Origin of the sequence: Janthinobacterium sp. TND4EL3 (assembly GCF_900156175.1) — a bacterium.
Lineage (GTDB): Bacteria > Pseudomonadota > Gammaproteobacteria > Burkholderiales > Burkholderiaceae_D > Janthinobacterium.
The window spans coordinates 1-55815 of the sequence record NZ_FTMV01000003.1; the positions used below are offsets into that span (position 1 = coordinate 1).

At 64.5% G+C, this 55815-nt stretch carries 54 protein-coding genes, 1 pseudogene and 1 riboswitch (1 of these 56 only partly in view); of the genes and pseudogenes, 32 read left to right on the forward strand and 23 right to left on the reverse strand.

What is annotated here, in order from left to right:
* Positions 1–329: 329 nt before the first annotated feature.
* Positions 330–914 carry a LysE family translocator gene (locus BXA07_RS05920; protein WP_076566556.1) on the forward strand — a complete coding sequence of 195 codons (585 nt, stop codon included), beginning with the start codon at positions 330–332 and terminating at the stop codon, positions 912–914.
* 9 nt (positions 915–923) lie between these two features.
* Positions 924–2390, forward strand: a complete 1467-nt coding sequence (locus BXA07_RS05925) for an aminotransferase-like domain-containing protein (protein ID WP_076566558.1) — start codon at positions 924–926, stop codon at positions 2388–2390.
* A gap of 30 nt (positions 2391–2420) precedes the next feature.
* Here BXA07_RS05925 and motA read toward each other — a convergent pair whose 3' ends face one another.
* Both motA and BXA07_RS05935 read right to left on the reverse strand, forming a co-directional pair.
* On the reverse strand, positions 2421–3284 hold the full coding sequence (motA, locus tag BXA07_RS05930; RefSeq protein WP_076566560.1) for a flagellar motor stator protein MotA: 864 nt from the start codon (positions 3282–3284) through the stop codon (positions 2421–2423).
* 42 nt (positions 3285–3326) lie between these two features.
* Positions 3327–4247: a LysR family transcriptional regulator gene (locus BXA07_RS05935; RefSeq protein WP_076566562.1), complete on the reverse strand. Its 921-nt coding sequence runs from the start codon at positions 4245–4247 to the stop codon at positions 3327–3329.
* 99 nt (positions 4248–4346) lie between these two features.
* On the opposite strand from BXA07_RS05935, the gene BXA07_RS05940 reads away from it, so the two are divergent.
* The gene (locus tag BXA07_RS05940; RefSeq protein ID WP_076566564.1) at positions 4347–5516 is read left to right on the forward strand and encodes a mandelate racemase/muconate lactonizing enzyme family protein; all 1170 of its coding nucleotides are present in this window, start codon (positions 4347–4349) and stop codon (positions 5514–5516) included.
* Between the two features lie 35 nt (positions 5517–5551).
* Here the strand turns inward: BXA07_RS05940 and BXA07_RS05945 are convergent, their stop codons facing one another.
* Positions 5552–6139 (reverse strand): isochorismatase family protein, encoded by a 588-nt coding sequence (locus BXA07_RS05945; RefSeq protein ID WP_076566566.1) that lies wholly within the window; start codon positions 6137–6139, stop codon positions 5552–5554.
* Between the two features lie 135 nt (positions 6140–6274).
* Between BXA07_RS05945 and BXA07_RS05950 the strand changes: the two genes are divergently transcribed.
* On the forward strand, positions 6275–6826 hold the full coding sequence (locus BXA07_RS05950; protein WP_244556201.1) for a TetR/AcrR family transcriptional regulator: 552 nt from the start codon (positions 6275–6277) through the stop codon (positions 6824–6826).
* Here the strand turns inward: BXA07_RS05950 and BXA07_RS05955 are convergent.
* Positions 6823–7176: a glyoxalase superfamily protein gene (locus tag BXA07_RS05955; protein ID WP_076567105.1), complete on the reverse strand. Its 354-nt coding sequence runs from the start codon at positions 7174–7176 to the stop codon at positions 6823–6825. The two genes, BXA07_RS05950 and BXA07_RS05955, sit on opposite strands and share 4 nt — an antisense overlap.
* 40 nt (positions 7177–7216) lie before the next feature.
* Entirely contained in the window at positions 7217–7921 is a 705-nt protein-coding gene (locus tag BXA07_RS05960; RefSeq protein ID WP_076566570.1) for a hypothetical protein, read from the reverse strand.
* Positions 7922–8106: 185 nt separating this feature from the next.
* On the opposite strand from BXA07_RS05960, the gene BXA07_RS05965 reads away from it, so the two are divergent.
* The 8 genes from BXA07_RS05965 to BXA07_RS06000 all read left to right on the forward strand — a co-directional run bounded on the left by BXA07_RS05965 (position 8107) and on the right by BXA07_RS06000 (position 16051).
* Positions 8107–9165 (forward strand): Lnb N-terminal periplasmic domain-containing protein, encoded by a 1059-nt coding sequence (locus tag BXA07_RS05965; protein ID WP_170909614.1) that lies wholly within the window; start codon positions 8107–8109, stop codon positions 9163–9165.
* An 80-nt stretch (positions 9166–9245) separates the two neighbouring features.
* Entirely contained in the window at positions 9246–10508 is a 1263-nt protein-coding gene (locus tag BXA07_RS05970) for a DEAD/DEAH box helicase (RefSeq protein WP_076566572.1), read from the forward strand.
* An 81-nt stretch (positions 10509–10589) separates the two neighbouring features.
* On the forward strand, positions 10590–11054 hold the full coding sequence (locus BXA07_RS05975) for a hypothetical protein (protein ID WP_076566574.1): 465 nt from the start codon (positions 10590–10592) through the stop codon (positions 11052–11054).
* Between the two features lie 135 nt (positions 11055–11189).
* Positions 11190–12056, forward strand: coding sequence for a response regulator (locus BXA07_RS05980; RefSeq protein WP_083708064.1), 867 nt, complete (start codon positions 11190–11192; stop codon positions 12054–12056).
* Complete coding sequence (locus tag BXA07_RS05985) at positions 12053–12385, forward strand: P-loop NTPase family protein (protein WP_139335452.1); 333 nt, start codon at positions 12053–12055, stop codon at positions 12383–12385. Before BXA07_RS05980 ends, BXA07_RS05985 begins: the two co-directional genes overlap by 4 nt.
* A complete protein-coding gene (locus BXA07_RS05990) occupies positions 12382–13221 on the forward strand; it encodes an HDOD domain-containing protein (protein ID WP_076566578.1) in 840 nt (279 codons plus the stop codon). The genes BXA07_RS05985 and BXA07_RS05990 overlap by 4 nt, the downstream gene beginning before the upstream one ends.
* A gap of 14 nt (positions 13222–13235) precedes the next feature.
* On the forward strand, positions 13236–14699 hold the full coding sequence (locus tag BXA07_RS05995; protein WP_076566580.1) for an ATP-binding protein: 1464 nt from the start codon (positions 13236–13238) through the stop codon (positions 14697–14699).
* 26 nt (positions 14700–14725) lie between these two features.
* Positions 14726–16051, forward strand: coding sequence for a response regulator c-di-GMP phosphodiesterase, NosR family (locus BXA07_RS06000; RefSeq protein ID WP_244556202.1), 1326 nt, complete (start codon positions 14726–14728; stop codon positions 16049–16051).
* Here BXA07_RS06000 and BXA07_RS06005 read toward each other — a convergent pair.
* The 5 genes from BXA07_RS06005 to BXA07_RS06025 all read right to left on the reverse strand — a co-directional run bounded on the left by BXA07_RS06005 (position 16048) and on the right by BXA07_RS06025 (position 20966).
* Positions 16048–17367: an ATP-binding protein gene (locus BXA07_RS06005; protein ID WP_076566582.1), complete on the reverse strand. Its 1320-nt coding sequence runs from the start codon at positions 17365–17367 to the stop codon at positions 16048–16050. The genes BXA07_RS06000 and BXA07_RS06005 overlap by 4 nt on opposite strands.
* 88 nt (positions 17368–17455) lie before the next feature.
* Positions 17456–18124: a hypothetical protein gene (locus BXA07_RS06010; RefSeq protein ID WP_139335469.1), complete on the reverse strand. Its 669-nt coding sequence runs from the start codon at positions 18122–18124 to the stop codon at positions 17456–17458.
* Positions 18124–19155: an MlaD family protein gene (locus BXA07_RS06015; protein WP_076566586.1), complete on the reverse strand. Its 1032-nt coding sequence runs from the start codon at positions 19153–19155 to the stop codon at positions 18124–18126. The genes BXA07_RS06010 and BXA07_RS06015 overlap by 1 nt, the downstream gene beginning before the upstream one ends.
* A 56-nt stretch (positions 19156–19211) precedes the next feature.
* On the reverse strand, positions 19212–20027 hold the full coding sequence (locus tag BXA07_RS06020; RefSeq protein ID WP_076567109.1) for an MlaE family ABC transporter permease: 816 nt from the start codon (positions 20025–20027) through the stop codon (positions 19212–19214).
* Between the two features lie 72 nt (positions 20028–20099).
* Complete coding sequence (locus tag BXA07_RS06025; RefSeq protein WP_076566588.1) at positions 20100–20966, reverse strand: LysR family transcriptional regulator; 867 nt, start codon at positions 20964–20966, stop codon at positions 20100–20102.
* A gap of 121 nt (positions 20967–21087) precedes the next feature.
* Between BXA07_RS06025 and BXA07_RS06030 the strand changes: the two genes are divergently transcribed.
* Positions 21088–22461, forward strand: a complete 1374-nt coding sequence (locus BXA07_RS06030; protein ID WP_083708066.1) for an MFS transporter — start codon at positions 21088–21090, stop codon at positions 22459–22461.
* Between the two features lie 15 nt (positions 22462–22476).
* Here the strand turns inward: BXA07_RS06030 and ribB are convergent, their stop codons facing one another.
* Entirely contained in the window at positions 22477–23124 is a 648-nt protein-coding gene (gene ribB / locus BXA07_RS06035) for a 3,4-dihydroxy-2-butanone-4-phosphate synthase (protein ID WP_076566590.1), read from the reverse strand.
* A gap of 94 nt (positions 23125–23218) precedes the next feature.
* Positions 23219–23369, reverse strand: a riboswitch (FMN riboswitch).
* Between the two features lie 183 nt (positions 23370–23552).
* Here ribB and BXA07_RS06040 point away from each other — a divergent pair.
* From BXA07_RS06040 to BXA07_RS06060, 5 genes are all read left to right on the forward strand, one after another.
* Positions 23553–26396, forward strand: a complete 2844-nt coding sequence (locus BXA07_RS06040) for a M16 family metallopeptidase (RefSeq protein WP_076566592.1) — start codon at positions 23553–23555, stop codon at positions 26394–26396.
* Between the two features lie 106 nt (positions 26397–26502).
* Entirely contained in the window at positions 26503–26700 is a 198-nt protein-coding gene (locus BXA07_RS06045; protein WP_010399555.1) for a hypothetical protein, read from the forward strand.
* A gap of 142 nt (positions 26701–26842) precedes the next feature.
* A complete protein-coding gene (locus tag BXA07_RS06050) occupies positions 26843–28420 on the forward strand; it encodes a methyl-accepting chemotaxis protein (RefSeq protein ID WP_076566594.1) in 1578 nt (525 codons plus the stop codon).
* A 112-nt stretch (positions 28421–28532) separates the two neighbouring features.
* Complete coding sequence (locus tag BXA07_RS06055; protein WP_076566596.1) at positions 28533–29402, forward strand: ThiF family adenylyltransferase; 870 nt, start codon at positions 28533–28535, stop codon at positions 29400–29402.
* Positions 29403–30503 carry a nitroreductase family protein gene (locus BXA07_RS06060; RefSeq protein WP_076566598.1) on the forward strand — a complete coding sequence of 367 codons (1101 nt, stop codon included), beginning with the start codon at positions 29403–29405 and terminating at the stop codon, positions 30501–30503.
* Between the two features lie 23 nt (positions 30504–30526).
* On the opposite strand, the pseudogene BXA07_RS31585 reads toward BXA07_RS06060, so the two are convergent.
* From BXA07_RS31585 to BXA07_RS06070, 3 genes and pseudogenes are all read right to left on the reverse strand, one after another.
* Positions 30527–31510: pseudogene (locus BXA07_RS31585) on the reverse strand (EDSAP-1 family PEP-CTERM protein); the annotation flags it as partial.
* A gap of 138 nt (positions 31511–31648) precedes the next feature.
* The gene (locus BXA07_RS06065; protein ID WP_076567111.1) at positions 31649–32632 is read right to left on the reverse strand and encodes an EDSAP-1 family PEP-CTERM protein; all 984 of its coding nucleotides are present in this window, start codon (positions 32630–32632) and stop codon (positions 31649–31651) included.
* A gap of 189 nt (positions 32633–32821) precedes the next feature.
* Positions 32822–34030: a glycosyltransferase gene (locus BXA07_RS06070; RefSeq protein ID WP_139335453.1), complete on the reverse strand. Its 1209-nt coding sequence runs from the start codon at positions 34028–34030 to the stop codon at positions 32822–32824.
* A 147-nt stretch (positions 34031–34177) separates the two neighbouring features.
* Between BXA07_RS06070 and BXA07_RS30750 the strand changes: the two genes are divergently transcribed.
* The 4 genes from BXA07_RS30750 (at position 34178) to BXA07_RS06080 (ending at position 35765) form a co-directional block, all read left to right on the forward strand.
* Complete coding sequence (locus BXA07_RS30750) at positions 34178–34351, forward strand: hypothetical protein (RefSeq protein WP_170909615.1); 174 nt, start codon at positions 34178–34180, stop codon at positions 34349–34351.
* A gap of 233 nt (positions 34352–34584) precedes the next feature.
* Positions 34585–34722, forward strand: a complete 138-nt coding sequence (locus tag BXA07_RS30755) for a hypothetical protein (protein ID WP_170909616.1) — start codon at positions 34585–34587, stop codon at positions 34720–34722.
* Positions 34723–34851: 129 nt separating this feature from the next.
* The gene (locus tag BXA07_RS06075; RefSeq protein WP_034749696.1) at positions 34852–35220 is read left to right on the forward strand and encodes a hypothetical protein; all 369 of its coding nucleotides are present in this window, start codon (positions 34852–34854) and stop codon (positions 35218–35220) included.
* An 86-nt stretch (positions 35221–35306) separates the two neighbouring features.
* A complete protein-coding gene (locus tag BXA07_RS06080; RefSeq protein WP_076567113.1) occupies positions 35307–35765 on the forward strand; it encodes an acyl-CoA thioesterase in 459 nt (152 codons plus the stop codon).
* Between the two features lie 88 nt (positions 35766–35853).
* Here the strand turns inward: BXA07_RS06080 and BXA07_RS06085 are convergent, their stop codons facing one another.
* From BXA07_RS06085 to BXA07_RS06105, 5 genes are all read right to left on the reverse strand, one after another.
* Positions 35854–37260, reverse strand: coding sequence for a DEAD/DEAH box helicase (locus BXA07_RS06085; RefSeq protein WP_076566600.1), 1407 nt, complete (start codon positions 37258–37260; stop codon positions 35854–35856).
* A 393-nt stretch (positions 37261–37653) separates the two neighbouring features.
* Positions 37654–38175, reverse strand: a complete 522-nt coding sequence (locus tag BXA07_RS06090) for a helix-turn-helix transcriptional regulator (RefSeq protein ID WP_076566602.1) — start codon at positions 38173–38175, stop codon at positions 37654–37656.
* Positions 38176–38180: 5 nt separating this feature from the next.
* Positions 38181–38453 (reverse strand): hypothetical protein, encoded by a 273-nt coding sequence (locus tag BXA07_RS06095; protein ID WP_076566604.1) that lies wholly within the window; start codon positions 38451–38453, stop codon positions 38181–38183.
* 72 nt (positions 38454–38525) lie between these two features.
* Positions 38526–39314: an enoyl-ACP reductase FabI gene (fabI, locus tag BXA07_RS06100; protein WP_076566606.1), complete on the reverse strand. Its 789-nt coding sequence runs from the start codon at positions 39312–39314 to the stop codon at positions 38526–38528.
* Between the two features lie 241 nt (positions 39315–39555).
* Complete coding sequence (locus BXA07_RS06105; protein ID WP_076566608.1) at positions 39556–40968, reverse strand: transglycosylase SLT domain-containing protein; 1413 nt, start codon at positions 40966–40968, stop codon at positions 39556–39558.
* Between the two features lie 339 nt (positions 40969–41307).
* Here BXA07_RS06105 and BXA07_RS06110 point away from each other — a divergent pair, with 339 nt between their 5' ends.
* Both BXA07_RS06110 and BXA07_RS06115 read left to right on the forward strand, forming a co-directional pair.
* Positions 41308–41880, forward strand: a complete 573-nt coding sequence (locus BXA07_RS06110) for a DUF1415 domain-containing protein (protein ID WP_076566610.1) — start codon at positions 41308–41310, stop codon at positions 41878–41880.
* On the forward strand, positions 41880–42074 hold the full coding sequence (locus BXA07_RS06115; RefSeq protein ID WP_034749680.1) for a DUF1289 domain-containing protein: 195 nt from the start codon (positions 41880–41882) through the stop codon (positions 42072–42074). Before BXA07_RS06110 ends, BXA07_RS06115 begins: the two co-directional genes overlap by 1 nt.
* A 155-nt stretch (positions 42075–42229) precedes the next feature.
* Here BXA07_RS06115 and BXA07_RS06120 read toward each other — a convergent pair whose 3' ends face one another.
* On the reverse strand, positions 42230–42736 hold the full coding sequence (locus BXA07_RS06120) for a DUF1993 domain-containing protein (RefSeq protein WP_034779265.1): 507 nt from the start codon (positions 42734–42736) through the stop codon (positions 42230–42232).
* Positions 42737–42998: 262 nt separating this feature from the next.
* Between BXA07_RS06120 and BXA07_RS06125 the strand changes: the two genes are divergently transcribed.
* Together BXA07_RS06125 and BXA07_RS06130 are read left to right on the forward strand one after the other, a co-directional pair.
* The gene (locus BXA07_RS06125; protein WP_076566612.1) at positions 42999–46115 is read left to right on the forward strand and encodes an EAL domain-containing protein; all 3117 of its coding nucleotides are present in this window, start codon (positions 42999–43001) and stop codon (positions 46113–46115) included.
* 18 nt (positions 46116–46133) lie between these two features.
* Positions 46134–48407 (forward strand): xanthine dehydrogenase family protein molybdopterin-binding subunit, encoded by a 2274-nt coding sequence (locus tag BXA07_RS06130; protein ID WP_076566613.1) that lies wholly within the window; start codon positions 46134–46136, stop codon positions 48405–48407.
* 131 nt (positions 48408–48538) lie between these two features.
* Here BXA07_RS06130 and BXA07_RS06135 read toward each other — a convergent pair whose 3' ends face one another.
* Positions 48539–48967, reverse strand: coding sequence for a thioredoxin family protein (locus BXA07_RS06135; protein WP_076566615.1), 429 nt, complete (start codon positions 48965–48967; stop codon positions 48539–48541).
* Positions 48968–49244: 277 nt separating this feature from the next.
* Here BXA07_RS06135 and rlmJ point away from each other — a divergent pair, with 277 nt between their 5' ends.
* A complete protein-coding gene (rlmJ, locus tag BXA07_RS06140; RefSeq protein WP_076566617.1) occupies positions 49245–50162 on the forward strand; it encodes a 23S rRNA (adenine(2030)-N(6))-methyltransferase RlmJ in 918 nt (305 codons plus the stop codon).
* Positions 50163–50240: 78 nt separating this feature from the next.
* On the opposite strand, the gene BXA07_RS06145 is transcribed toward rlmJ, so the two are convergent.
* Positions 50241–50990 (reverse strand): SAM-dependent methyltransferase, encoded by a 750-nt coding sequence (locus BXA07_RS06145; protein ID WP_076566619.1) that lies wholly within the window; start codon positions 50988–50990, stop codon positions 50241–50243.
* An 18-nt stretch (positions 50991–51008) separates the two neighbouring features.
* Positions 51009–51617 carry a Maf-like protein gene (locus BXA07_RS06150; protein ID WP_076567114.1) on the reverse strand — a complete coding sequence of 203 codons (609 nt, stop codon included), beginning with the start codon at positions 51615–51617 and terminating at the stop codon, positions 51009–51011.
* A gap of 223 nt (positions 51618–51840) precedes the next feature.
* Here BXA07_RS06150 and BXA07_RS06155 point away from each other — a divergent pair, with 223 nt between their 5' ends.
* The 5 genes from BXA07_RS06155 to fabD all read left to right on the forward strand — a co-directional run.
* Positions 51841–52338 (forward strand): YceD family protein, encoded by a 498-nt coding sequence (locus BXA07_RS06155; RefSeq protein WP_076566621.1) that lies wholly within the window; start codon positions 51841–51843, stop codon positions 52336–52338.
* A 312-nt stretch (positions 52339–52650) separates the two neighbouring features.
* Entirely contained in the window at positions 52651–52833 is a 183-nt protein-coding gene (gene rpmF / locus BXA07_RS06160; protein WP_034749653.1) for a 50S ribosomal protein L32, read from the forward strand.
* Positions 52834–53043: 210 nt separating this feature from the next.
* Complete coding sequence (gene plsX / locus BXA07_RS06165; RefSeq protein ID WP_076566622.1) at positions 53044–54111, forward strand: phosphate acyltransferase PlsX; 1068 nt, start codon at positions 53044–53046, stop codon at positions 54109–54111.
* Positions 54112–54126: 15 nt separating this feature from the next.
* Positions 54127–55125: a beta-ketoacyl-ACP synthase III gene (locus BXA07_RS06170; protein WP_076566624.1), complete on the forward strand. Its 999-nt coding sequence runs from the start codon at positions 54127–54129 to the stop codon at positions 55123–55125.
* Between the two features lie 32 nt (positions 55126–55157).
* Positions 55158–55815, forward strand: partial view of an ACP S-malonyltransferase gene (gene fabD / locus BXA07_RS06175; protein WP_076566626.1) — the 5' portion only. Its footprint extends 284 nt past the window's final position; 658 of the gene's 942 nt are visible here — the first part of the coding sequence; its start codon is at positions 55158–55160; its stop codon lies beyond the right edge, outside the window.

A 55815-nucleotide genomic window follows, 5' to 3' on the forward strand; every position in this document is an offset into this window, starting at 1 on the left:
TGGCTAGCGTTTAAGAATTAGGTGCTATGCCTTCACCACCGTTGGCTAGGCTGCCACGCTCCGGTATGGGGGCTGGCAACGGCAGCTTTGGGGCGAAAGCAGACGGTGCCATTGAGGTAAAGCGCCGCCGCTAGCCCAGTTTTGCTCCATGGTTCCTGGCATATGAGAACCCGATGGGTCGTGGCAGGGGGCTGGGCGGGGCGGCCCTTGTCGCCGCTGTAGCAGTCGCCCGACTGATACAGCATGTGCCTGTACGCGCCGCCTTGTGCCTTGTCGCTGCCGTGCCGCGCTTCTAGACTGGGGCCTTCTCCACGCTGCGACTGCCTGCCATGACCGAACTCCTGCCCCTGATGAGCTATTGCTTTGTAATGTCCGCCACGCCCGGGCCGAACAACGTCATGCTGGCCACCACCGGCGCCAATTTCGGCTATCGGGGGGCGCTGCCGGTCATCCTCGGCATCCAGGCCGGCATCTTCGTGCAGACCATGCTCATGTGCGTGGGGCTGGGCAGCGTGTTCGTTGCCTACCCGATGGCGCAGCAGCTGCTGCGCATCGCGGGCGCGCTGTACCTGATGTTCTTGGCCTGGAAGCTGGCCGGCGCCTCGGTGGCGGGAAGCAGCGCGCCGAAGGCCGTGTCCTTGGCGCAGGCGGCGCTGTTTCAGGCGCTGAACCCGAAGAGCTGGCTCAAGGCGATCACCATGGCGTCGGTCTTCATGCCTGCGCAGGGCAACATGCTCGCCAGCGCGTTGCTGGTGTCCGTGGTCGGCACCGTGGTGGGCATGCCGTGCAACGCCCTGTGGGCGCTGTTCGGCGTGTCGATCCGCAGCGTGCTGAAAGCGCCGCGCAACCAGCGCATCTTCAATCTGTCGATGGGCGCCATCCTGCTGGTCCTCGCCGTGATGTTTTTACGCTAGACTTGCGCCATGTTCGCCATCGACCGCTCTTCCCCCATCGCCCTCTTCAAGCAGATCGAGGCCGCCTTGCGCCAGCAGATCGCGCAACGCATCCTGCCTGGCGGGACCAGGCTGCCGTCGATCCGCCAGCTCGCCACGCAACTGGCCGTGAGCACCAACACCGTGGTGGTCGCGTATGACCGGCTGGTGGCCGCCGGCGTCATCGATACGCATGGCACGACCGGTTTCTTCGTCTGTTCACCTGCCGACCCCAGCCGCGCCATTCCCGACGAGGTGGCGCTGGAAGCGGGCCAGGAGCAGGAGCCGGTCTGGCTGAGCCAGCAAGTGAACGACCAGCGGCCGGGGGTGCTGCTGGCCAGCAGCGGCGCCTTGCCGCCCACCTGGCTGCAGGACGCGCTGCCGGCGGCGGCCGTGCAACGGGGCCTGGCGCGCAGCGCGGCCGGCATGGCTTCGCGCTGTCCGCCGCAAGGGCTGGCCGAACTGCGCGAGCAGATCGCGCTGCTGCTCCGCGGCATCGGCATCGCGGCGGACGCCGGCCACATCCTCACCACGTTCGGCGGCACCCATGCCATCGACCTGATCTGCCGCACCTTCCTGCAGCCCGGCGATACGGTGCTGGTGGAAGACCCCGGATACTTCCTGATGTTCGGCAGGCTGCGCCAGGACGGCGTGCGCCTGGTGCCCATCCGGCGCCGCCCCGACGGCCTTGACCTGGACGAGCTGGAAGCGGCTTGCCGCGCGCACCGTCCGCGCCTGCTGTTCATGCAGACGGCCCTGCACAATCCTACCGGGTGGAGCAGCAGCGCCGCCAACCTGCACAAGGTGCTGATCATGGCGCAGCAGCATGGCTTCCTGATCGCCGAAGACGACGTGCACGGCCATTTCCAGCCGGGCCACAGCACGCGGCTGGCATCGCTGTCCGGACTGGACGGCGTGATCTACTATTCCAGCCTGTGCAAGGCGCTGAGTCCGGCCCTGCGCATGGGCTACCTGGCCGCGGCGCCGGCCCTGCTCAAGCCCTTGATGCGCAGCAAGATCCATTCCATCATGACGTTGCCTGCGCTCAACGAATACGTGCTGCTGGAAGTACTCAAGGCCGGCAACCTGCGCAAGCACCTGGAGCGGCTGCAACGCAAGATCATGGTGGCGCGCAACGCCAGCACGCGACAGCTGAGCGCGGCGGGCGTGCTGTTCGAGCAGCCCGGCGATGCGGGCATTTTCCTGTGGGGCTCCATGCCCGAAGGGCTGGACGTGGACTTGCTGGTGCAGGACGCCTACCGCAACAAGATACTGCTGATGCGCGGCGCCGCGTTCTCGGCCAACGACACGCCCGACCGGCACATCCGCTTCAACGTCGCCTTCAGCCAGCATCCGCGCGTGAGCGCCTACCTGGAAGAGCGCCTGCGCGCCGTGGCTGGCGCGCGCTCAAGCCTGGCCCGCGCCAGCGCCGCCGCCGGCATCGTGGGCAAGTCCTGAGCACCGGCCGGGGCGGTTCAGCCATCGTGCCTAGTTTTTCGTGCGCACCTGGCGCACGTGGTTTTCCAGTTCGCTGAACGAGGGGCGTTCGGTGGCGGAAATGACCTTGCGGCCGAATTCCACGGCCAGCGCCGGGGCATAGCCGTTCAGGCTGGCCAACAAGGTTACTTTCACGCACTGGTACATCTTCGCCGTTTCATGGTGCTTGCGGCGCAGCAAGCTCGCCAGCGGCGCGATAAAGCCGTAGGCCAGCAAGATGCCGATGAAGGTGCCCACCAGCGCCTGCGCGATCAGCACGCCCAGCTCGGCCGGCGGCAAGCCCACGGAGGCCATCGTATGTACCACGCCCATCACGGCGGCCACGATGCCGAAGGCGGGCATGGCGTCGGCCAGCTGCGAAATCGTCTGGATCGGCATTTCCGCATCCTCGTGGTGCGTCTCGATCTCGTTATCCATCAGGTTTTCGATCTGGTAGGCGTCCATATTGCCCGACACCATCAGGCGCAGATAATCGGTGATGAATTCCAGGATGTGCTCGTCGCCGAGCGTGTACGGGTATTTCACGAAGATGGCGCTGCGGTAGGGGTCGTCGATATCGTCCTCGACCGACATCAGGCCTTCCTTGCGGATCTTGCTGAGGATTTCGTACATCAGCCCCATCAGCTCCATGTAGCGCGCCTTCGTGTACTGCGAACCGTGGAACAGGGTGGGGATGGCGGCGAACGTGGCGCGGATGGCCTTGGCGTCGTTGCCGACAAAGAAGGTGCCCAGCGCGGCGCCGCCGATCATCAGCAGTTCCAGCGGCTGGAACAGGGCTGCCAGGTGCCCGCCCTGCATGGCGAAGCCGCCGAAGACGGAAAACAGCACGACGAGAAATCCGAGTATGACTAGCAAAACTTACTCCTTCATAATATTGCCATATCGCAATATTGTAGTTTAACCCGATTTGCCCGTATTGGCCGAGTCCGGCTGCAGCTGCTGGCCGAGAAAATTGATAAAAGCGCGCACTTTGGCGGGCAGCTGGTGGCGGCTCGGGTAGTAGGCGTACAGGTCGGCCGGCGCCAGCGTGTAGTCGGGCAGCACCACGCGCAGGCGACCGCTGTCGAGGTAGCGGGCCAGGTCCCATTCCGAGCGCAGCAGGATGCCGTGGCCGTCCAGGGCCCAGCCCAGCACGACGTCGCCATCGTTGCTGGCCACCGTGCCGCGCACCTTCACCGTGTGGGTGGCGCGGCCACGGCTCAAACGCCAGATGCCGTAGGCGTCGTCGTTCTGCCGGTGCACGATGCAGCGGTGCCGGGCCAGCTCATCAGGCGTTTGCGGCGTGCCGTGCGCCTGCAGATAGGCGGGCGAGGCGCACAGGAAGCGCCGGTTCGACATGATTCTGCGCGCCGACAAGCGCGTGTCGGGCAAGTCGCCGAAGCGGATGCCCAGGTCATACGCCTGTTCGACCAGGTTGATGGGGCTGTCCGTCAGCTGCAGCTGCACTTCCAGCTGCGGGTGGCGCAGGGCGAATTGCGACAGCAGGGGCGCGATCACCGTGCGCCCGAAGCCCAGGGTGGCGTTGACGCGCAGCAAACCCTTCGGTTCGGCGCTGCCGCTGGCCAGCGATTCTTCCATGGCGCGGATGTCGTCGAGGATCTGCCGCGCCTGCTGCAGATAGCTTTCGCCGTCGCCCGTCAGGCTGATGCGCCGCGTGCTGCGGTTGAGCAGGCGCACGCCCAGGCGCTGTTCCATCAGCATCAATCGCTTGCTGACGGCGGGCGGCGTGATGCCCAGCTCGCGCGCCGTGGCCGACAGGCTGCCCAGCTTGGCCAGCAGCACAAAGAAGGCCATTTCCGTGGTGGCGTCGCTTTTCATTATGAACTTTAAGTGAAGAATGGTTTAAATTGTAGTCGATTATACGACTCCCATTCGCGGGTAAGCTGGCGTTATTGTTTTCACCCCCAGGAGATCCCCATGAACATCGTTGAAATCCGCGAAAAGACCATCCCCATCTCTTCCCCCATCCGCAACGCCTACATCGATTTCACGAAGATGACCTTGAGCCTGGTGGCCGTCATCACGGACGTGATGCGCGACGGCAAGCCCGTCGTCGGCTACGGCTTCAATTCGAATGGCCGCTACGGCCAGGGCATGCTGATGCGAGAGCGCTTCATTCCCCGCATCCTCGATGCCGATCCGGCCAGTCTCGTGACGGACGACGGCGCCAACCTCGATCCGCACAAGGTGTGGGACTGCATGTACACCAATGAAAAGCCGGGCGGCCACGGCGAACGCTCGGTGGCCATCGGCACCATCGACATGGCCATCTGGGATGCCGTGGCGAAGATCGAGAACAAACCGCTGTTCCAGCTGCTGGCCGAACGCCACGGCACGGGCGCGCCGGACAAACAGGTGTTCGTGTATGCGGCGGGCGGCTATTACTACCCGGGCCAGAGCCTGTCCGCCCTGCAGGACGAGATGCGCAGCTATGTCGACCGCGGCTACACGGTGGTCAAGAAAAAAATCGGCGGCGCCTCGCTGGACGAGGATTTGCGCCGCATCGACGCCATCATGGAAGTGCTGCAGGATGGGCAGAAGCTGTGCGTGGATGCGAACGGGCGCTTCGACCTCGATACCTCGATCACCTACGCCAAGGCGCTGCGCCAGTACGATCTGTTCTGGTATGAAGAGGCGGGCGACCCGCTCGACTTCGAGCTGCAGGCCACCCTGCGCAGCTACTACGACAAGCCGATGGCGACGGGCGAAAACCTGTTTTCCATGCAGGATGCGCGCAACCTGATCCGCTATGGCGGCATGCGCGCCGACCGCGACTGGCTGCAGTTCGACTGCGCCCTCAGCTACGGCCTGGTGGAATACCTGCGCACCCTGGACATGCTGCACCAGCACGGCTGGTCGCGCAGCCGCTGCATCCCGCACGGCGGCCACCAGATGTCGCTGAATATCGCGGCGGGCCTGGGCCTGGGCGGCAATGAATCGTATCCGGATTTATTCCAGCCCTTCGGCGGCTTCCCCGACGGCGTGCGCGTGGAAAACGGCCATATCACGATGCCGGAGCTGGTCGGTATCGGCTTCGAGGGCAAGGCGAATTTGTATGCGGAAATGCGCGCGCTCAGTGAGCACTAATACGGGCCAGTAAGACTGGCCACCCGGAATAGCCATCAAGCCGGATCGGCCGCCAATGAGGAAAGGAGGTCGGCGGTCGAGCGTACCTTGCCCATGAAGGGGAAGATGTTCTTGATGGAAAATTCGTGCAAGTCGGCCCGCAGGCTGCTCATCGCATCTTCGGCAAAAACCACGGCGTAACCGAGATCGGTCGCGGCGCGCGCCGTCGATTCGATGCCGAAGTTGGTGGCGATTCCGGCCAAAACCAGGGTAGTGATGCCGCGGCGGCGCAACTGCTGTTCCAGGTCGGTGCCCTGGAAGGCGCCCCATTGGCGCTTGGCGATCACGATATCACTTTCCTGACAGCCCGCTTCCGGCACCAGGTCGGTTGCGTTCTCCGGCAGCGGTGGGGCTGATGCGGGGCGCGATAGCGCCACGTCGGCCGACAGGGGCAGCAATTCCTTGATCAGCACGCGGACGTACACCACGGTGCCGCCACGCTGGCGCATGGCCTCGGCCAGTTGTGCGCTATGGGCGACGACTTGTTGCGAGGAGTGGGGCGCCAGTTCCCGCGCTACATTGCTCTGCTGCAGATCGATCAGCACCAGCGCGGTGATGGCTGGGTCAATCGAAATCGGGTTCATCGTAGTCATGTCAGTTCCTGTATGTGAGGACATCCTCAGATTATTATACGCTATAATCTGAGGATGTCCTCAGATATCATTTCCGCATCAAAAACCGCCCGGCGCAGGCCGCAACAGCAGCGCGGCACCTTGCGCATGCAGACCATGCTGGACGCTGCCGCTGCCCTGATCGGCGAAGTCGGTTACGACGCCGCCACCATGACGGCGATCGCCGCCCGCTCCGCTTCGTCGATCGGCGCCGTCTACCAGTATTTCCCGAACAAGGACGCCATCGTGCGTGCCTTGCGGGCACAGTATGGCGATGAGATGGAGCGTTTGTGGGATGGCTTGATCGCGCAGGCGGACCGGCTCAGCGTGCTGGCATTGTCCGAGCGCATCATCGATCTGATGGTAGGCTTCGCGATTGAACGGCCCGCCTATTTTGCCGTCCTGAATGCTTCGCTGAACTACCGTCGCGACGCAGACGCGCGCCAGCGCTTGCGTGAACGGTTCGGCCGCGCCTTTCAGCAAAAGCAGCCGGCGCTCACCGATGAGCAAGCCTTGCGTTTGGCTAATGTGGCGCTACAAGTGGTGAAGAGCCTGAACCCGTTGCTGTCGCAGGCTGAGCTTGCTGAACGGGCGCACTTAGTGGCGGAATTCAAGCTGGTGCTGTCCGGCTATTTGAGCAGCCGGTTGGCTATAGCCTAGTTTTTTTGCCAGAAGCGCAGCCGGTTGCCGAACGGGTCCGCCACTTCGAGGATGCGGCCCCAGTCCTCGTCGCGGATGCCGGGCCGCGCATACGGGTAATCCCTGGCCTGCAGTTCCGCGTGCAGGGCGGCGACGTCATTGACAGGGATCAACAGCGCCGCCCCCGGCGTGGCGTCGCCGTAGTGCTCGGACAGGTGCAGCACCAGTTCGCCCCGCGTCACCTGCAGGTACAGCGGCGCCGCAGGCTCGAAGCGATGTTCCCAGTCCAGGGTAAAGCCGAGGAAGCCGAGGTAGAATTCGCGCGCCTTGTCTTCCGAGAAGATGCGCAGGATGGGGATGGCAGCATGCATGGCGGTGCTTTCGACAGGTGGCGATGCCGCCATTCTAGCCTCAGGCCGGCGCCAACCGCTTCGCGCGCGCGGCGGGGCTGGCCTTTTCCCAGCGGAACAGCCACATGATGACCAGCTTGGTCGCGGCGCTGACGCAGGCCAGCAGCAGTAATGGCCACCCCGTCGACAGGCCCATGACGCAGGCGAAGAAGATGGTGCTGGCATCCATCGCCAGGATGAACTGGCTCATTTTCAGGGACACGGCGCCCGTCCTGCCCGAGCGCCAGATCAGGCGGATCTGGTGCGCATAGCCCTGCGCCAGCAGCACGGTGACGGCGACGATCAGGCTTTGCGAGATCACGCGCTTTTCATCGCTGAACGTGGGGCCGAAGGCCAGCCCCGCCACGCCCCCGCCCAGCAGCAGCGCGCAGGCCAGCAGCGCATGGCGCGAGGCCAGGCTGCGGCGGTCGCGGTCGATTTCAAACAGGATGGCCAGTGCGATCAGGGACGCGACCAGGCGGGGCCAGACGATGTAGTGGTTGAACGGCGTGATCGAATAGCCGTAGACGAAGAAGGCGCAGTAGGCGAGGAAGCTGACGGTGAACTGGTTGATCGACAAAATGTCCGTCGTCTGGCCGGCGCCGATACCGGCATCGCGCTTGCGCCGCCAGATCTTTTGCAGCTGCGACCACAGGCCGTACAGGCTGACGACGATGAACAGGGAATTGAGGCTGCCGGCGAGGGCGTAGAGGGAAGGGGCTTGCAAAGGTGTCTCCGGAAATCGGCAAGGCTGCGCTGCGGTGATAGTCGGCCTTGTCTATACATCTTATTTTTTTGCAACATGCTCTCATGAAATAAATTAGCAGGCAAGCAATAATTTCACGCACGGGCCTGTTGCAGCTGCACTTGCCCGGACGCACCTCATCCTGCGCTTGCCCTTATAATCGGGGCATGACTTTCTTCTCACTGCGTGCCCGCTCCGTGCTGGCCACCGTCGGCAAAATGGCCGTTTCCCTGATTCTCCTGTTGACCGCTCTGTGGGGCGCGCTGGCGCTGTGGTACCAGCTGTCCGGCGGCACGGCCGCGCAAGCCATCGGCGCGCTGCTGTGGGGCGCGCTGGGCGTGGCCAGCGTGGCGCTGTGGTGGATGCGCGGCGACGCGCGTGTGCTGCTGCCATATGCGGCCGGCTTCATCCTGCTGCTCGTGTGGTGGAGCTTCATCGCGCCCAGGCAGGAGCGCGTGTGGGCCGACGACGTGGCGCGCAATGTGACGGGCACGGTGAAGGGCAATCTGGTCACCGTGGAGAACGTGCGCAATTTCGACTGGCGCAGCGACGACGACTACACAGTCCGGTGGGAGCCGCGCAGCTACGACCTCGACGAGCTGCGCACGGTGGACGCGGCGCTGTCGTACTGGACGGGGCCCTACATCGCGCATACGCTGATCTCGTTCGGCTTCGCCGACGGGCGCTTTCTGACGTTTTCCATCGAGATCCGCAAGGAAAAGGGCGAGAGCTTTTCCGCCATCGGCGGCTTCTTCAAGCATTTCGAGATGAGCCTGATCGCCGCCGACGAGCGCGACATCCTGCGCGTGCGCACGAATGCGCGCGGCGAAGACATGCATCTGTACCGCGTGATGATGCCGAAGGCGGCCATGCGCTCGCTGTTCCTGGCCTACCTGGACGAGGCGCAGGCGCTGAAGGCCCGGCCGCAGTTCTACAACACGCTGACGGCCAACTGCACCACCATCGTCTTCGAGATGGTGCGCCGCATCGTGCCGGGCCTGCCGCTCGACTACCGGCTGATGGCCTCGGGCTACCTGGACCGCTACCTGTTCGACGTCAAGGGCCTGGTGCCTGGCCTGAGCTTCCAGCAGCTGCGCGAGGGCGGCCACGTCACGGCGCGCGCGCGGGCGGCCAACGACGACGCGGACTTTTCGCACGCGATCCGGCGCGGCATGCCGGGCTACGATGAAGCTGGCTACCCGAAGCTGCAAATGCCCAAGCAGTAGCCGCCTGCTTTATACTGTCGCATATCCCGACCGGCCGCACATTGCGGCCGGTCTCACTTTACGAATAAAGAAGGCCCGCTATGCCATTTTCTTCCCTGGGTCTGATTCCCGCCCTGGTCCGCGCCGTCGAGAAGGCCGGCTATGCCGCGCCGACGGCTATCCAGGCGGCCGCCATTCCCGCCATCCTGCGCGGCAGCGACGTGCTGGGCGCCGCGCAGACGGGTTCCGGCAAGACGGCCGCCTACGCGCTGCCGCTGTTGCAGGCACTGATGGCGCCCGCTTCCGGCCCGCGCCAGGTGCGCGCGCTGATCCTCGTGCCCACGCGCGAGCTGGCGGCGCAGGTGGGGCAGACGGTGCACGCGCTGGCCAAGCCGCTGCCCGTCAAGCTGAAGATCTCCGTGCTGTTCGGCGGCGTGTCGATCAACCCGCAGATGATGGACTTGCGCGGCGGCGCCGACATCGTCGTCGCCACGCCGGGCCGTTTGCTGGACCTGGTGCGGCAAAATGCCGTGAAACTGGGCGGCGTGTCGCTGTTCGTGCTCGATGAGGCCGACCGCCTGCTGGACATGGGTTTCAGCGAGGAAATCAACGCCATCCTGGCGCTGCTGCCCAAGCAGCGGCAAAACCTGTTCTTTTCCGCCACCTTCCCCGACAGCGTGCAGGCGCTGGCCGACAGCCTGCTCACGGAACCCGTGCGCATCGAGGTGGCGTCCGAACCGCAGGACAAGCCCGACATCGTGCAGCGCGCCATCACGGTCGACGTGCCGCGCCGCACGCAGCTGCTGCGCTACCTGATCCTGCAGCAGCAGTGGGAGCGCGTGCTGGTGTTCGTCGCCACCAAGTACGCGGCCGAACACGTGGCCGACAAGCTGCAGCGCGCGGGACTGCACGTGGGCGCATTCCACGGCGAATTCAGCCAGGGCACGCGCAGCCAGCTGCTGGCCGACTTCAAGGCGGGGCGCCTGCAGGTGCTGGTCGCCACCGACGTGGCCGCGCGCGGCATCGACATCGCCGGCCTGCCGGCCGTCGTCAACTACGACTTGCCCCGTTCCGCCGTCGACTACACGCACCGCATCGGCCGCACGGGCCGCGCGGGCGAAAGCGGCACGGCCGTCAGTTTTGTCACGGCCGATACGGAAGCGCATTTCCGCCTGATCGAAAACCGCAACGACCTGCGCATCGTGCGCGAAGTGGTGGCCGGTTTCGAGCCGACGGAACTGCCCACGCCCGTCAACCCCGCCACGGATACGGTGAACGGCGGCGTGAAGGGCGCGCGCAAGAGCAAGAAGGACAAATTGCGCGAGGCCGCTGCCATGGCGGCGAAGGCGGCCGCAGGCAACTAAATGCGCCTTATGTGCGCTGGCCGCTTGAACGGCCACGTTTCCCGGACTAAGATTGTGTTTCTATAAAGCAAGGGGACGTGCATGCACAGGATCATCATCAAACGGGCGGCCGCTGCCGCCTGCCTCGCGGCGCTGGCCGCTTGCGCCGGCATGGGCGGCAACAGGGACAAGGCCGGGATGCAGATGCCGGGCAAGACGCCGGCCGATGCGGCCGTGGCCGCCACCTGGTACAACCCGCCCAGCGAATTTCCCGGCATTTGCCTGACCCAGTTCAAGGATGGCAGCCTGCGTTTCGACGGCGGTTTTGCCTTCTACAACCCGGGCCGCTGGGCGTATGACCCGGCCACGTCCGAATTGCGCCTGGCGCTGGCGCCGACGCCGTCGCTGGAGCTGTCCCACGCGCAAATCGTGCAGCACAAGAATCTGCTGCGCATCGAGGCGGACAAGAATACGCTGATATATGCCGTGCAAGCCGACACCAGGGCCATCGGCCTGGGCGGCTTTATGTTTTACCGCGACATGCCGTGCCCGCCCCGGCGCGGATAAGTGTCCAAAAGGAATATTTAGTCGTATAATTTCAGCGCAAGCTGGCTGCCGCGCAAGACTCGCAAGACTGTCTGGCGCGGCCGATTCCCCTCCAGGCAAGCTCCGATATCGCCGTGGCGATGAGAGGACGTTCCGATGGATTTGCACGACGAGCACGGTATGCCGCTGACGGCGGTGCTGGCGGCGGACGCCGGGCAGCCGCCCGTGGCGTCGCCGCGCACCTTGCTGCTGGTCGATGACGAGCCGAATATCCTCGCTTCCCTCAAGCGCCTGCTGCGGCGCGACGGCTACCATATCCTGACGGCCGGCAGCGGCCAGGAAGGGCTGGACGTGCTGGCCAGCCATGCCGTCGACGTCATCGTGTCGGACCAGCGCATGCCCGGCATGCTGGGCGCCGACTTCCTGCGCAAGGCCAAGCTGCTGTGTCCGCAGACCATACGCATCATGCTGTCGGGCTACACCGAGTTGCAGGCCGTCACGGACGCCGTCAACGAAGGCGCCATCTTCAAGTTCCTCACCAAGCCCTGGGAAGACCATCAACTGCGCGAGCATATCGCCGAAGCGTTCCGCCTGAAGGGCATCGACGACGACAATGTGCGCCTCAATGCGCAGTTGCGCGAGGCCAACCTGGCCCTGGCGGCGGCCAATGCGGCCATGCAGGCGCTGGTGCGCCAGCAGCAGCACCAGATCAGCCGCGACGAGGTCAGCCTGGGCATCGCGCGCGAATTGCTGCAATTTTTACCCTTGCCCGTGATCGGGCTCGACGAGGACGGCATGATCGCCTTCATCAACGCGGCGGCGGCCAACCTGTTCGAGCGCGGTGCAGCCTTGCTGGGCAACGAAGCGGCGCTGGTGCTGCCGCAGCTGTTCGACGGGCAGGGCGCGCCCTGCCTGGCCGCCATCGACGGCCAGGCGTATGCCGTGGCCGTCCACCCCATGGGCCTGCATTCGCGCTCGCGCGGCAGCCTGATCACCCTGAGTCGGCATGGAGCAGGCACATGAGTAGTAGTGGACGTGAGATTTCCATTGAGCAAGCGCAGGAAGGCATGGTGCTGGCGCAGGCGCTGAACGACACCAGCGGCGCCGTGCTGCTGGCCCAGGGCGCCATCCTGACGGCGGCGAACCTGACGGCCTTGCGCCGGCGCAATGTGGAGCGCTGCCATGTCGTCATGGACGAGGCGCCCGACCCCGCCGCGCAGGCGCATGCCGAGCAGGAAAGGGCGCGCCGCCTGGAACGGCTGGCCGTGCTGTTCCGCGCCACGCCGCCCGGTTCCGCCGGGGCGCAGCTGCTGGCCCTGCTGCAGCGCTACCGGCAAGGGAGCAGCGCATGACACGGCTCAGTTTTGAACACATCATCCGCCAGATACAGGAACTGCCCTCGCTGCCGGTGGTCGTGCTGGAGCTGCTGTCGAGCATGGATCAGGATGACACGGACGTCCATGTGCTGGCGCAAAAGATCGAGCTGGACCAGGGCCTGGCGGCGAAGACCTTGCGCATCGCCAATTCCTCGTTCTACGGCATGCAATCGAAGGTCACCAGCATTCCGCAAGCCGTTTCCGTGCTGGGCTTTCACAGCATCCGCACCGTCGTCACGGCCTGCGCCCTGACGGGCAGCTTCACGCCCGTCAGCGGCGGCTTCGATTTCCAGGCGTTCTGGCGCCACTCGCTGGCCACGGCCATCGCCGCGCGCCTGCTGGCGCCGCACCTGCGCGTCAACCCCGAGACGGCGTTCACGGCGGGATTGCTGCACGACCTGGGCACCCTGGTGCTGGTGACGCGCTTCCCGGCCGAGCACGCGCTCGTGCGCAGCCACCGCCAGGCGCATGACTGCCAGATGGCCGAGGCCGAGCTGGCCGTCATCGGCATCGACCATGCGCAGGTGGGCAGCGCCCTGGCCGCCTACTGGAAGTTCCCCGCCACGATACAGCAGGCCGTGGCCGACCACCACGCCATCGACCGGCTGGAAGCGGGCGGCCTGCCGCTGGCCGTGCACATGGCCAACGCCGTCGTGCTGGGGCTCGACCTGGCCGGCGCCGACGATGCGCTGGTGCCGCCCCTGTCGCCGGCGGTCTGGCGCGGCATCGCCCTCGACGAGCAGGCCTGGCTGGCGCTGCTGCGGCAAACGGAACACACCTTCGATGAAATGTCGCGGATCATGCTGGCATGAACAGGACAGAGGCCATGGAAACAGAAGCAGGGCAAGCGCTGCCCGCCACGCCGGAACGCCGCCAGGGCGACACCATCGCGCTGTCGGCGTTTTTCGACGGCCATCCCGTGGCCACCTTCGCCATCAATACGGACCACGTGGTGACGCACTGGAACAGCGCCTGCGAGCAGCTGCTGGGCTTTACGGCCGCCGAGATGGTGGGCACGCGCGACCACTGGAAAGCGTTTTACCCGCAGCCGCGCGCCTGCCTGGCCGACCTGCTGGTGGCCGACGATATCGCGCTCGGTGAAAATGACCTCTACCTTGGCAAGCTCAAGCGTTCTCCCGTGATTCCCGGCGCCTACGAGGCCGAGGACTATTTTGCCGATATCGGTCCGGACGGCCACTGGCTGCACTTCACGGCGGCGCCCCTGCGCGACCGCCAGGGGCGGCTGGTGGGCGCCATCGAAACCCTGCGCGACGTGAGCGAGCGGCGCAATGCCGAGAGCGCGCTGCGCAAGGCGCACGACAACCTGGAACACCTGGTGGCCAAGCGCACGGCCCAGCTGGCCGAAATGAACGAGCGCCTGGCCGACGATATCCGCCAGCGCCAGATCGCCGACCTGGAATTGCGCGAGCGCAACCTTGCCCTGACGGAATTGAACAGCAAGCTGTCGCTGGCCCAGCAAAAGCTGTTGCAGTCGGAAAAGCTGGCCTCGATCGGCCAGCTGGCCGCCGGCGTGGCGCACGAGATCAACAATCCCATCGGCTATGTGTTTTCCAATGTCGGCACCCTGGAAGGCTACCTGGACGACCTGTTCAGCATGCTCGACGCCTACGAGGACGCCGAGCCGGCCGTCGCCGACCCCGTGGTGGCGGCACGCCTGCGCGCGCTGCGCGAACAGATCGACCTCGATTTCCTGCGCACCGACATTCCGCTGCTGATGGGCGAGTCGAAGGAAGGCATTGCGCGCGTGCGCCGCATCGTGCAGGACCTGAAGGATTTTTCGCGCACGGACGCACACCAGGAATGGGTGTGGGCCGACCTGCGCCAGGGCATCAACACCACGCTCAACATCGTGAATAACGAGGTCAAGTACAAGGCCGACGTGGTGCGCGAGTTCGGCGACATTCCCGACATCGAATGCCAGCCGTCGGAACTGAACCAGGTGATCATGAACCTGGTCGTGAACGCCGCCCACGCCATGGGCGAGGCGCACGGACGCATCACCCTGCGCACGGGCAGCGACAATGGGGCCGAAGTGTGGATCGAGGTCGAGGACAATGGCGCCGGTATCGCGCCCGAACACCTGTCGCGCATCTTCGATCCGTTCTTTACCACCAAGGCCGTCGGCAAGGGCACGGGGCTGGGCCTGTCGCTGGCCTACACGACGGTGCAAAAACACCATGGCCGCATCGACGTGCGCAGCATTATTGGCCGCGGCACGATCTTCCGCATCACCTTGCCCGTGCGCCAGGCGCAGGCCGTCGCACCATGACCGAACAGGACAGCATGAGCATGAGCATGAGCACCAGTAGCAGCGCCAGCACCGCGGCCGCGCCGCCCACCATCCTGTGCGTCGACGACGAACCGAATATCCTGTCGTCGCTGCGCCGGCTGTTCCGCCCGCACGGCTACCGCGTGCTGACGGCCGACGGCGGCGCGGCCGGCCTGGCCCTGCTCGAGGCCGAGACGGTGGACCTGGTCATTTCCGACATGCGCATGCCGCACATGGATGGCGCGCAGTTCCTGTCCCAGGTGCGCCAGCGCTGGCCCGACACCGTGCGCCTGCTGCTGACGGGCTACGCCGACATCCAGTCCATCCTCGACGCCATCAACCAGGGCGAGATCTACCGCTACGTGACCAAGCCCTGGGACGAGAACGATATCGTGCTGGTGGTGCGCCACGCGCTGGAGCGGCGCGCGCTGGAGCAGGAAAAGCGGCGCCTGGAAGCGCTGACGGCCAGCCAGAACGTGGCGCTGCAGGCGCTCAATGCCAGCCTGGAAGCGAAGGTGGCCACGCGCACGCAGCAGCTGAAACAGTCGCATGACGAGGTGCAGGCGGCCAACGAGCGCCTGAAGGCCACGTTCGTGACGACGATCAAGGTATTTTCCAATTTGATCGAGATGCGCGGCGGCAAGCTGGCCGGCCATGCGCGCAGGGTGGCCGAGCTGTCGCGCAAGCTGGCGCAGGCGCTGGGCCTGGAAGGGCAGGAGGCGCGCGACGTGTTCATCGCGGCCCTGCTCAAGGATATCGGCAAGCTCAGCCTGAGCGACGACGTGCTGGAATTGCCGGCCAGCGCCTGGACGGGCGAGCAGCTGGCCGCCTTCCGCAAGCATCCGCTGCGCGCGGAACAGCTGCTGATGGCGCTCGACGAACTGCGCGCCGTCTCCGTGATCCTGCGCTCGCAGCTGGAGCGCTTCGACGGCGGCGGCTTTCCCGACGGCCTGGTGGGCCTGGCCATCCCGCTGGGCGCGCGCATCCTGGCGCTGGCGTCCGACTACGATGGCTTGCAGATCGGCGCCATGGTGCAGCGCAGCCTGCGCGCCGACGAGGCCCGCACCCTGATCTACGACAGCGTGGGCAAGCGCTATGACCCGGCCGTGGTGGCCGCGTTCCGCGGCATCATGGACGAGACGGAGCCGCCGGCGCGCGACCTGACCGTGCTGTCGGGCCAGCTGGAGCCGGGCATGACGCTGTCGCGCGACCTGATCAGCCGCGACGGCCTGATGCTGCTGGCGGCCGAACACGTGCTGACGGCCCGCGTGATCGCCCAGCTGCTCGACTTCGAAGGCAAGAATGGCGGGCGCCTGAGCATCCGCGTGTATGCGCCCGTGAAGGAAGCCTAGGGCGCTGCCTGGGCCGCGGGCGGCGCGACGGGCAGGTGCACGGTAAAGCGCGTGCCCTGGCCCACTTCCGAGGCCACCTCGATGCGGCCGCCGTGCTTGTTGACGATGCCGTACGACAGCGACAGGCCCAGGCCCGTGCCGCTGCCCACGGCCTTGGTGGTGAAGAACGGCTCGAAGATGCGGTTCAGGTGCTCGGGCGCGATGCCGGCGCCTGTGTCGCCGATCTCCACCCACACCCAGTCGCCCGCATGGCCCGTGCGGATGCTGATCACGCCGTCGCTGCTGATGGCCTGGCCCGCATTGACGAGCAGGTTCATGAACACCTGGTTCAGCTGCGACGCCAGGCACAGTATCGGCGGCAGCTCGCCGTACTGCTTCTCGATGCGCGCCTTGTATTTCAATTCGTTGGCGACGATGTTCAAGGTGCTGTCCAGGCCCGCGTGCAGGCTGGCGACCTGCCAGTCCGTCTCGCCCACATGGGAAAAATCCTTCAGCGCCTGCACGATGTCGCGCACGCGCTTCAAGCCATCGAGCGATTCGCCGACCAGGTCGCCGATATCGTCCTGCAGGAAGCCCAGGTCGGCCTGCCCGCGCACCTGCTCCACGCGGGCGGCCAGGCCGGGCGCTTCGCGCAGCGCCGCTTCATACTGGGCGATGACGTCGAACAGGGTGGCGACATAGCCTTGCAGGGAACTCATGTTCGAATTGACGAAGCCGATCGGGTTGTTGATTTCGTGCGCGATGCCGGCCGCCAGCTGGCCGATCGAGGCCATCTTTTCCGATTGCAGCAGCTGGTCGTGCGCTTCCTGCAACTTGCTGATCAGTAGTTGCTGCTCCTCGCCGCGCGCCTGCAGCATCGCTTCCATGCGCTTGCGTTCGGTAATATCCGTCAGCGAACCGATCACCTCGAACGGCACGCCGTGCTCGTCGCGCACCAGGCGCAGGCTGTCGTGCATCCACAGGTAGCTGCCGTCGCGCACGCGGAAGCGGTATTCATAGGCGCGCGCGCCTTCGACGAAGATCTGCGCCAGGCTGGAAAAGATGCCGGGCGCATCGTCGGGGTGGATGTGGTCGAACCAGAAGTTGGGGTCGGCCACCATGTCCTCGGGCCGGTAGCCCAGCACGTTCAGGGCATTGTTGCTGACGAAGGTCATCTTGAAGTCGCCGCTGGGCACGGTGCAATAGATGATGGAGGGCGTGTTGTCGAGCAGGTATTGCAGGCGCACGGCCGTGGCGGCCGGGGCGCCGTCGCCAGGCGGGCCCTCGCCGTGCTTGCCTGGCTCGGGGGTGGAAAAGTCGAAATCCTCGAACTGCATCGTCACACCTCGCTGCCTGCACGGCATGGCTGTCATCCTGGCTCGATTATGCCCGATTCTGCCTGCCTTGGGCTTGCCAGCGTTATCTTCAGGGCGCCGGCGGCTGCTCCACGACCGCCATGCGCCGCGCGATGCGCTGCGCCGCTGGCGCATCGCCCGCCTGTTCGGCGCGCAGGCGCTGCACGCCCAGCCAGGCCAGCAGCGGATGGCGCCAGCCCTGGTCCGAGGCCGTGGCCACGGCCGTGTCGAGCAATTCCGGCGTGGCGCGGCCCGAGCGCAGCAGCACGCCGGCCGCCACCAGCCGCGACAGCGGGTCATCGATGGCCGCCACGGCGCTGGCGGCGGCCGTGTCGGATGCGGCACCGGCGGCCGCGCGCTGCGCTTCCGGCAGCAGGGCGACGTCGGCCCCTTGCGCCTTGCCGGCCAGGTAAGCCGCATACGCGCGGTCGGCGTCGCTCGCGTCGGCTTTCAGGGCGTCGAAGCCCGCGCAATCGTCGAAGGCCAGGCTGGCCACGCGCGCGGCGCAGCGCAGCAGCTCGATGCGCGCCACCAGTTCGAGCTTGCCCGTGCCCGCCACCTGGCTGCGGGCGCGGCGGAATTCCGTCTGCTCGACGAGGGCGTTGCCGCCCAGGTAAGCGGCTTGAAAACGCTCGACGGAACTTTGCGCATTCATCTTCCAGTCCGGCACGGGCGGGCCGCTGGAGCAGGCGGCCAGCGCCGTCACTAGCAGGGCAGGCAAGAGGAGCTTGATATTCATCATGGCAGTTTGATCTCCGGATTGCGCTTGAATGGCCATTTGCGGTTGATTTCATTGACCAGCTGCTCGACCTTGCGCAGATTGCTTTCCACGTCCGCGCGCAGCGGGCCCAGGTCGGCGGTCGCCACCCGGGCGTTGGCGCCCACGGCTTGCGCCTCGACCAGCACGGCGTCGACTTTTTTCAGGCTGGCGCGCGTGTCGGCCAGCAGGGCGTTCAGCTGCACGATGGTGGCCTGCGCATCCGTCATGACCCCTTTTTCGCCGAAGACGCGCGTATCGGCGTTGGCTACCAGGCCATCCGTGCGGCGCGCCAGCTGGTCGGCAGTGACGAGCAGGGCGTTGGCCCGCTCGACGAGCAGGCGCGACTGCTTGTCGTCGCCCGTCAGCAAGCCCATGGCGCCGCCGGGGCCGCTCAGCTTGCCGGTGACGGCCTGCACGTTGCGCAAGGTGCCGTCGAGCGGGGAATCGGCGCCCGTCAGGCTGCCCAGGTTGTTGAGCAGGTCTTTCGCGGCGGCCAGCAGGCGGGGGATTTCCGCCGCCATGTCGCCCACCAGCAGGTCGCGCGTGGCGTCGTCGGGCAGCGGCGGGTCGGTCAGGATGCCGCTGTAGGCGCGCAGCTTGGCGCCGCCCACGATGCCCCGTTCGAGCGTGAAGATGGAGCTGCTGCGCAGCCAGTGCGCATCCTTGCGCGGCACGTCGATGATGACGCGCGCGCGGCCGTCCGGCGCCAGTTCGATGCGCTGCACGCGGCCGATGGGAAAGCCGGAAAAGGTCAGGTCGGCGCCCACGCCCACGCCGTCCGAATCGTCGGCCGTCAGCACCAGGGTTTGCGTTGCCTCAAAGGCGCCGCGCGCATACATCAGGTAGACGACGGAGCCGGCCATCAGCACGAACATGAAGACGAGCAGGATGGCCGCCTTCAGTTCGGCGTGGCGCACGGGCGGCGGCGCGGGCAGCACGGAATCTTGCGTGAGGCCGGCGGGCGCCGTGACGTCGACCTGGTCGGGATTGGGGGGCTGGCTCTGGCTCATGGATTCTGGCTCTCGTATGGGTGGTTCGGGGATCGCTGGCGGTGGCGGGCGGGGCATCAGTAGTAATTACCCATCAGCGAAGCCACTTCGATCAGCAGGATGACGGAAAACAGGCGCAGCATTTCGGACAGGCCGTGCGCGGCCCACAGGCGGTTGCGCCGCCCGTGCGGGTCTTCCGGATAATAGGAGGCGGCCAGCGGAATCAGGGCCACGGCAAAGCTGAAGAAGATGACCTTGAGCATCAGGATCAGGGCCACGGCCGGATTGAAGATCTGTCCCACCACGCGCGTGTAGCCTTGCAGCGCCCACGGCGTAAAACCGTAGATCGTCAGGTAGGCGAGGATAAGCGAGGTGACGCAGCTGACGATGGCCAGCATCCACACGGCGAAGATGCCGGACATGACGCGTGGAAAGTACTCGCGGCGCAGCAGGTCGATGCCCTGGCGCTGCATGGTGTCGAGCATGCCGGACGAGCGCATTTGCGCAAACGCAATGCCGTCGGGCAGGGTCAGGCGCAGGGCGACGAACAGGGCGGCCGTCAGCGGTATCAGTTCCAGCACCAGCACGCGCACCACCATTTCCAGCGCATAGCGCGACAGGCCGTAGCTTTGCGCGCTGACGACGACGATGCGGATCAGCACCAGGCTGACGAGCGCGCAGGCCACGCTGAACCACACGAGGTTGGGCGCCGTGTTCGTTACCAGCCGGTGCGCGAGGATGGGGCGGTTGTCGCGGTTATAGCTCGACGGCGACAGGGCCAGCGAAAACACGAGGATGGCGAAATGCAGCATGCGCCACCAGCTGACCAGCCAGGCCATGGTGGCCCGGTGCAGGCGGCGCAGGCTGATGATGAGGGAGACGGAGAGGGTCATCATGGCATCTTAACATTGCATGCGTTCGATACAAGCGATTGTGCAGCAGTGCGGCCGTGGCTGGCAGCCTGGCTATTGACCGGCCACGCTGGCAATGATGGCGTCGGCCGCCGCGCGCACGCGGGCCGAGCGGTTCAGGTCGGCGTGCATGACGAGCCACACGTCGTAGCTTTCCGCCCGCTCGGGCCAGATGCGCACGAGCTGCGGGTCGATGTCGCCCAGGTGGGTGGCCAGCTCGGCCACGCCCAGGCCCGCGCGCGTGGCTTCCTGCAGCATGGCCGCCGAATTGACTTCCATGGCGACCCGGGCGTTGGCGACGGGCTCGCCCGCGATTTTCTCGGCATGGCGCGGCGTCACGGACTGGTGGTAGATGACGATGTCATGGCCGGCCAGCGCCGTGCCGCGCACGGGTTCGCCCCGTTCGGCCAGGTAGCTTTTTGAGGCGTACAGGCCCAGGCTGCGCTTGACGAGGTGGCGCGAGATCAGGTCCGGGTCGGTGGGGCGCACGCCGCGCACGGCCAGGTCCGCCTCGCGCCGCGTCAGGCTGGCCAGCGCGGGCGCCACGTTGAGCACGATGCGGATGTCCGGGTGGGCCGCGTGCAGCCGCTGCATGGCGCGGATGACGAAATGGCTGGCCATGGTGTCCGTGGTGGCCACGCGCACCAGGCCGCTTAAACGGGTATCGACGCCCTGCATCTCGCGCTGCAGCTTGTCGGCCGCCCGCTCCATCGCTTCGGCGGCCGTCAGCGCCAGCTCGCCGGCCGGCGTGGGCACGTAGCCCGACGGCGTGCGCAGGAACAGGGTGGCGCCCAGCGAGCTTTCCAGCGCGGCCAGGCGGCGCCCGCACGTGGCCTGGTCGATGCACAGCAGGGCGGCCGCGGCGCGCAGGGTGCCGGCCCGGCCGATGGCCAGAAAGATGCGTGCGTTATCCCAGTCCAAGCTGCTTCTCCTATTGCATATGGTGATGCATTTTTGCATCAAGGTGCCGAGTTTATGCCTGTTTACTGCATCGTGCAACGCTCGCATACTGGCTGCCCCGTTGTCCCTGCAAGGAAATATCATGATTGCCCCCACACCACGCCGCGCCAGCGGCTTGATCCTGCTGACCCTGGCCTTCGGCTTCGTCATGGCCATGCTCGACGTCACGGCCGTCAACGTGGCGCTGTCCGATATCGCGCTGGACTTGCATATTCCGCTGACGGGCCTGGTCTGGGTGGTCGATGGCTACACCCTGACGTTCGCCGCGCTGCTGCTGGCCGGCGGCGCGCTGGCCGACCGCTACGGGCCGAAAGCCGTGTACCAGGGCGGCCTGGGCGTCTTCCTGCTCGGCTCGGTGCTGTGCGGCGCCGCGCCCGACGGGCATTTCCTCACGGCCGCGCGCCTGCTGCAGGGGGCGGGCGCGGCCCTGTTCATGCCCAGTTCGCTCAGCCTGCTCACGCACAGTTTTGACGACGAGCGCGAACGCACGCGCATGCTCGGTGCCTGGTCGGCGCTGGTGGGCGTGGCCGGTGCGTCCGGCCCCCTGATCGGCGGCATCCTCGTGCACCAGTTCGGCTGGCGCAGCGTGTTCTGGGTCAACGTGCCGCTGGGCGTGCTGGCCATCGTCATGGCGCAGCAGCTCTTGGTGGCGCCGGCGCGCCAGCCGCGCGATCTGTCGCTGTTCAGCCATGCGCTGGGCGTGGCGGCGCTGGCGGGCCTCAGTTTCGTGCTGATCGAAGGCCCCGTGCTGGGCTGGCTGTCGCCCGGCGTGCTGGCGGCGGGCGCCTTGACCTTGCTGTCGGCCTGGCATTTGCTGCGGCGCGAGCGCAGCGGCAGCCATCCGTTGTTGCCGCGTGAACTGTTTCACAGCAGCAGCTTCGGCGCGGCCAATGGCGTGGGCTTTCTGATCAATTTCTGCGTGTTCGGGCAATTGTTCTTGTTGAGCCTGTTTTTGCAGCAGTCGGGCGGCGCCGACGCCCTGCAGTCGGGCTTGCGCCTGCTGCCCATGATGGCGGCCTATACGGTGGGCAATTTCATGGCGGGAAGTATTGCGGCGCGCCATGGCACGCGTAGGCCCATGCTGGCGGGCTTGCTGGTGGGCGCCGTCATGGCCTTGCTGCTGATGGGCTTGCGTCCGGGTACGCCGTATGGCTGGCTGGCGCTGGGCACGGCCGTCATGAATGTGGCCATCGGCATCGCCATTCCCGCCATGACGGCCACCGTGATGCAGGTGGCCGGCAAGCAACATGCGAACAGCGCGGCGGCGGCCCTGAATGCGAACCGCCAAATCGGCGCGCTGGTGGGCGTGGCGCTGATCGGCAGCATCCTGCATATGCTGCCCGACTGGTCGCTGCGCCTGCCGCTGGCCTACGCGACGATCGCCGCCGCGTATGGCCTGGCGGCGGGCCTCGTCTACCGGCACGTGCATGTGCCGAAGGCCGTGGCCGCCGCGTGAGCGCTTAGGGCACGCTTATTTCCCGTGCTTGCTGCGCCATTCGACCAGCTCTTCGATGGTGAGGATCGGCATGCCGTGCAGCTCGGCGAAGCGCTCGATATCGTCGCCGCGCATCATGGTACCGTCCGGATTCATCAGCTCGCACAGCACGGCGGCCGGGTTCAGGCCCGCCAGGCGCGACAGGTCGACGGAGCCTTCCGTGTGGCCGCGGCGTTCGAGCACGCCGCCGGGCGCGGCGCGCAGGGGGAAGACGTGGCCGGGGCGTACCAGGTCGGCCGGCTTGGCGTCCGGCGCGATGGCGGCGCGGATGGTGGTGACGCGGTCGGCGGCCGACACGCCCGTCGTGACGCCGTCGCGCGCCTCGATGGATACCGTGAACGGCGTGCCATAGCGGCTGCCGTTGTCGGACGACATGGGCGGCAATTCCAGCTTGCTGACGACATCCGTCGGCAGGCACAGGCAGACGATGCCGCTGCATTCGCGGATCAAGAGGGCCATGGTTTCGTTGGTGAGTTTCTCGGCAGACAGGATCAGGTCGGCTTCGTTTTCGCGGTCGAAATCGTCGAGCAGGATGACGGGAATGCCGGCGCGCATGGCGGCCAGGGCGGACTGGATGCGACCTTCGAGGTCGCTGGAAAGCAGGGTATAGCTGTTGACTAACATGGTGAAACGCTCCTCGCATAGGCGAAAAACGCTGCAGGGCAAGCGAATAGACGCAACTGGCCGCATCGCCGTGGCGATGGGACATCACACTACTGCACATCTTCTTTCATCCGGACTATACCGTCGGCCCCGGAATCACACCGGATCTGCTGACCTCGCCAAGCGGTGCCTGGAAAGCGCTCGCGGGCTTGACCGTTGCCGGTCTTACCGCCGGTGGGGAATCGCACCCCGCCCCGAAGACGTCGTTGTGCCGGTCCACATGACCGGCGGCAATACTTTAGCACAATTGAAAAAAAGCGGCAGGGCACGGATGAGTTTGTCGTTCGGCAAAGTTGCCGGGGGAAAGGAGTTTTCCCTAAGCTATTTTTAATGGCGGAAACAGGATTTCAGTGTAAGGTATGTCTACTGAATCTTACCGTTGAGAATACATGAAGCTGAGTAAATTACGCCTGATCTCGGGCGCCGTCTTGCTGGCGTGCGCCTGCCTGGCCCAGGCGGAAATCCGTTTGAGCGACCCCCTGCCGCTGGCACCAGAAGTGACCGTCGGCAAACTGCCAAACGGCCTGACCTATTACATCAAGAAAAATGCCCGTCCCGCGCAGAAAGTCGAGCTGCGCCTGGTGGTGAAAGCCGGCTCCATCCTGGAAGACGATGACCAGCAAGGCCTGGCGCATTTCACGGAACACATGGCGTTCAATGGTTCCACGCATTTCAAGCGCAATGAACTCATTTCCTATTTGCAATCGATCGGCGTGAAGTTCGGCGCCGACCTGAACGCCTACACGAGTTTCGATGAAACCGTCTACGTGCTGCCGATTCCGACGAACAGGAAGGAGAACCTGGAAAAGGGTTTTCTCGTGCTGGAAGACTGGGCGCATGGCTTGAAATTCAATCCGGCCGACATCAACAGCGAGCGCGGCATCGTGCTGGAAGAGGCGCGCCTGGGCAAGGGTGCCAGCGACCGCATGAACAAGGTGCTGTATCCGAAGCTGCTGAACGGCTCGCGCTATGCGCAGCGCATGCCGATTGGCAAGGAATCGGTGCTGAAAACCTTCAAGCCCGAGGCCATCAAGCGTTTCTACAAGGATTGGTACCGTCCCGACCTGATGGCCGTGATGGTGGTCGGTGACGTGGAGCCGGGCCAGGCTGAAAAGCTGATCCGGCAGCATTTCGGCAAGCTGAAAAACCCCGCGACACCGCGTCCGCGCCTGTATGCGGAAGTGCCGCAGCGCGCGCAGACGGAAGCGCTGGTGATCACGGACAAGGAAGCGCCCGACGACAGCGTCTTCATCCGCTACCCCATCCGTCCCGCGCAGGAACCCGTCACCATCGCCGACTACCGCCGCCAGATGATCGAGAACCTGTACGGCCAGATGCTCAGCGCGCGCATGCAGGAATTGACGCAGCAGGCCAATCCGCCGTTCATCCAGGGCGGCAGCAGCATGGGCAAGCTGGTGCGCGGCTATGAATCGTTCAGCGCGTATGCCTTGCTGGGCAAGGGCGGCGTGCAGCCGGCCATCGACGCGCTGGTGCAGGAAGACGAGCGGGCGCGCCGCTTCGGCTTCAGCCAGGACGAGCTGGACCGTGCGCGCAAGGACATGCTGCGCAACTACGAGCGCGCGTACAGCGAACGCGACAAATCCGATTCCTCGGGCTTCGTGGCCGAGTATTCGCGCAATTTCCTGGAACAGGAAGCCATCCCCGGCATCGCCAACGAGCTGATGTACGCGCAGGAACTCTTGCCGCAGGTGACCTTGCGGGAAATCAACGAGACGGTGGCCAAGGTGATCCCCGACCAGCAAAAGAAGCTGGTGGTCTTCATGGGCGCCGAACCGAAGGCGGGTGATGCGGCCTCGAACGTGCCGACGCAGCAGCAATTGCTCGACGCCGTGGCGCAGGCCGAGCAGCAAACCGTCGAGCCGCGCACGGAAAAGGTGCTGGCCAGCAAGCTGATGGATGGCCCGCCGGCCGGCGGCAGCATCGTCTCGGAAAAGCTCAACAGCGCCATCGGCGTGACGGAGCTGATTCTGGGCAATGGCGTGCGCGTGCTGCTGAAACCGACGGACTTCAAGAACGACCAGGTGCTGATGGGCTCGACCCGCTTCGGCGGCCAGTCGCTGTTCGGCGACGCCGACATCTACAACGCCCGCTACGCCAGCGCCGTCGTCGGCAGCATGGGCTTGAAGGATCTGGCGCCGCTGGACCTGCAAAAAGTGTTGGCTGGCAAGACGGTCAACGTGGGCGCCTCGCTGGGCGAACTGAGCGAAGGCTTTGGCGCTTCGGCCAGCAGCGCCGACGTGGAAGCCATGCTGCAGCTGGTGACCCTGTACTTCAACGACGTGCGCAAGGATGCGGGCCTGTACCAGTCCTTCATCGGCAAGCAGCAGGACCTGGCGAAAAACAGCATGGCGCAGCCGGAAGCCGTGTTTTATGACGCCGTCCAGCACGCCACGTTCGGCGACAGCCCCCGCGTCGACGGCGTGCCGCGCGCGGCCGATTTCGACAAGGTGGGCCTGGAGCGTTCGCTGGAAATCTTCCGCCAGCGCTTTTCCAGCGCGCGCGGCATGACGTTCATCTTCACGGGCAGTTTTCAGCTCGACAAGATCAAGCCTTTGATCGCCGGCTACCTGGGCACCTTGCCCGCGGGCGAAGTGGCGCATGCCTACCGCGACGTGGGCTTGCGCCCCGTGAGCGGCGTGGTCAAGAAGAATGTCTACATGGGCAGCGAGCCGAAGAGCACGATTTCCATCTCCTTCAATGGCAACGTGGCGTATTCGGAAGAGCAAAAGCTGACCCTGCAGGCGCTGGGCGAGGTGCTGAACCTGAAAGTCATCGAAGTGCTGCGTGAAAAGATGGGCATGATCTACGGCGGCGGCTTCGAGACGGCCATGGGCCAGCATCCGTACGGCTACTATTCGGTGGCGCTGAACCTGCCGACAGGGCCGGAACATGTCGACAAGGTGATCGCCGCCGCCTTTGCCGAAATCAGCAAGATGAAGACGGACGGGCCATCGGCGGCGGACCTCGAAAAGGTCAAGCTGAACTGGATCACGCGCCAGCAGAAGTCCTTGCGGGAAAATAATTACTGGATGAGCCAGCTGATGGCTTCCGTGACCCAGGGCCGCGACCCCGCGCACATCCTGCGTTTCGAGCAGCGCGTGCGGGCCATCACGCCACAAGCCATCAGGCAGGCGGCGCAGCGTTACCTGGACATGAACAATTACGTGCAGGTGGTCTTGTATCCGGAACGTAAAAATGTTGCCGTCAAGTAATACTTCTTGATCGCGTGCAGGCGTCGGCATGGCCGCGAAGCTGTTAAACTGTCGGCAATGGATGTAATACCGCAGTTTTATAACGTAAATACGCAAGGACAGCACGATGGCTAAGAAAGAAGAACTCGATCCGGAAACCCTGGAATTGATCAACTGGTGTATCGAAGTCGAAGGCTTCCTCGTGGCTGGCGGCGCCACCGTGGCGCAGGCGCAGGACCATATCGAAGAGCAGGTCGAGTGGTTCACCGACCAGTTCTACGATGGCTTGACGCCGGAAGAGGCGGCCAAGGAAGCCTTGGCCTGACTTTTCAGCAAGATTTCAGCAGGACATATGCGGGCGGTGCCTGCCGGGCATCAGCCCGGTAGCGCCGCCCGCTTTGCTTTTCCGAAAAGATTTCCACAGGGAAATTGTTTATAATTCCACGTTTTTTTCTACCCAGGCTCCCATGACTCTCCGTTCGCGCATTCTGTTGTTGTGTTTCAGCACCTTGCTGGGCATCGTCCTCATCGCTTCCTTTTCCCTGTATTCGCTGCGCCAGACCATGATGGCCGAGCGCGTCGAGCAACTGACGGTGCTGGTGGAGCTGGCCAACGCCTCGGTGGAAAAGGCATATGCGCTGGAACAGTCGGGCAAGCTGACGCGTGAGCAGGCCCAGCAGCAGGCCAGGCTGGCCATCGGCAGCTTCGTCAAGGACGAGATGTATTATTTCGTGCGCGATTTCAGCACCGACTTGCTGTACGTGCACCCGAATGCGTCGCGCATCGGCGTGCCGCAAAAGAACATGAAGCAGTCGGGCGACCGCTACCGCGCCGCGCTGGCCAACAGCCGCATCGGCCTGGTGCAGGCGGACGGCACGCGTCCCGGCGTGAAGGAGCCGGTGGCGAAGATGTATGCCGTGGTGAAATTTGCGCCGTGGGACTGGCTGATCGGCACGGGCACCTACATCGATGACATCAACCACAAGTTCTGGGCCCAGGCGGGCGTGCTGCTGGCCATCGGCGGCGCGCTGATGCTGGTGGTGGGCGCGCTGGCGGCCCTGATGCTGCGCCGCATCCTGGCCCAGCTCGGTGGCGAACCTGATTATGCGGCGGCCATCGTGGCGCAGATCGCCCAGGGTGACCTGACGACGCAGATCGACACGCGCCCCGGCGACACGTCCAGTCTGTTGATGGCGATCAAGGCCATGCGCGACAACCTGGCGCATCTGGTAAGCCAGGTGCGCAACGATGCGGAATCCATTTCCACGGCGTCGGGCGAAATCGCCTCGGGCAACCACGACCTGTCGGCGCGCACGGAACAGCAGGCGGGTTCCTTGGAAGAAACGGCTTCCACCATGGAAGAGATGACCTCCACCGTGCGCCAGAATGCGGACAATGCGCGCCAGGCCAACCAGCTGGCCATTTCCGCCTCGCAAGTGGCGAGCCAGGCGGGCGGCGTGGTGAGCCAGGTGGTCGACACCATGGGCGCCATCAATGCCTCGTCGAAGAAGATCGGCGACATCATCGCCGTCATCGACGGCATCGCGTTCCAGACGAATATTTTGGCCCTGAACGCGGCCGTGGAAGCGGCGCGCGCGGGCGAGCAGGGCCGTGGTTTCGCCGTCGTCGCCAGCGAGGTGCGCAACCTGGCGCAGCGTTCGGCTGCTGCCGCGAAGGAGATCAAGCAATTGATCGACAGTTCCGCCGAGCAAGTGGGCGCCGGTGAAAAACTCGTGGCCCTGGCGGGCGAAACGATGGAAAAGGTCGTTTCCAGCGTGCAGCACGTCACCGATATCGTGGCCGAGATTTCCTCGGCCAGCGCCGAGCAGAGCGCCGGCATCGAGCAGATCAACCAGGCCATCGTCGAGATGGACAACATGACGCAGCAAAACTCGGCCCTCGTCGAGCAGGCGTCGGCGGCGGCGCAAGCGATGAACGAGCAGGCGGCCGGCCTGGCGCAGATCGTCAGCGTGTTCAAGGTGGGCGCGGCGGCAGCCGTGCCGCGTTCCGCCGGCACGGCGGCCCAGGTGCGTTTGCCACGCTAACCCGGGCGCCCATGTAGACGCAGCACACGTTCCTTCATCGTTGAAGGAACTTTTCATTTGGCCAGCTGTCCAACTTTCCTTGGTCCCTTGGGGACGTCTATACGAGGTGAGCATGACGGACGGTTTTTCCTATCACGCGGCGTTCGCCCGCAACCTGGGCTGGGTCACGCAGGCAGAGCAAAACAGCTTGCGCGGCAAGCGCGTGGCCATTGCCGGCATGGGCGGCGTGGGCGGCGTGCACTTGCTGACCCTGGCCCGGCTGGGCATCGGCGCCTTTCACATCGCCGACTTCGACACCTTCGATATCGCCAACTTCAACCGCCAGGCCGGCGCCATGATGTCCACCCTGGGCCAGCCGAAGGCCGGCGTGCTGGCGCGCATGGCGATGGACATCAATCCCGAGCTTGACATCAAGCAGTTTCCCGACGGCATACACGACAGCAACCTGGCCGAGTTCTTTGCCGGCGTCGACCTGTACGTGGACGGCCTCGATTTCTTCGCCTTTCCCGCGCGCCAGGCCACCTTCGCCACCTGCGCGCGCCTGCGCATACCGGCCATCACGGCCGCGCCGCTGGGCATGGGCACGGCCGTGCTCAATTTCCTGCCCGGCGGCATGACGTTCGAAGACTATTTTGGCTGGGGCGACTTGCCGGAAGAAGAAAAAGCCCTGCGCTTTCTCGTCGGCCTGGCGCCGGCCGGCCTGCACGGCCCGTATCTGGTCGACCCGTCCGCCATCAACCTGAAGGAGCGGCGCGGACCGTCCACCATCATGGGCTGCCAGCTGTGCGCGGGCGCGGCCGCCACGGAAGCCTTGAAAATCCTGTTAAAACGGGGCAAGGTACTGGCCGCGCCCCATGGCATGCATTTCGATGCCTACCGCAACAAGTTCGTGCATACCTGGCGTCCGGGCGGCAACCGCCACCCGCTGCAACGGCTGGCAATGGCCATCATCAAGCGCCGGCGTGCGGCGCAGGGGGCGTAAATGACGCAAGCACCGCAGCTCGATCCCATACTGGAAAACATCCTCGACCAGGCGCGCTGGGCGCCCAGCGGCGACAACACGCAGCCGTGGCGCTTTGAGATCGTCGAGCCGCGCCACGTCGTCGTGCATGGCTTCGATACGCGCAGCCACTGCGTGTACGACCTCGACGGCCATCCCAGCCAGCTGTCGCTGGGCGCCCTGCTCGAAAGCCTGGCGCTGGCGGCCAGCAGCCACGGCTTGCGCATGGAAGCGCGCCGGCGCATGGCCATGCCCGACACCCTGCCCACCTTCGACGCCTACCTGGTCGACAGCCCCGGCCTGCTGCCCGACCCGCTGGCGGCCTTTTTGCCGCAGCGCAGCGTGCAGCGGCGCCGGCTCAGCACGCGCCGGCTGCGCGCCAGCGAAAAGGCCGCGCTCGATGCCTGCTTGCCGCCCGGCTACACGGTGCAGTGGTACGAGGGCGCGCGCGCGCGCCTGGCCTGCGCGCGGCTGATGTTCGCCAATGCCCGCCTGCGTCTGACCATGCCCGAGGCGCACAAGGTGCACCGCGACGTCATCGAGTGGGGCGCGCGTTTCAGCGCCGACCGCATCCCCGACCAGGCGCTGGGCGTGGACCCGATGACGGCGCGCCTGATGCGCTGGGTCATGCAGAGCTGGCGCCGCGTGGATTTCTTCAATACCTGGCTGGCCGGCACGCTGGCGCCCCGGCTGCAGATGGACTTGCTGCCTGGCATCTCCTGCGCCGCGCATTTCGCGTTGCTGGCCGATGCGTCGCCGCGCCATGTCGACGATTACGTGGCCGCAGGGCGCGCCATGCAGCGCTTCTGGCTGACGGCCACGCGGCTGGGCCTGCAGTTGCAGCCGGAACTGACGCCGCTGATCTTCGCCCGCTACGTGCGCGAACGGCGCACCTTTTCGCGCACCGAAGGCATGCCGGAGCTGGCGCAGGAGCTGGCGGTGCAGTGCCAGGCCGTGCTGGGGCCGGCGGCGTTTGACCGGGCCGTGTTTCTCGGGCGCATAGGCGCCGGGCCGGCGGCCCAGGCGCGCTCCTTGCGCCGGCCGCTACGCGAGCTGATCGTCGCGCCGGCCAGCGGGCCATGAGGTGGCGCGCCGCGCCGCCGGGGCGCCAGCGCCAATACGCCCAGGCCGGCTGCCAGCAGCGGCAAGGTGCCCGGTAGCGGCATCGGCGTGGCCGCCGGCACATAGGCCAGTTCGGAGCTGTTGAGCATGTTCAACACCAGGGTATAGCTGCCGGCCGCCAGCGCGTCCGTGACGGCGCCATACTGCCCGCCGCACGTCGTGCCGATGCCCGTGCCCGTGGGCGCGCCGCAGCCGCTGGGGTCATAGGTAAACACGCTGCCGCTGGTCAGCGGCGTCTGCGCGTAGCCCGTATTGAGGCTGGCGGCATCGGCCAGTTCCGTGCCGCCCAGGATGCCCGAGCCCAGGCTGCCGTCGGGCGCCCAGTTGAAGACGATGGCCCCGTTTTCGTCGATGATGGTAAACGTCAGCGCCATGTTGGTGGTGGCCGCCGAACCCGTGGCGGCCAGCGCGTCCAGGTACAGCTGCATGTAGGGCTGGGCCTGGAAGTCGAAGGCCAGGGTGGCGCCCGGCTGGCCGACGACGAAATTGACGGCCATGGCCGTGGCGGAGCCGTTGCGTCCCGAAGCGTCGGCGCTGCCGCCGCCCGTCAGGAAGGTTTCCGCCGCATTTACCGTGTGCGTGCTGGTCGAGCCCGGTGGAAAAGGGGGGATCTGCGAGCTGACGATTTGCGCCTCGCCGCGCGCGTACGAGGCCTGGCCCATGCCTTGCTGCGTAAAATCGTTTTCCCCTTTGCTGACGGCGCCGCGTGTCGCTTGTGGTGCATCAATCTGGTTGGCGCCTCCACGGATGACGCTGCTGCCGTTGACGGTGGCCGTCGTGCGCGACAGGTCGATATTGCTGATGACCGAGGTGGTGCCGGTGGGAGTGCTGATGACCAGGCCAAAGATGTTCGTGTAGGAGTAACCGTAGGCGGCGGCGCTGGCGCCGCCGCTGGCTGCCAGCAACAGCATGGCCAGCAGTATTGCGGGAACGCGGGGAACGGAGCCGCTGCTGAAAAAATTTCTCATGAAACATCCTCATCGCCTGGCCGGTACGGTGGCATGGTAGTGTCGACGGCGCCAGGCTGTAAGGAAAGCCGACAGGCTTGCCGCATAAAAAAGGCGAGGAGATACCCCCTCGCCTGTGAGTCCCCCCTGTTGCATGGTTCAGGCGGCAAGCTTGCGGCGGCGGGCGTAGCCCAGGCCCGCCAGGCCCAGGCCCAGCAAGGCCAGGGTGCCGGGTTCCGGCGTGGCAGCTTGTTTCACCAGGTCCACGCTTTCCACCGCGTTCAAGGTCAAGGTGTAGTTGCCGGCCGTCAGGGCATTGCTGACCGAGCTGAAGTTGCCGCCGCAGCCCGTGCCCACGCCCGTGCCCGTGGGCGAGCCGCAGCCGGTGGGGTCGTAGGTGAACAGGTTGCCGCGCGTCAGGAAGTTGGTCGCCAGGCTGGTGTTCAGGTTGGCGTCATCGGTGTTCTCCGTGCCGCCGAAGATGCCCGAGCCGACCACGCCATCGGGCGTCCAGTTGAATACCGTGGCGCCGGTGGCGTCGGTGATGGTGAAGGTGACCACCAGGTTGGCCGTCGCCGTGGACAGGACGCCCACCGTGCTTTGCAGGAAGACCTGCATGAAGGGCGAGGCCAGGAAGTCGAAGCTCAGCGTCGCCGTGGGCGAGCCGACGACGAAATCGACGGAGAAGCCCGTGGTCGAGCCGTTGCGGCCGGATGCGTCGGCCGTGCCGGATGGACCGTCGAGGTGGGCCTCGGCCACGTTCACGGCCTGGGTGGAGGTCGAGCCCGGCGGGAACGAGGGGAACTGCGTGCTGACGATCTGCGCATCGCCGCGCGAATAGTTGCCGGCGGGGCCTTGCTGCGTGAAGTCGTTCTCGCCCTTGGTGACGGCGCCCACGTTGGCGCGCGGCGCGTCGAGCGAACCGGCGCCGCCGTTGATGACGCTCACGCCGTTCAGGGTGGCCGTGCTGCGCGAGATGGTAGTGCTGTTGGCCACCGTGATCTGGCCCGTCGGCACGGCGATCACCAGGCCGAAGATGTTGTTATAGGAATAGCCGTAGGCGCCCGCTTGTGCGCTACCGGCTGCGCACAGCATGGCCAGTGCCGCTGCGGCCGGGAGCAGTTTCAATTTAGAAAATTTCATTTTGTTCACCTCGTGGTTGAGTGAGTCTGGAAGTCTTGCCTGAGTCCTGTCGGCAGGTGCTCATGGCCAGACTTAAGCGACTTCCATGCCAGGGCAGGAGGTTCTTTTGAAATCAAGGACTTGGCGCACTGCTGTTGACGTAGTGCAGGTGCGGCCAGGCGCGCTGTAAGAAAAGCCGACGCCGGGCCGTCACTGCAGCAGCGCTTGCATATGCGTGCGCAGGCGCGGCCCCGGCAGGCAGGCCTGGAATGCCGTCGCCAGTTGCCGCGCGGCCAGCCGGGTGGGGCTGTCGTCGAGCAGGCGCGTGGCGGCACGGCGCAGGGCCGTTTCCTGGAAGCGGTCGGCGCGCAGCAGCAGGCCGGCGCCGGCGCCCACGACGCCGTGCATGTTGAGGAACTGGTCGAGGTTGCCGGCGATGCCGATTACGGGCACGCCGGCCGTCAGCGCCTGCTGGCTGGTGGGACTGCCGCCGTTGCAGATCACGACACTGGCGCGCCGGGCAGCCGCGTCGCCGGGCAGGAAGGGGGCGACAAAGGCGTTCGGCGGCACGGCGTCGAGGCGGATGGTGCCGGCCGTGGCCGCCAGCACGGTGACGGGCAGGGGCGCCAGTGCGCGCAGCACGCGCGGCAACAGCTGGCCCTGGCCGGAACTGCCCAGGGTGACGTAGATGATGGGGCGTCCGCTGCTCAGTTCAGGCCGCCGCCACCAGTCCGGCAGTTCGAGGGGCGGCGCCCAGATGACGGCGCCCAGGTAGTCGTGCGTGGGCGGCATGGCCTGGGGCGGGAACAGTTGCGCGATATCCGCATACAGGGTGCGGTCCGCATCCGTGTAGGTGCGGCGCAGGTCGCTGCCCAGCGACGCCAGGCCGTGGCGGCGGCGCACGCGGTTCAGCGGCGCGGCGTGCGCGGCGAAGGCCAGCGGGCGGATCAGGCGGAACAGGGGATCGGCCAGCCAGACGGGCAGCACGCCCGTCAGGGGCAGGCTGGGCACCGTGTAGTGCTGGCGCACATACGGACTCCAGTAGGCGTTGCTGACCGCAAGGTAGGGTATGTGCTGCAGGCGGGCGCTGACCGATAGCGACAGGCGGAAGTCGCCGATCACGAGGTCGGGCCGGACGGCTTGCAGCAGGCGCAGGTCGTCTTCCACGTAACGCAGCAGCGTGCTTTCCGTGTAGACGGGCTTGCCGCTGGCCAGCGCCTGCAGAAATTGTTGAGAGGAAATACTGTCGATATGCCAGCGCCGGAAGGACGCCTGCTGGAAGCAGAAGTCGTAACCGTCGGTGCACGCAAAATGCACCTCGTATTCGTCCTCGGCCAGGCCCTGGGCCAGGCTCAGAGGGCGGCCTACGTGGGCCAGGGTCACGGCCTCGGCCATGAAAAGAATTTTTTTGCGCGCCATTGCTTGCCGTCTTGCCTGCTTTCCCGGGAGTTAACGCCCATGCGTGCAAGGTTGGAGTGGCGCCGCGCCGTTTGGTTCCCCGGCCCTGCCACAGGCGGGCGCCGGGCATTCGCGGCATCGGCTACAGTGGTGGCAAAGGAGACCACCATGCAGCCACCATTCCGTCCCGCCCCGCTGCGTGCGCACAGCACGCCAGAACCGGATATCCCGCCGCCGCCCGAAGGCGATCCGCTTGCGCCGCCGCCGGAAAAGCCGCCGCACGTCGATCCCGTGCCCGTCGAGGAACCGACGCCGCCGCCGCCGCCCGTCAGGATGGCTTGAACGCGGCTTGCCGCGCAACTGAACGGCAGCCGCGGCGTTGCCGCGCGCTGTTTATTTCCAGTCGGAAATGGATTGCGCAGGCGGCTCGATAGCCGCGCCAATTAAACAACAAAAATGCCAATAAACGTTGCCGAGTGGATACAAATAAAACGCTAACTGCTGTGTGTCATGCGGCCGTCACGATTCTGTTCTTATAATGAGACATCATAAAAATTCTTGTACAGGAGACCATCATGGGCAATTCCTTGCATAACAAAATCTATCTGGGCAGGCGTCCCGTGATGACGGGAAAAAGCCTGATGGCGCTGGCGGTAGTGGGTGCCGTGGCCGGTTGCGGCTTGGCCTGGCTGCTGCTGCGCACCTACAAATAAGGGCGCCCGGGCCCGCGTTTCAGCCGCCCGGCCGCACGGCCGGCGGCGCCAGATTTGCGTTGCCTGTTGCCGATGCGCAGCGGGGCGCGTACCATGGGGGCCGAACACCTGGCCTTTTATGGAAAAGTAATGAAGAACGAGAAATTAACAACCGATGAATATGACGCGCTGGAGCAAGTTGCACGCGGCATCAAGACCGAGCGCCCCAGCGCTTGCGTTGCCCGCAATGCCAAGCGCCTGTCCGGGCTGAAGCTGCTCAGCTACGCCCGCGATGGCCGTCTGTCCATCACCGAAAAAGCGCAGCAACTGCTGTTCCTGCGCCGCTGCATCATGGGGCTGCGCGCCGTGGCGACCGATCCGCTGACCAAGCTGGACACGGACGTGGCCTATTTCCTGGGCAAGAAAGCCCATATCGTGGCGCGCGCCGAGGGCGAGGGCCACGACATTTCCGACAAGGGCCGCGAATCGCTGGCCGACATCGACACCCTGGGCCTGTAAGGCCTGCAACCGGCCCCTGGGGCCGGTTTTCACATCCCCCATGCATTTTTAAACCATTCCCTTTGGAGAACACTTTGGACAGCGCGATGAACTGGTCGGCCCACGAACTGACGATGACGGTCCTGATGACGCCCGATATGGCCAACTTTTCCGGCAACGTGCACGGCGGCACCATCCTGAAATACCTCGACAGCGTCGCCTACGCCTGCGCCAGCCGCTATTCGGGCAGCTATGTGGTGACCCTGTCCGTGGACCAGGTGATGTTTTTGCAGCCTATCCACGTGGGCGAGCTGGTGACCTTCCTCGCCTCGATCAATTACACGGGCACGACGTCGATGGAAGTGGGCATCCGCGTGGTGACGGAAAACATCCAGCAGCGCCTGGTGCGCCACGCCAACAGCTGCTATTTCACGATGGTGGCCGTGGACGCCAACCGCAAGCCGGTGGCCGTGCCGCCGCTGGTGCTCGAGACGCCGGAACAGCAGCAGCGCTTCGAGCAGGCCAAGCTGCGCAAGCTGTCGCGCCAGAAGGTGTCGAAGAAGTAAATGCGCCGGACATGAAAAAACGGCCACCAGAGCGATCTGGTGGCCGTTTTTTTATTGTCTGCCGCCTGCCGGCGGCAGGGCGCCGTGATTAACGGTCGCCGTAGCTGCGGCGTGCGCCGTCGGTGCTGCGCGGGTTGGAACCCTTGTAGCCGCCGCCGGTGCTCGGTGCGCCGTCCTTGCGTGGAGCGCCCGGCTTGCTGAACGTGCGTTGGCCTGGCTTCGCGCCGCCACGGTTGTCGCCTGGTTTCCAGCCGCCTGGACGGGCGCTCGAACGTGGCGCCGATGCCGTTTTCTTCGGCTCGAAACCTTCGATGACATTGACCGGGATCAATTGCTTGGTGAAGCGCTCGATGCGCTTGACGTTCATGCCTTCAGCGTGGTTCACCAGCGAGATGGCCAGGCCATTGCGGCCAGCGCGGCCGGTACGGCCGATGCGGTGGACGTAGTCTTCCGGGAACTTCGGCAGATCGTAGTTGAACACGTGGGTGATCGTCGGCACGTCGATGCCGCGGGCGGCAACGTCGGTGGCAACCAGCACCTTGACCTGGCCGCGGCGCATGCCGTCCAGGGTGCGGTTGCGCGCGCCCTGATGCATGTCGCCGTGCAAGGCGGCAGCCGAGAAACCGGCGATGTTCAGGCGGTCGGCGATGGTGTCGGCGTCACGCTTGGTGGCGGTAAACACAACAGCCTGGTCCAGCGATTCGTCGCGCAGCAGGTGGTCCAGCAGGCGGTTCTTGTGCGACAGGTCGTCGACGAAGTGCACGCGCTGGGTGATGTTTTCATGCTTGTTGCTCGAACTTGCCACCTGGATGACCAGCGGGTTTTTCGTGATGCGGCGCGCCATGTTGCCAACCACGCCGTCCAGCGTTGCCGAGAACAGCATGGTCTGGCGGCCTTCCGGCGTCGCTTCGACGATTTTTTCGATGTCGTCGATGAAACCCATGTCCAGCATGCGGTCGGCTTCGTCCAGCACCAGGATTTCCAGTTGCGAGAAGTCGATCTTGCCCGAATCCATGTGGTCGATCAGGCGGCCAGGGGTGGCGACCAGGATCTCGGGATTCTTGGCCAGCAATTGCATCTGTTTAGGGTAAGGCATGCCGCCCAGGATCGACACAGCCTTGATGCGGCGGATGCCGGTGCTGTACTTGTCGGTGTTGGTGGTCACTTGCAGGGCCAGTTCGCGCGTTGGCGTCAGCACCAGCATTTTTGGCTGGGCAGCCTTGAAGCGTGGACGCTCGCCGCGGGCGCGCGATGCCTGCATTTCCTGGTTCGGCGTCTTGCCGGCGGCGCTTTGTTCGGCGCTGGCCAGTTTGTGCAGCGACGGCAGCATGAATGCTGCCGTCTTGCCCGAACCGGTCTGCGACGAGACCAGCAGGTCACGGCCTTCGATCGCGGCTGGAATCGCTTGCGACTGTACCGCGGTTGGCGCGGTGTAGCCCGATTCGGTCAGAGCGGCGAGGATGGACGGATGCAGGCCTAAGGATTCAAATGTCATTCTTTTCTTTCGTAAAAATCAGCGTTCTTGCAAAAAGCAGAACGCAAAATAGCAACGCCAACCAAAACGAAATGACTCAACTAAAAAGAAATTTCGGCACAAAAGCTTTGCGCCGGGACGGTGTCAGGTGCGACACACAAGGCGGGAGGGCTTTATAAGCGGCATCCTGTGGATGCGCTAAGGCTTGCGAAGCTGCTAAGTTTGTAATTGCATGTTACTGCGGTGTTGCCATCGCTTCACGGGAACATATTGCAGCGCACAACGACACTATACCGTATTTGTCGCCGTTTTGCACGGCCTAAATGGGGAGAAACCGGGAAGTAACGCCACTGCTACCACGTTTTGTCGGTGTTTCCTATCTGAAATCAGTATAAATACGTAGGTTTCGTCCGTTTAGTTGAGCATGGCCACGATGTCGGCGGGGAGCGGCGGCGCCTGTTGCGTTTCCCTGGCCAGATTGATTTGCCGGGTGACCTGCGCCAGTTCGATCAGGCTGCGTTCCAGCCGATACGTTCCCTTGGCATGCAGCCACGCCAGCACGTCGGCCAGGTGCCAGATGGTGGCGCTGCCCTCATGCACGGGCACGGGGAAGCTGTGGCGGTGCTTGTTCATCAGCTTGTGCAGGTTTTGCCGGGACAGGCCCAGTACCTGCGCCACGTCCGTCAGGCCCACGAAGTCGGGCGCTGCCTCGACCAGCACGGCCTCGGGCACGATGGCCTTGACGTCGGCCAGGGCGCTGAGCAGCGCAGCGTTGGCATTGCTGGCCTCGCGCGTGAATTCCAGCGCCAGGCGTCCCGCTTGCCCGATGCCGGCCAGGGCGTCGTCGCAGCCGCCGCCGCCCAGGCGCTCGGCCAGCGCGTCGAGGTCGGTTTCGTGGTCGGGCAGGCGGTACTTGAGCGTAAAGATGTAATCCATGATGGCTATCCCTTGCGTTGCATGCAGTCGTGCATCAGCTTATTGACAGTGCAGTTATCGACCACCCGACGGATCGCCCGCGCGTGGTTGCCGGGATTTTTCGGCGTGCTCCAGATGCAGGCGATGCAGAATTCGCCGCAGCGGCAGCCGCCGTTATTGTAGGGACAATGTATCTTGCCCCAGGCATGGCTGCCGCCCGTTTCCACGCGCCAGCCCTGGCTTTCCGCGTGGTGCAGCGCCGCTTCGATTTCCTTCTTCGGATGCGGGGAGCGCGCCATGCGATGCCTCCAATGTAGGTCGATAATTCACGGTTGTCAAGTGACAACCGAAAAATATCGGCCATCACCGCCTTACTCTACTTCGGGATTGACGGCCATCACTTGCGAAAAACCGCCATCGACGTAGGTAATCTCGCCCGTGATGCCCGAAGCCAGGTCGGACAGCAGGAAGGCGGCCGTGTTGCCCACTTCCTCGATGGTGACGTTGCGCCGCAGCGGGGCGTGCTCGGCCACGAAGCCCAGCAGTTTGCTGAAATCCTTGATGCCGGAGGCGGCCAGGGTCTTGATGGGGCCGGCCGAGATGCCGTTGGCGCGGATGCCGCGCGGGCCCAGCGATTCGGCCAGGTAGCGCACCGACGCTTCCAGCGACGCCTTGGCCAGGCCCATGGTGTTGTAATAGGGCACGGCGCGCACGGCGCCCAGATAGGTCAGGGTCAGGACCGAGGCCCCCGGATGCAGCAGGGGCAGGGCAGCCTTGGTCATGGCGGGAAAGCTGTAGGCGGAAATGTCGTGCGCGATGCGGAAGCTCTCGCGCGACAGGCCGTCGAGGAAGTCGCCGGCGATGGCTTCGCGCGGGGCAAAACCGATGGCGTGCACGAGGCCATCCAGATGGTCCCAGTGCTGGGCCAGGTCGCGGAAGGCGGCCGCGATCTGCTCGTCGTTGCCGACGTCGCAGTCGAACACCAGCTCGCTGTCGAATTCCGCCGCAAATTCCGTGATGCGCTCCTTGAAGCGCTCGCCCACGTAGGTGAAGGCGAGGGTGGCGCCTTCGCGGCGGCACGCCTTGGCGATGCCATAGGCGATGGAGCGGTTCGACAGCAAGCCCGTGATGAGGATTTTTTTGCCTTGCAAGAAAGCCATGATGACTCCTGTCTGGGGTGGTGGTCGGGCGGATGTGCAACCGGCCGCGACAGCAAAGCTGTGGCGGCCGGTGGAAATCAGATGTCAGGTGGTTTGCGACGCCTAACAACGCCTGACAGAACCGTAGCGAGCGGAAGTGAGGCTCGGCGCCCCCGTTGGCCTGCGATGCTCACCGTACTTTTAGTACGGTGAGCATCGCAGGCGGCAAATCACGACGCGCAGTAGGTTATGTCAGGTGTACTCAATGGCGCGCTTTTGCCCGGTTGTTGCCGCCGCCGCGCTGGATGCGCGGTTTCACCAGGGAAATTGGCGCCGTTTGCGCCTTGCCGCCCTTGGCGGCGCGGCGCAACGCCTTGGCGGCACGTTCCGGACGGTCCGCTTCCAGCAGCATGGTGGCGCTGTCGGCGATTTCCTGGGTGATGTCCTTGTTCATCGTGGCCGATGTCTTCGGCACGAGGATGGTGGAGCCGGCGCGCAGGCTGGTGCGCTGGGGAATATTGTTCGCCTGGCGCAGCACGTCGGCCGTGGTGCCGAATTTCGACGCCAGGGTTTCGATGCGTTCGCGCGCGTTGGTGATCTTGTGCGTCGTCCAGCTCGACAAGGCATGGCCCCATTGCGCCAGGTTGGTGGTGAATTTGGCGGCGTTTTCCTGCGGCAACAAAATCTTCGTTTTTTCGCCGCCGATGATGACGGGGCGGTTAAATTGCGGATTCAGGGCCTTGAATTCATCCATCGACAGTTCGGCCAGCTGGGCGGCGACGGTGATGTCGATGTCGCTGGTCTTGTCGATGGCCGTGAAATACGGCTGGTTGTCGACCACGGGCAGGGTCAGGCCGTACTGGGACGGATTGGCGATGATGTTTTTGACCGCTTGCAGTTTCGGCACGTAGTTGCGCGTCTCGGCCGGCATCAGGTCGGCCAGGCTTTCGAAGTCGGTCGGCTTGCCCAGCGCCTGGTTTTTCTTGATGGCGCGCTGCACCGAGCCTTCGCCCCAGTTGTAGGCGGCCAGGGCCAGTTGCCAGTCGCCAAACATGTCATACAGGCGCTGCAGATACGTCAGGGCCGCGTCGGTCGAGGCCAGCACGCCGCGGCGCTCGTCCTTGAACATGTTTTGCTTGAGGTTGAAATCGCGCCCCGTGGCGGGCACGAATTGCCACATGCCGGCCGCGTTGGCGCTGGAAAACGCTTGCGGGTTGAAGGCGGATTCGATAAACGGCAGCAAGGCCAGTTCCGTCGGCATGCCGCGCTTTTCCAGTTCCTGCACCACGTGGAAGATGTAGCGCGAGGCGCGCGCCGTCGTGCGGGCGATGTAGTCGGGGCGGGTGGCGTACCAGTTGACGTGGTTGGTGACGAGCTGGTTGTTAATGTCGGGAATCGCATAGCCGCTGCGGATGCGGCCCCAGACGTCGGCTTCGCGCAGCGGATCGGAACTGTCGCTGAGGTTTTTCAGCAGGCGGTCGGTCTTTTGCAGGCGGTTGTCGAGGGTGGGGAGTTTGGCCGTGACCTGGGCGGCCATCGGGATCAGGGCGGGCGTGGCGGCGGCGACTGGCGCGTTATCGCTCTCAACACCGGCTTCGTACGCCTGGCTGAGGGCGGGCGCAAGCGCCAGGGCCAACGCCGCCAGGACGGTAGATTTAAAGGAGTTTTCGTGCATAGTGTTCCATTGTTGTCGTCGGAGAAACATCGGACAGACCCATGATTAAGCAGGGAGTGTACGTATATCCACATGCCGGAGTCAAGAATTATGTCAGCATGATGACAGGAAATAAGCGGCAATAAGTCAGAAACGGCTGAGCTTCCCTTCGCTGGCGGTAGCATTATTGCAAATTTAATTTGCCCGATGCGTGTTTCGGCCGCTGTTATAGCATACATGCCCCCGTGTCTGGCGCAAGGCTGGCGCACGCCAAGTATGAGACTGCGCAAAGAGTGCGTACAATTTGGCTTTGGCCGGCCATTCGGCTGCCGGCCGCCTTATTGATAGAGAGTCAAGTATATGAACACCCCGCCGCGCCACGACGACGATAACGCCGTCATCATCGCCAATACCGTTGCCTGGCTGGAAAAGGCCGTGATCGGCCTGAACCTGTGCCCGTTCGCCAAGGCCGTGCACGTCAAGAAACAGATCCGCTACGTGGTGTGCGAATCGAGCAATCCGGAAGATCTGCTGGCGCTGCTGATGGACGAGCTGCAAACCCTGGCCGACACGGACCCGGAGCAGATCGACACGACCCTGCTGATCCACCCGTACACGCTGAACGATTTCCTCGACTATAACGAGTTCCTCGACGTGGCCGACGCGGCCGTGGAAGACATGCACCTGGCCGGCGAGCTGCAGGTGGCCAGTTTCCACCCGCATTATCAATTCGCCGAGACGTTCGAGGACGACATCAGCAACTACACGAACCGCTCGCCGTACCCGACCCTGCACCTGCTGCGCGAAGACAGCATCGAGCGCGCCGTCGAGGCCTTCCCGGAAGCGTCCGAGATTTTCGACAAGAATATTGCTACTTTGGAAGCACTGGGTGTCGAAGGCTGGGAAAAGCTCGGCGTGCCGAAGGTTTCCTGATGGCTGACAAGGAATTGCCGCCGCGTCCAGACACGCCCTGCGTGGCCGTGTGCTCGACGACCTTCGACGAAATCTGCCGCGGCTGCGGCCGCACCGTGGTGGAAGTGGCCCACTGGGTGTCGATGACGGACGAGGAGAAGGAAGTGGTGTGGGTGCGCATCCTGGCGCAGGGGTATCCGCGCCGGAATACTTAATGGCGACGCAATAGAGCAGTATCCCCTATTGCGTCGACGCTTGAGCAAATCGTAACGAGCGGCGATGATGTGTGGCTAAGAAGCGCAGCCGTACTCAAGTACGGCGAGCATCGCAGGCCGCACAGCGCGCCGCGCAGTAGATTTGCTTATGCGTCTCAGTAACTGCCGATAAAATCCTTCTTGCCGACTTCGATGCCATTGTGGCGCAGGATGTCGTAGGCCGTCGTCGCGTGGAAGAAGAAGTGCGGCAGCGCGTAGTGGAACAGATACGTCTGGCCCGTGAAGTGCTTGGTCTTTTCGCCGCTGCCGGTGGTGATGGCGCGCGTTTCGCTGCCGTCGATGTCCGCTTGCGGCAGGCTTTCCAGGAAGGCGATGGTTTTCACGATGCGCGCCTTCAGTTCAGCAAAGCTCTGTTCGCTGTCTTCATACGGGGGCACGGCCACGCCGGCCAGGCGCGCGCCGCAGCCCTTGGCAAAGTCGGTGGCGATCTGGATCTGGCGCACGAAGGGCAGCATGTCCGGGAACAGGCGGAACTGCAGCAGGGCGTTCGGGTCGATTTTCTTGTCTTGCGCGTGCGTTTCCGCCTTGTCCAGGATGGCGGCCAGGCTGCCCAGGATCTGTTTGAAGACGGGGATCGATGCGGAATAGATGGAGAAGGTCATGGTGGTTCCTCTAGGTGAAGTGGCGCGATGATAGCAAGCGGCGCGGTTTTCTGCTGGCGCTCGATGGCTGCGCCGGGGGGCGTGTGGTTTTTCAAGCCTGTGTATATGACATGAAGTAGCTGCCGGCGCGTGTTTATTGGTGACTTTCCCCGCTTTTTGCATGCATAATTGCTTCTGAAAAAGTTTCTTCCCGCCCCGTCCACCCTGATTCCCCCGTAAAGTTCGATGATCGCTCGCCTGATCCCTGTTGCCGTGTCCCTGCATGTCTAATTCACTCTATCAACGCCTGCGTGCCAGCCTGAGCGCCCTGTATGGCTCGTCGATCTATGGCGCGCTGCTGCTGGTGGTTTTCGGCGGCCTGGTCCTTCCTGCCATCATCGGCAGCTACCTGCTCGTGGGCGTGCATGAACGCCAGTCGGCGCGCACCAGCCTGAACGAGGCCTTGCAGCGCAATGCCGACATCCTCGCGCTGGGCATGCAGGAGTCGCTGTGGAACATGAATGCGGAATCGGCACACTCGCTGGTCGAATCCGTGATGCGCGACCGCGCCGTGCTGCTGGTGAAGGTGCTGGGGCAGGGGGATACCGAATTCATCAGCCTGCGGGCGCCGCAGCGGCCCGTGGGGAATGTGTACCGCACCGGGCGCGACATCCTCGTGCGCGGCGAACGCATCGGCCACGTCGTCGTCGAGATGGATGATGCGCGCAGCCAGCAGGAGTTGCGCGAAAAGCAGGTCGCTTACATTTTCGTGCTGGGCGCGCAGCTGGCCGTGTCGATGGCGCTGATCGTGCTGTTCCTGAACCGCCGCCTGCTCAAGCCGCTGCGCCGCCTGATGCGTTTTTCCGACCGCCTGTCGCACGGCGATTTCGACACGCGCCTCGATTCGGGCAGCAATGACGAGCTGGGCCGGCTGACCGCCCAGCTGGAACAGATGCGCGCGGCCATCCGCCAGCTGTTCGAGGACGTGGGCCAGCGCGAGGAGCGCTTCCGCACCATCGTCACGCAGGTGCCGGGCGCCGTCTTCCGCTACCGGCCCGACGGCCCCATCGACTTCGTCAGCGATGCCATCGAAGAGATCGCCGGCTATTCGGCGCGCCAGTTCATGCGCGGCAGCACGCATGCGTGGGCCGACCTGATCTGCCCGGAAGACCGCCGCGAACACCGCCGCGCCGTCAAGCAGGCCGTGCTCGAGGTGCGGCCATATGCGCTGGAATACCGCATCATCGACGCCCTCGGCACCGAACGCTGGGTGGCGGAGAATGGCCAGCCGCAGGCGGGCGGGCAGGGCGTGACCTGGGTCGACGGCATCATCGCCGACATCAGCCAGCGCAAGCACCACGAAATGCGCATCGAGGCGCTGCTGACCGAGCAGAGCGCGATTCTCGACAACGTCATGTTCGGCGTGATGTTCGTGCGCCACCGCCGCATCGTTTCCGTGAACCGCCGCTGCGAGGAGCTGTTCGGCTATGATCCAGGTCAAATGATGGGCAGTTCGACCGCCATCGTCTTCACTTCCTCGTATGATTTCGAGGAGGCGGGCGAGCGCCAGTACCCGGCCCTGGCGGCCGGCGGCGATTTCAGCGAAGAGCGCCAGTACCAGCGCCGCGACGGCAGCCTGTTCTGGGCGCTGGTGAGCGGCTGCGCCCTCGATCCGCAGCGCGCCAACGAAGGCAGCATCTGGGTGTATGCAGACATCACGGCGCGCAAGGAGGCGGAGGAAAAGCTGCGCCTGTCGGCCACCGTGCTCGAACACATCGCCGACGGCGTGATGGTGGTCGACGCGAAAGGCATCATCGTCACCGTCAACCCGGCGTTTACGCAGATCACCGGTTACACCGAAGCGGAGGCGCTGGGCCGGCATTCATCGCTGAACCGCTCGGCGCGCCACGACGCGGCGTTCTACCAGGCCCTGTGGGACGAGCTGATCGCCAGCGGCTTCTGGCGCGGCGAAGTCTGGCACCAGCGCAAGAACGGTGAAGTCTACCTCGAGTGGCTGACCATCAGCGCCGTGCGCGACACGCGCGCCGTCACCACCCATTACGTAGGCGTGTTCAGCGACATCACCCTGATCAAGGAGTCGCAGGAAAAGCTCGACCACATGGCGCACCACGACCCGCTGACGGCGCTGCCGAACCGCCTGCTGTTCCACGACCGCCTGCAGCACGCGCTGCTGCGCGCCGCGCGCGACCAGGAGCAGCTGGCCGTGCTGTTCATCGACCTGGACCGCTTCAAGAACGTCAACGACACCCTGGGCCACCATGTGGGCGATGAACTGCTGCAAAAGGTGGCCGGGCAGCTGTCGGCGCGCCTGCGCGAAGGCGACACCCTGGCGCGCCTGGGCGGCGATGAATTCATCGTGTTGCTCGAAGGCATAGACGGCGAGTATGGCGCGACGCAGGTGGCCGAAAAGCTGATGACCATGTTCGACCAGCCGTTCACGGTGGCCGGCCACGAATTGTTCGTCACCTGCAGCGTGGGCATCAGCCTGTATCCGGACGATGCGCTGGACTTGAACATGCTGATCCGCAATGCCGACGTGGCCATGTACCAGGCCAAGGCGCGCGGGCGCAACGGCTACCGCTTCTATGCGCCGTCGATGACGGGCGAGGGCGTCGAGCGCCTGCGTCTGGAAACCTTTTTGCGCCGCTCGCTGGAAAAGAACGAGATGTTCCTCAATTACCAGCCGCAGGTGGAAATCGACACGGGCCGTCTGGTGGGCGTCGAGGCGCTCGTGCGCTGGAACCATCCGGAACTGGGCCTGGTCCCGCCGGCCCGCTTCATCCCGCTGGCCGAGGACAGCGGCTTCATCAACCAGCTCGGCAAATGGGTGCTCGACGAGGCGTGCCGCCAGATGATGCGCTGGCAGGCGCAGGGCTTGCATGTGCCGAAGATGGCCGTGAATCTGTCCGTGAAACAGTTCGAGCGGGGCAGCATTGCCGGCATGGTGGCCGATATCTTGCAGGAAACGGGCCTGGAGCCGCAGCGGCTGCAGCTGGAAGTGACGGAATCGGTGATCATGAACACGGGCGACGCCCTGGGTTTCATCAACGACTTGCACGCCATCGGCGTGGGCCTGGCCATCGACGACTTCGGCACCGGCTATTCCTCGCTGGCCTATTTGAAGCAATTGCCCGTGCAGACGCTGAAGATCGACCGCTCCTTCATCAAGGATATCTCGACGGACGTCAACGACGAAGCGATCGCCATTGCCATCATCCAGCTGGGCAAGAGCATGCAATTGTCCGTCATCGCCGAAGGCGTGGAGACGGAAGAGCAGGCGGCCTTCCTGCTGCGCCACGGCTGCAAGCTGGCGCAAGGCTATTTTTATAGCCGTCCGGTGCTGGCACAGGATATGCTGGAGCGCTGGAGCGATCATTAACCAAATAGAGGGTATGCCATGGCCGGAGAAAAAAATACGTCGCGCCGCCGTTTCCTGCTCGGCGGCCTCGGCCTCGGCGTGGCCGGCGTGGGTGCCCTGGTGCTGGGCTGGGGCGTGCTGCCGCCGCGCCAGCGCCTGAACGGCAGTGCGCCGCTGGCCGTGCCCGGCGGCGCCGTGGCCCTGAACGGCTGGCTGGCCATCCAGGCCGACGGCACGGTGCTGCTGGCCATGCCGCGCAGCGAGATGGGGCAGGGCGTGCACACGGCCCTGCCCATGCTGGTGGCCGAGGAGCTCGACGTGCCTTTGAGCAGCGTCAAGCTGATCCAGGCGCCCATGGATAAAATCTTCGGCAATGTGGCCATGCTCAAGGATAGCCTGCCCTTCCACCCGGACGACCAGGGCCGCGTCAAAGCGCTGGCGCAGTGGACGGTGGCCAAGGCCGCGCGCGAGCTGGGCGTGGTCGTCACGGGCGGCTCGTCGAGCGTGAAGGATGGCTGGGGCCCCATGCGCGAGGCGGGCGCCTGCGCGCGCGCCATGCTGCTGCAAGCCGCCGCCGCGCAGTGGCAGGTGCCGGCCGCGCAATGCCGTACGGAGAATGGCGAAGTCAAGCACCCGGACGGGCGGCGCGCCACTTACGCCAGCCTGGCGCAGCGCGCCGCCGCCATCGATCCCGGCGCGCCCGTGCTGAAACTGCCCAAGGATTTCAAACTGATCGGCCAGCCGGCGCCGCGCCGCGACACGCCGTCGAAAGTCAATGGCAGCGCGCGTTTCGGCATCGATGCGCGCCCGCCCGGCATGCTGTACGCGGCCCTGCAGCTGCCGCCGCGTCTCGGCGATACCGTTGCTTCGTTCGACGCGGCGAGCGTGCTGGCGCTGCCCGGCGTGCAGAAGGTGGCGGACCTGACGGCGGCGCTGGGCCAGCGCGGTGTCTCCTGCGTGGCCGTCGTGGCCGACACGTACTGGCGCGCGAAGACGGCCGCCGCCGCCCTGGCCGTGCAGTGGACGGCGGGGCCGCAGGCGGGCTTGTCCAGCGACGCCGTGTATGCCGATTTTTCTCGCCTGCTCGATGGCGACGCCGGTTTTGCCTATTATGCCAGCGGCGAGGTCGAAGGCAAGGCGGCGCAGGCCTTGCGCAGCGTCAAGGCCGAGTACCGCGCGCCTTTCCTCGCCCACGCGGCCATGGAACCCGTCAACTGCACCGCGCAGGTGAAAAATGGCAAGGTGATGCTGTGGGTCTCCACGCAGGCGCCCGGCATCGCCGTCGACGTGGCGGCGAAGGTGGCCGGCGTCGATGCGCAGGACGTGGCCATCGACGTGCTGCTGCTCGGCGGCGGTTTCGGCCGCCGCCTGGAAGTGGACATGATTGCGCAAGCCGTGGCCATCGCCCTGCAGTGCCATGGCGCGCCCGTGCAACTGGTGTGGACGCGCGAGCAGGACACGCAGCACGATATGTACCGTCCCGCCGCGTTGGCCCGCTTTGCGGCCCGCCTCGACGAGCATGGCCGCATCGCGTCCTGGGACAACAAATCCGTCAGCGCTTCCATCACGCACCAGTTTTTGCGGCGCAATTTCGGCCTGCCCGGCGCGGGCCCGGACAAGACCACGGCCGAAGGTGAATTCGACATGCCGTATGAAATCGCCAACCAGCGCATCGCCCACGTGATCGCCGACAGTGCCGTGCCGGTCGGCTACTGGCGCTCGGTCGGGCATTCGCACAACGCATTCTTCAAGGAAAGTTTTATCGATGAGCTGGCGCACGCGGCGGGGCAGGACGGCATCGCCTTCCGCCGCGCCATGCTGGTGCAGCATCCGCGCCACCTGGCTGTGCTCGACGCGGCCGTCAGCAAGGCGGGCACTGCGCCACCGGGCCATGCGCACGGCGTGGCCCTGCACCAGTCGTTCGGCAGCATCGTCGCGCAAGTGGCGCAGGTATCGGTGGAAAACGGCGAGATCCGCGTGCAGCGCGTCGTTTGCGCCATCGATTGCGGCATCGCCGTCAATCCGAACATCATCGCCCAGCAGATGGAGTCGGCCGTGCTGTTCGGCCTGTCGGCGGCGCTGGGCGGCGAAATCACCTTCAAGGATGGCAAAGTCGAGCAGAGCAACTTCCACGACTATCCCGTGCTGCGCATGGGGCAAACGCCCGAGGTGGAAACCATCATCATCGCCAGCGCGGAACACCCCGAAGGCGTGGGCGAGCCGGGCACGCCGCCGATTGCGCCGGCCGTGGCCAACGCCGTCTTCAGCTTGACGGGAAAACGGCTGCGCAGCCTGCCGCTGCGCCTGGGGTAAAGTTTATTAAGAACACCTAACAAAACCGTAGCGAGCGGCAGTGAGTTGTGGCTGAGAAGCGGAGCTGTGCGGATGCACGGTGAGCATCGGAGGCCGCAAATCGCGACGCGCAGTAGGTTTTGTCGGGTGTTCTAGGCCAGGGTGGCGGCCAGCAAGTTGCGCAGATTGCAGTCGCGCTGCCAGTCGCGCCGCTCCTGCGTGCTGGTGGCCAGCGCCGCCAGTTCGGCCGCGCTGAGCGCCTGCTGCGCCTGCACCATGCGGTGCGCCAGGCCGCCGTCGGGCAGCACGGTGCCGAAGAAGGCGACCTGGTCTTCGCGCTGGATCAGCAGGGTGGGGAAGTTGTCGATGTCGAGGTCGCCCACCACATCGGCCTGGTCTTCGATGTCGATCCAGACGAAGAGCGTGTCCGGGTGGCGCGCGGCCAGTTCCTCGAACGTGGCGCGGTAACTGCCGCAGGTGCCGCACCACAGCGCGCACAGGCAGGCCACGGTCCAGCGGGGGCCGGCCAGGGCTGCCGCGATGTCGGCGCGGTTATCGGTCGTAAGGGTCAGGCTGTGCATGGCTGTCGATATCAGTAGGGCGGATGGGCGCGGGGCGCCCGATGCGCGTATTCTACCGCGCCCGGCCAGCGCAGTCCCGAGAATGCATGAGCTTGTTTGCCCGTGTTTTTTGATGTAACTCACCTTTCTAGTGGATAATGCTGGTAATTGCGCGCTGATTACGCTGGTCCATGCTGTTTCCTGGCCCCGCAGCCTGACTCCTCCAGTCTGTTTTCACGCCCTGCCCGGTGTCAGCGCTCCCGCCTTTGTTTATTTTTATTATGGAATTAGCCAGCTTATGTTGAGTTACCGCCACGCCTTTCACGCGGGTAATCACGCCGATGTGTTGAAACATTATGTGCAGATTCAGTTGTTGCAATATCTGAATCAAAAAGATACCGCCTATAGTTATATCGATACCCATTCCGGCGCGGGCGTATATGCGCTCGACGGCGGTTATGCGTCGAAAAATGCCGAGTACGAAACGGGCATCGCGCCCCTGTGGGATCGCACGGACTGGCCCGCTTCGCTGGCCGACTACATGAAGCTGATCAAGGAAATGAATCCGAGCGGCAAGATGCGCTACTACCCGGGTTCGCCGTACTGCGCCGACAAGGTCAGCCGCGAGCAAGACCGCCTGCGCCTGTTCGAGCTGCATCCTGCCGACGCCAAGATTCTGGCTGATAACTTCCGCAAGGTCGAGGCGCATGCGCTGGCCCAGGGCGAGCGTCCCACCGTGCGCGGCAAGCGCGTCATCATCACCAAGGCCGACGGCTTCCAGAGCCTGAAGGCCCTGCTGCCGCCGCCATCGCGCCGCGCGCTGGTGCTGATCGACCCGCCGTACGAAGACAAGATGGATTACCGCAAGGTCAAGGACACCCTGGCCGACGCGCTCGTGCGCTTCCCGTCGGGCATGTACGCCGTCTGGTACCCGGTGCTGCAGCGCATGGAATCGCGCCAGTTTGCCGACAAGCTCAAGCAGCTGCCCAGTTCGGACTGGCTGCACGTGACCCTGACCGTCAACACGCCGTCGCCGGACGGTTTTGGCTTGCACAGCAGCGGCATGTTCATCTTGAACCCGCCGTACACGCTGGAGCCGATGTTGCGCGAAGTCATGCCGTACCTGGTGAAGGTATTGGGCCGCGACGATGGCGCGAAGTTCGTATTGGAAACGGGCAAGGGCGGACAGAAGAATACGGGCACGAGAAGGGTGTAGTCATGCTCGGCTTGGTCGTGCCGCAATAAAAAACGCCACGGGTAATGTGCCCGTGGCGTTTTTTTTATGGCTGAGGAATTACTGTCCCAGCAACAAGAACACGGTCGGTTTCTTGTGGAAGTCCGGTGCCTTGCCGGCGGCCAATTGTTTCTTCCACTGGCCGCCATTCCGCGTCTGTACGCTTTCCGTGTCCAGGCTCAGGTCGGTGGCCACGCAGATCAGGGTCGATGGCGCGCATTGGGCTACCAGCGCTTCGAGCATGGCGGCGTTGCGGTACGGCGTCTCGATGAAGAGCTGGGTCTGCTTTTCATTGCGCGAACGGCTTTCCAGTTCCTTGAGGCGCTTGGCGCGCAGGGCCGCATCCGTGGGCAGGTAGCCGTTGAAGGCGAAGCTCTGGCCGTTCAGGCCGCTGGCCATCACGGCCAGCAAAATCGACGACGGCCCCACCAGCGGACGCACCTTGATGCCGTGCTGGTGCGCCAGGCGCACGAGGTCGGCGCCAGGGTCGGCCACGGCGGGCACGCCCGCCTCCGACACGAGGCCCGCGTCGCGTCCCGCCAGCAGCGGCGCCAGCAAGCCGGCCAGCGCTTGCGCCGGGGTATTGACGTTGAGTTCGGAAATCGTGATTTCCTGCAGCGGCCTGGCCAGCGGATGCTGGTTGCCGATCAGTTTCAGGAAGGCGCGCGCCGTCTTGGCGTTTTCCGCAACGAAATAATCGAGTTGCGAGGTGAGGTGCCGCACCTGCTCGGGAATGATGCGGGCCAGCGGGTCGATGGCGCCGTCGGACAGGCCGAGGTGGTTGGGGATCAGGTACAGGGTGCCAGTCATATTCTTCTTGTGGGGAAATTAAAGGGTGAAAAACGCCACGCCCGCCTTGCGCAGCATGCCCGTCAGGGCGATCAGCGGCAAGCCGGTGAGGGCGGTCGGGTCCGTGCTGTCGATACGTTCGAGCAGGGCGATGCCCAGGCCCTCGTTCTTGGCGCTGCCGGCGCAGTCGTAGGGCTGCTCGATGCGCAGGTAGGCGTCCAGTTCGGCATCGGGCACGTCGCGCACGGTGACGAGGGTCTGCACATCTTCCACTTGCGCCACGGCGGGCGCCTTGCGCCCGTCGAGCAGGCACAGTGCCGTGTGGAACACGGTCTGGCGCCCGCGCATGGCTTGCAGCTGCCGCAGGGCGTTGGCATGGTTGCCCGGCTTGCCGATCTGCGCGCCGTCCAGGGTGGCGACCTGGTCTGAGCCGATGACGAGGCTGCCAGGGAAACGGTCGAGCACGGCCTGCGCCTTGGCCTGCGCCAGGCGCAGGGCCGTGGCGCTGGGGCTTTCGCCTGGCAGGGGACTTTCGTCGAGATCGGGCACGGCCACCTCGAAAGGCAGGCGCAGGCGTTGCAGCAATTGCTTGCGGTAGGTTGAACTCGATGCAAGAATCAAGCGCAATGGGGCGGAAGTTGGTATCATTCGGTAGTGGATGACGGCCGGCATGGCCGCGCTGGTCGATGTCAGTGGGATTTCACGCAAATTCCCGGGCGCAGAGCCGATGAATGAGGCTCCATGCGGCATGACGGTGTTGATGAAGTTGTCATGTTAATGGAAATGATTGCGTCAAAAAAGATGCTTAGCCTTTGACTCCGTGCTAAAAACCCTGTTATTATCGCAGGTTTTCCGGGGAAATTTTCTACCAATGAATGCTTTTGTGATCGACGCCTTTGATTTTTGTCGTATCAGCGGGAGCCGCGAGGGTGTAACTCCTGTCGCTGAAATGACCCGGTTGACCAAGGATTGTGCAGATGCTTCCGGCGAGATCGCCTGGAAGATCGTTGGTGGCACCAGCAAGCTGGGCTACCCGCAACTGACCTTGTCGGTCAACGGCACCGTTCAGCTGGTATGCCAGCGCTGCCTGACTCCGTATGCTTACGCGATTGATTCTTCGACTGTTCTGATGCTGGGCAAGGATGACGAGCATGCGGACGAGATCGAAGAAATCATCGATGATGAATCGATCGACGTGATCGTTGGCAGCCGCACCATGGATGCCGCGGCCCTGATCGAAGATGAAGCCTTGCTGGCCCTGCCGCAGGTACCCAAACACGACGTCTGCCCCGATACGGCGCAGCTCGATGCTCTCAAGACTGAAAAGAAGTCGCCGTTCGCGGCACTGAAAGACTTGAAGCCAGAATAAGTAGTGTAAGAAAGGAAGCCTTAAAAAACCGTAGCGAGCGGCCCGATATCGTCTTGAGTAGCGCAAGCGTACGGAAGTACTGAGCGCCGCCGAGGCGATAGCGGGACGCGCAGTAGGTTTTTTATGCCTCCTGTAAAGAACGTGTCAAACGCGTGTAGTAATCGAGTATGGCAAGTGTAGTGAAATGTAATTGTAATAAACGATGTCGGTCCGGACTGTTTTCGGGTAGTCTTTGCCGCTGGGATACTCGATTCGCATGTATTTGCTAATCGAATGTGCTAAAATTTTAGAACTTATGTATTAGGAGTCATCATGGCAGTTCAACAGAACAAGAAAACCCCTTCCAAGCGCGGCATGCACCGTTCGCACGACTTCCTGGTCGCGCCGCAATTGAGCGTCGAGCCAGTTACCGGCGAAACACACATGCGTCACCATATCAGCCCTAACGGCTTCTATCGTGGCCGTAAAGTGTTGAAGACCAAAAACGACGAGTAATCGACGTTTTTGTTGGGTAAGATGAAAGCGGTGTTGCGTGGTTATTCGGCGTGGCGCCGCTTCTTCTTTTTTATCGGCTGCAATTCATCTTGCACACCCGTCATTTTGAATCACGCTGTCCAGGTCTGTGCATGATATGTTGCGCCCTGCATATGCTCCAGTCCGATTCACATCTTGCCGCACGCCCGCAGCGGTACTGAATCAACACAAATGACAATCAAAATTTCTATCGACTGCATGGGCGGAGATCATGGTCCCTCAGTCACTATCCCCGCAGCAATTTCCTTCGTAAAACATGAGCCTGAAGCAGAACTGATCCTTGTTGGATTGGAAGACGTGATCCGTGCCGAACTGAAGAAACATAAAGCCGACACGCATCCGCGCCTGTCGGTACTGCATGCCTCCGAACAAGTTACCATGGACGATCCCCTGGAAGTGGCGCTGCGCCGCAAGAAGGATTCCTCCATGCGCGTGGCCATCGAACAGGTCAAGAACGGCGTGGCGCAAGCCTCCGTTTCCGCCGGTAATACGGCAGCCCTGATGGCCGTGTCGCGCTATGTATTGAAAACCATGTCCGGCGTCGACCGTCCGGCCATCTGCAGCATCTTGCCGAATCAAAAGAACGGCCCGACCTACATGCTGGACCTGGGCGCCAACGTCGATTGCGAACCGCATCACTTGCACCAGTTCGCCATCATGGGTTCCGTGCTGGTTTCCGCCATGGAAGGCATCGAACGCCCCACGATCGGCTTGCTGAACGTGGGCACGGAAGATATCAAGGGCAATGAAGTGGTGAAGCTCACCTCGAAACTGCTGCAGGCCGACCACGAACGCGGCGCGCTGAACTTCTACGGCAACGTGGAAGGCAACGATATCTTCAAGGGCACGACCGACATCGTCGTCTGCGACGGTTTTGTCGGCAACGTCACCCTGAAAGCCATCGAAGGCCTGGCGCGCTTCATGAAAGACGTGCTCACTTCCGAATTCAAGCGCAATCCGATTACCATGCTGGGCGCGCTGATCGCCCGCGGCGCCCTGAAGGCCATCGGCAACCGCCTGAATCCCTCGCGTTACAACGGCGCCAGCCTGCTGGGCTTGCGTGGCCTCGTCTTCAAGAGCCACGGCAGCGCCGACGCCTATTCCTTCGAATGGGCTTTGCGCCGCGCCTTTGATGCGGCAAAAAATGACGTGCAAGCGCACCTGGCCAGCCTGATCGCCGAGCTGATGCCGCGCACGCCAGTACCGGACGAACCTACATCAACAAGCTCTACCATTTAGTGGACGGGTACTTGCATGACTGTTTTTAGCAAAACTTACAGCAAAATTATCGGCACCGGCAGCTATTTGCCGGAGAAGCGCGTCACCAACCAGGATTTGACCGAACAGCTCGCCGCCAAGGGCATCGAGACCTCGGATGAATGGATCGTCTCGCGCAGCGGCATTTCGGCGCGCCATTACGCGGCGCCGACGCAAAATTCCTCGGACCTGGGCGTGGAAGCGGCCAAAAAGGCCCTGGAAATGGCTGGCTTGAACGGCAACGACCTCGACCTGATCATCGTCGCCAGCTCGACCCCCGATTTCTTCGGCAGCTTCCCCAGCACGGCCTGCATCGTGCAAAACAAGCTGGGCATCACGAATAACTGCGCCGCCGTCGACGTGCAAGCCGTCTGCAGCGGCTTTGTCTATGCAGTCGCCACGGCCGATAGCTTCATTCAATCGGGCATGCACAAGAACGTGCTGGTGATCGGCGCCGAAGTGTTTTCGCGCATCCTCAATTTCGACGACCGCGGCACCTGCGTGCTGTTCGGCGACGGCGCCGGCGCCATCGTCATGACGGCATCGAAAGAGCCGGGCATCCTGGCCACCAAGCTGCACGCCGATGGCCGCCATTCGGACATCCTCAGCGTACCCGGCAGCCTGGCCGGCGGTGCGCTGGCCGGCAGCGCCTTCCTGTACATGGATGGCCCGGCCGTCTTCAAGCTGGCCGTGTCCGTGCTGGAAAAGGTCGCGCACGAAGCCCTGGAGCACGCCAACATGACGTCGGACCAGATCGACTGGCTGATCCCGCACCAGGCGAACATCCGCATCATGAACAGCACGGCCAAGAAACTCGGCTTGCCACTGGACAAGATGGTCGTCACCGTTGACCAGCATGGCAACACCTCGGCCGCTTCGATCCCGCTGGCGCTCGACATCGCCGTGCGCGACGGCCGCGTCAAGCAGGGCGACAACGTCATGATGGAAGGCGTGGGCGGCGGCTTTACCTGGGGCGCCGTGCTGGCGCGCATGTAATCCCGCAACACTATTAAAAGAACGGAGTCGACATGACACAATTTGCATTTGTTTTCCCAGGCCAAGGCTCGCAAGCGATTGCGATGCTCGACGGTTTTGCCGGCAACCCCGTGGTGGCGCAAACCGTCGCCGAAGCGTCGGACGCCCTGCAATGCGACCTGGGCAAGCTGATCGCCGAAGGTCCGAAGGAAGAGCTGGACCTGACCACCAACACGCAGCCCGTGATGCTGACGGCGGCCGTGGCCTTCTACCGCGCCTGGCTGGCGGCGGGCGGCCCCGTGCCGACGGTCGTGGCCGGTCACAGTCTCGGTGAATACTCGGCGCTGGTCGCCGCCGGCGTGATCTCGTTCAAGGATGCCGTGCCGCTCGTGCGTTTCCGCGCGCAAGCGATGCAGGAAGCCGTACCCGTGGGGCAGGGCACGATGGCCGTCGTGCTGGGCCTGTCGGATGACGACGTGCGCGCCGCCTGCGCCGAAGCGGCGGCGGAAAACCCGGCCCTGGTGGTCGAACCCGTCAATTTCAATGCGCCAGCGCAAGTGGTCATCGCCGGCCATACGGCCGCCGTCGAGCGCGCCTGCGAACTGGCCAAGGCCAAGGGCGCCAAGCGCGCCATGAAGCTGCCCGTTTCCGCGCCGTTCCACTCGTCGCTGCTCAAGCCCGCATCGGACCGCCTGCGCGAGTACATGGCCG

Excerpts from the sequence above, each read along its gene's own strand:
- BXA07_RS05920 (WP_076566556.1), top strand. The coding sequence starts at position 330 with ATGACCGAACTCCTGCCCCTGATGAGCTATTGCTTTGTAATGTCCGCC.
- BXA07_RS05925 (WP_076566558.1), top strand. The coding sequence starts at position 924 with ATGTTCGCCATCGACCGCTCTTCCCCCATCGCCCTCTTCAAGCAGATC.
- BXA07_RS05935 (WP_076566562.1), bottom strand. The coding sequence starts at position 4,247 with ATGAAAAGCGACGCCACCACGGAAATGGCCTTCTTTGTGCTGCTGGCC.
- BXA07_RS05940 (WP_076566564.1), top strand. The coding sequence starts at position 4,347 with ATGAACATCGTTGAAATCCGCGAAAAGACCATCCCCATCTCTTCCCCC.
- BXA07_RS05945 (WP_076566566.1), bottom strand. The coding sequence starts at position 6,139 with ATGAACCCGATTTCGATTGACCCAGCCATCACCGCGCTGGTGCTGATC.
- BXA07_RS05950 (WP_244556201.1), top strand. The coding sequence starts at position 6,275 with ATGCAGACCATGCTGGACGCTGCCGCTGCCCTGATCGGCGAAGTCGGT.
- BXA07_RS05955 (WP_076567105.1), bottom strand. The coding sequence starts at position 7,176 with ATGCATGCTGCCATCCCCATCCTGCGCATCTTCTCGGAAGACAAGGCG.
- BXA07_RS05965 (WP_170909614.1), top strand. The coding sequence starts at position 8,107 with ATGACTTTCTTCTCACTGCGTGCCCGCTCCGTGCTGGCCACCGTCGGC.
- BXA07_RS05970 (WP_076566572.1), top strand. The coding sequence starts at position 9,246 with ATGCCATTTTCTTCCCTGGGTCTGATTCCCGCCCTGGTCCGCGCCGTC.
- BXA07_RS05975 (WP_076566574.1), top strand. The coding sequence starts at position 10,590 with ATGCACAGGATCATCATCAAACGGGCGGCCGCTGCCGCCTGCCTCGCG.
- BXA07_RS05980 (WP_083708064.1), top strand. The coding sequence starts at position 11,190 with ATGGATTTGCACGACGAGCACGGTATGCCGCTGACGGCGGTGCTGGCG.
- BXA07_RS05985 (WP_139335452.1), top strand. The coding sequence starts at position 12,053 with ATGAGTAGTAGTGGACGTGAGATTTCCATTGAGCAAGCGCAGGAAGGC.
- BXA07_RS05990 (WP_076566578.1), top strand. The coding sequence starts at position 12,382 with ATGACACGGCTCAGTTTTGAACACATCATCCGCCAGATACAGGAACTG.
- BXA07_RS05995 (WP_076566580.1), top strand. The coding sequence starts at position 13,236 with ATGGAAACAGAAGCAGGGCAAGCGCTGCCCGCCACGCCGGAACGCCGC.
- BXA07_RS06000 (WP_244556202.1), top strand. The coding sequence starts at position 14,726 with ATGAGCACCAGTAGCAGCGCCAGCACCGCGGCCGCGCCGCCCACCATC.
- BXA07_RS06005 (WP_076566582.1), bottom strand. The coding sequence starts at position 17,367 with ATGCAGTTCGAGGATTTCGACTTTTCCACCCCCGAGCCAGGCAAGCAC.
- BXA07_RS06010 (WP_139335469.1), bottom strand. The coding sequence starts at position 18,124 with ATGAATATCAAGCTCCTCTTGCCTGCCCTGCTAGTGACGGCGCTGGCC.
- BXA07_RS06015 (WP_076566586.1), bottom strand. The coding sequence starts at position 19,155 with ATGAGCCAGAGCCAGCCCCCCAATCCCGACCAGGTCGACGTCACGGCG.
- BXA07_RS06020 (WP_076567109.1), bottom strand. The coding sequence starts at position 20,027 with ATGACCCTCTCCGTCTCCCTCATCATCAGCCTGCGCCGCCTGCACCGG.
- BXA07_RS06030 (WP_083708066.1), top strand. The coding sequence starts at position 21,088 with ATGATTGCCCCCACACCACGCCGCGCCAGCGGCTTGATCCTGCTGACC.
- ribB (WP_076566590.1), bottom strand. The coding sequence starts at position 23,124 with ATGTTAGTCAACAGCTATACCCTGCTTTCCAGCGACCTCGAAGGTCGC.
- BXA07_RS06040 (WP_076566592.1), top strand. The coding sequence starts at position 23,553 with ATGAAGCTGAGTAAATTACGCCTGATCTCGGGCGCCGTCTTGCTGGCG.
- BXA07_RS06045 (WP_010399555.1), top strand. The coding sequence starts at position 26,503 with ATGGCTAAGAAAGAAGAACTCGATCCGGAAACCCTGGAATTGATCAAC.
- BXA07_RS06050 (WP_076566594.1), top strand. The coding sequence starts at position 26,843 with ATGACTCTCCGTTCGCGCATTCTGTTGTTGTGTTTCAGCACCTTGCTG.
- BXA07_RS06055 (WP_076566596.1), top strand. The coding sequence starts at position 28,533 with ATGACGGACGGTTTTTCCTATCACGCGGCGTTCGCCCGCAACCTGGGC.
- BXA07_RS06060 (WP_076566598.1), top strand. The coding sequence starts at position 29,403 with ATGACGCAAGCACCGCAGCTCGATCCCATACTGGAAAACATCCTCGAC.
- BXA07_RS06065 (WP_076567111.1), bottom strand. The coding sequence starts at position 32,632 with ATGAAATTTTCTAAATTGAAACTGCTCCCGGCCGCAGCGGCACTGGCC.
- BXA07_RS06070 (WP_139335453.1), bottom strand. The coding sequence starts at position 34,030 with ATGGCGCGCAAAAAAATTCTTTTCATGGCCGAGGCCGTGACCCTGGCC.
- BXA07_RS30750 (WP_170909615.1), top strand. The coding sequence starts at position 34,178 with ATGCAGCCACCATTCCGTCCCGCCCCGCTGCGTGCGCACAGCACGCCA.
- BXA07_RS30755 (WP_170909616.1), top strand. The coding sequence starts at position 34,585 with ATGGGCAATTCCTTGCATAACAAAATCTATCTGGGCAGGCGTCCCGTG.
- BXA07_RS06075 (WP_034749696.1), top strand. The coding sequence starts at position 34,852 with ATGAAGAACGAGAAATTAACAACCGATGAATATGACGCGCTGGAGCAA.
- BXA07_RS06080 (WP_076567113.1), top strand. The coding sequence starts at position 35,307 with ATGAACTGGTCGGCCCACGAACTGACGATGACGGTCCTGATGACGCCC.
- BXA07_RS06085 (WP_076566600.1), bottom strand. The coding sequence starts at position 37,260 with ATGACATTTGAATCCTTAGGCCTGCATCCGTCCATCCTCGCCGCTCTG.
- BXA07_RS06090 (WP_076566602.1), bottom strand. The coding sequence starts at position 38,175 with ATGGATTACATCTTTACGCTCAAGTACCGCCTGCCCGACCACGAAACC.
- BXA07_RS06095 (WP_076566604.1), bottom strand. The coding sequence starts at position 38,453 with ATGGCGCGCTCCCCGCATCCGAAGAAGGAAATCGAAGCGGCGCTGCAC.
- fabI (WP_076566606.1), bottom strand. The coding sequence starts at position 39,314 with ATGGCTTTCTTGCAAGGCAAAAAAATCCTCATCACGGGCTTGCTGTCG.
- BXA07_RS06105 (WP_076566608.1), bottom strand. The coding sequence starts at position 40,968 with ATGCACGAAAACTCCTTTAAATCTACCGTCCTGGCGGCGTTGGCCCTG.
- BXA07_RS06110 (WP_076566610.1), top strand. The coding sequence starts at position 41,308 with ATGAACACCCCGCCGCGCCACGACGACGATAACGCCGTCATCATCGCC.
- BXA07_RS06115 (WP_034749680.1), top strand. The coding sequence starts at position 41,880 with ATGGCTGACAAGGAATTGCCGCCGCGTCCAGACACGCCCTGCGTGGCC.
- BXA07_RS06120 (WP_034779265.1), bottom strand. The coding sequence starts at position 42,736 with ATGACCTTCTCCATCTATTCCGCATCGATCCCCGTCTTCAAACAGATC.
- BXA07_RS06125 (WP_076566612.1), top strand. The coding sequence starts at position 42,999 with ATGTCTAATTCACTCTATCAACGCCTGCGTGCCAGCCTGAGCGCCCTG.
- BXA07_RS06130 (WP_076566613.1), top strand. The coding sequence starts at position 46,134 with ATGGCCGGAGAAAAAAATACGTCGCGCCGCCGTTTCCTGCTCGGCGGC.
- BXA07_RS06135 (WP_076566615.1), bottom strand. The coding sequence starts at position 48,967 with ATGCACAGCCTGACCCTTACGACCGATAACCGCGCCGACATCGCGGCA.
- rlmJ (WP_076566617.1), top strand. The coding sequence starts at position 49,245 with ATGTTGAGTTACCGCCACGCCTTTCACGCGGGTAATCACGCCGATGTG.
- BXA07_RS06145 (WP_076566619.1), bottom strand. The coding sequence starts at position 50,990 with ATGACTGGCACCCTGTACCTGATCCCCAACCACCTCGGCCTGTCCGAC.
- BXA07_RS06150 (WP_076567114.1), bottom strand. The coding sequence starts at position 51,617 with ATGATACCAACTTCCGCCCCATTGCGCTTGATTCTTGCATCGAGTTCA.
- BXA07_RS06155 (WP_076566621.1), top strand. The coding sequence starts at position 51,841 with ATGAATGCTTTTGTGATCGACGCCTTTGATTTTTGTCGTATCAGCGGG.
- rpmF (WP_034749653.1), top strand. The coding sequence starts at position 52,651 with ATGGCAGTTCAACAGAACAAGAAAACCCCTTCCAAGCGCGGCATGCAC.
- plsX (WP_076566622.1), top strand. The coding sequence starts at position 53,044 with ATGACAATCAAAATTTCTATCGACTGCATGGGCGGAGATCATGGTCCC.
- BXA07_RS06170 (WP_076566624.1), top strand. The coding sequence starts at position 54,127 with ATGACTGTTTTTAGCAAAACTTACAGCAAAATTATCGGCACCGGCAGC.